The 57,671-nt window shown below is 48.1% G+C and carries 52 protein-coding genes and 2 pseudogenes (1 of these 54 running past the window's edge); 28 read left to right on the top strand and 26 right to left on the bottom strand.

Translation table 11 applies throughout. The features are described 5' to 3' along the window. Together NDA03_RS19870 and NDA03_RS19865 are read left to right on the top strand one after the other, a co-directional pair. Positions 1-274 carry the 3' portion of a molybdenum cofactor biosynthesis protein MoaE gene (locus tag NDA03_RS19870; protein WP_190414042.1) on the top strand. The gene continues 221 nt to the left of window position 1, outside the view, so only the last 274 of its 495 coding nucleotides appear in the window; its start codon lies beyond the left edge, outside the window; its stop codon occupies positions 272-274. Positions 275-441: 167 nt separating this feature from the next. Then, the gene (locus NDA03_RS19865; protein ID WP_190414044.1) at positions 442-756 is read left to right on the top strand and encodes a hypothetical protein; all 315 of its coding nucleotides are present in this window, start codon (positions 442-444) and stop codon (positions 754-756) included. Between the two features lie 216 nt (positions 757-972). Here NDA03_RS19865 and NDA03_RS19860 read toward each other — a convergent pair whose 3' ends face one another. Continuing rightward, entirely contained in the window at positions 973-1,677 is a 705-nt protein-coding gene (locus NDA03_RS19860; RefSeq protein ID WP_190425888.1) for an SH3 domain-containing protein, read from the bottom strand. 291 nt (positions 1,678-1,968) lie between these two features. Then, positions 1,969-2,499, bottom strand: coding sequence for a crossover junction endodeoxyribonuclease RuvC (gene ruvC / locus NDA03_RS19855; RefSeq protein ID WP_348238930.1), 531 nt, complete (start codon positions 2,497-2,499; stop codon positions 1,969-1,971). Between the two features lie 378 nt (positions 2,500-2,877). Here ruvC and NDA03_RS19850 point away from each other — a divergent pair, with 378 nt between their 5' ends. Genes NDA03_RS19850 through tsaE form a run of 3 tightly spaced genes read left to right on the top strand, consistent with a single transcriptional unit; the run spans position 2,878 to position 4,875 of the window. Further along, positions 2,878-4,269, top strand: a complete 1,392-nt coding sequence (locus tag NDA03_RS19850; protein WP_190414050.1) for a gluconeogenesis factor YvcK family protein — start codon at positions 2,878-2,880, stop codon at positions 4,267-4,269. Between the two features lie 10 nt (positions 4,270-4,279). Then, complete coding sequence (locus NDA03_RS19845; RefSeq protein ID WP_277878299.1) at positions 4,280-4,408, top strand: hypothetical protein; 129 nt, start codon at positions 4,280-4,282, stop codon at positions 4,406-4,408. Positions 4,409-4,422: 14 nt separating this feature from the next. Continuing rightward, positions 4,423-4,875 (top strand): tRNA (adenosine(37)-N6)-threonylcarbamoyltransferase complex ATPase subunit type 1 TsaE, encoded by a 453-nt coding sequence (tsaE, locus tag NDA03_RS19840; protein ID WP_190984919.1) that lies wholly within the window; start codon positions 4,423-4,425, stop codon positions 4,873-4,875. A gap of 91 nt (positions 4,876-4,966) precedes the next feature. Here tsaE and NDA03_RS19835 read toward each other — a convergent pair. After that, positions 4,967-6,310: pseudogene (locus tag NDA03_RS19835) on the bottom strand (dihydroorotase). A 258-nt stretch (positions 6,311-6,568) separates the two neighbouring features. Between NDA03_RS19835 and lepB the strand changes: the two are divergent. Then, the gene (gene lepB, locus NDA03_RS19830) at positions 6,569-7,162 is read left to right on the top strand and encodes a signal peptidase I (RefSeq protein ID WP_190414052.1); all 594 of its coding nucleotides are present in this window, start codon (positions 6,569-6,571) and stop codon (positions 7,160-7,162) included. A 96-nt stretch (positions 7,163-7,258) separates the two neighbouring features. Here lepB and NDA03_RS19825 read toward each other — a convergent pair whose 3' ends face one another. Then, on the bottom strand, positions 7,259-8,524 hold the full coding sequence (locus NDA03_RS19825; protein WP_348238952.1) for a dihydroorotase: 1,266 nt from the start codon (positions 8,522-8,524) through the stop codon (positions 7,259-7,261). A gap of 76 nt (positions 8,525-8,600) precedes the next feature. Next, positions 8,601-9,944, bottom strand: coding sequence for a histidine phosphatase family protein (locus NDA03_RS19820; RefSeq protein WP_190414162.1), 1,344 nt, complete (start codon positions 9,942-9,944; stop codon positions 8,601-8,603). 252 nt (positions 9,945-10,196) lie between these two features. On the opposite strand from NDA03_RS19820, the gene NDA03_RS19815 reads away from it, so the two are divergent. From NDA03_RS19815 to NDA03_RS19790, 6 genes are all read left to right on the top strand, one after another. Then, on the top strand, positions 10,197-11,741 hold the full coding sequence (locus NDA03_RS19815; protein ID WP_348238929.1) for a CPBP family glutamic-type intramembrane protease: 1,545 nt from the start codon (positions 10,197-10,199) through the stop codon (positions 11,739-11,741). 113 nt (positions 11,742-11,854) lie between these two features. Beyond that, the gene (locus NDA03_RS19810) at positions 11,855-12,118 is read left to right on the top strand and encodes a TM2 domain-containing protein (RefSeq protein ID WP_190414164.1); all 264 of its coding nucleotides are present in this window, start codon (positions 11,855-11,857) and stop codon (positions 12,116-12,118) included. A gap of 48 nt (positions 12,119-12,166) precedes the next feature. Continuing rightward, on the top strand, positions 12,167-12,643 hold the full coding sequence (locus tag NDA03_RS19805; protein ID WP_199292049.1) for a DUF2752 domain-containing protein: 477 nt from the start codon (positions 12,167-12,169) through the stop codon (positions 12,641-12,643). A 473-nt stretch (positions 12,644-13,116) separates the two neighbouring features. After that, positions 13,117-15,585 carry a heavy metal translocating P-type ATPase gene (locus NDA03_RS19800; RefSeq protein ID WP_348238928.1) on the top strand — a complete coding sequence of 823 codons (2,469 nt, stop codon included), beginning with the start codon at positions 13,117-13,119 and terminating at the stop codon, positions 15,583-15,585. Positions 15,586-15,697: 112 nt separating this feature from the next. Continuing rightward, positions 15,698-15,892, top strand: a complete 195-nt coding sequence (locus NDA03_RS19795; protein WP_190438021.1) for a hypothetical protein — start codon at positions 15,698-15,700, stop codon at positions 15,890-15,892. Between the two features lie 70 nt (positions 15,893-15,962). Further along, positions 15,963-16,385: an FHA domain-containing protein gene (locus NDA03_RS19790; protein ID WP_190414059.1), complete on the top strand. Its 423-nt coding sequence runs from the start codon at positions 15,963-15,965 to the stop codon at positions 16,383-16,385. Positions 16,386-16,433: 48 nt separating this feature from the next. On the opposite strand, the gene NDA03_RS19785 is transcribed toward NDA03_RS19790, so the two are convergent. Both NDA03_RS19785 and NDA03_RS19780 read right to left on the bottom strand, forming a co-directional pair. Next, entirely contained in the window at positions 16,434-16,781 is a 348-nt protein-coding gene (locus NDA03_RS19785) for a hypothetical protein (protein ID WP_190414060.1), read from the bottom strand. A gap of 36 nt (positions 16,782-16,817) precedes the next feature. Beyond that, a complete protein-coding gene (locus tag NDA03_RS19780; RefSeq protein WP_348238927.1) occupies positions 16,818-17,009 on the bottom strand; it encodes a hypothetical protein in 192 nt (63 codons plus the stop codon). A 66-nt stretch (positions 17,010-17,075) separates the two neighbouring features. Between NDA03_RS19780 and tmk the strand changes: the two genes are divergently transcribed. Next, the gene (gene tmk / locus NDA03_RS19775; protein ID WP_348238926.1) at positions 17,076-17,738 is read left to right on the top strand and encodes a dTMP kinase; all 663 of its coding nucleotides are present in this window, start codon (positions 17,076-17,078) and stop codon (positions 17,736-17,738) included. 139 nt (positions 17,739-17,877) lie between these two features. Beyond that, positions 17,878-18,879: a DNA polymerase III subunit delta' gene (locus NDA03_RS19770; protein WP_348238925.1), complete on the top strand. Its 1,002-nt coding sequence runs from the start codon at positions 17,878-17,880 to the stop codon at positions 18,877-18,879. A gap of 27 nt (positions 18,880-18,906) precedes the next feature. Here the strand turns inward: NDA03_RS19770 and NDA03_RS19765 are convergent, their stop codons facing one another. From NDA03_RS19765 to NDA03_RS19750, 4 genes are all read right to left on the bottom strand, one after another. Then, the gene (locus NDA03_RS19765) at positions 18,907-19,578 is read right to left on the bottom strand and encodes an alternative oxidase (protein ID WP_190414066.1); all 672 of its coding nucleotides are present in this window, start codon (positions 19,576-19,578) and stop codon (positions 18,907-18,909) included. 187 nt (positions 19,579-19,765) lie between these two features. Next, a complete protein-coding gene (locus tag NDA03_RS19760; protein ID WP_190430515.1) occupies positions 19,766-19,984 on the bottom strand; it encodes a hypothetical protein in 219 nt (72 codons plus the stop codon). Positions 19,985-20,422: 438 nt separating this feature from the next. Continuing rightward, entirely contained in the window at positions 20,423-20,680 is a 258-nt protein-coding gene (locus NDA03_RS19755; RefSeq protein ID WP_190414070.1) for a DUF1816 domain-containing protein, read from the bottom strand. Positions 20,681-21,032: 352 nt separating this feature from the next. Further along, positions 21,033-21,290, bottom strand: coding sequence for a hypothetical protein (locus NDA03_RS19750; protein WP_348238924.1), 258 nt, complete (start codon positions 21,288-21,290; stop codon positions 21,033-21,035). A gap of 1,639 nt (positions 21,291-22,929) precedes the next feature. Between NDA03_RS19750 and NDA03_RS19745 the strand changes: the two genes are divergently transcribed. Continuing rightward, entirely contained in the window at positions 22,930-24,117 is a 1,188-nt protein-coding gene (locus NDA03_RS19745) for a PAS domain S-box protein (RefSeq protein ID WP_199292331.1), read from the top strand. 66 nt (positions 24,118-24,183) lie between these two features. On the opposite strand, the gene NDA03_RS19740 is transcribed toward NDA03_RS19745, so the two are convergent. Further along, positions 24,184-25,353: a quinone-dependent dihydroorotate dehydrogenase gene (locus NDA03_RS19740; protein WP_190414077.1), complete on the bottom strand. Its 1,170-nt coding sequence runs from the start codon at positions 25,351-25,353 to the stop codon at positions 24,184-24,186. A gap of 369 nt (positions 25,354-25,722) precedes the next feature. Between NDA03_RS19740 and NDA03_RS19735 the strand changes: the two genes are divergently transcribed. Continuing rightward, complete coding sequence (locus NDA03_RS19735) at positions 25,723-28,704, top strand: GAF domain-containing protein (protein ID WP_348238923.1); 2,982 nt, start codon at positions 25,723-25,725, stop codon at positions 28,702-28,704. A 45-nt stretch (positions 28,705-28,749) separates the two neighbouring features. Here the strand turns inward: NDA03_RS19735 and secA are convergent, their stop codons facing one another. The 6 genes from secA to NDA03_RS19705 all read right to left on the bottom strand — a co-directional run bounded on the left by secA (position 28,750) and on the right by NDA03_RS19705 (position 36,600). Then, positions 28,750-31,566, bottom strand: a complete 2,817-nt coding sequence (gene secA / locus NDA03_RS19730) for a preprotein translocase subunit SecA (RefSeq protein ID WP_348238922.1) — start codon at positions 31,564-31,566, stop codon at positions 28,750-28,752. 246 nt (positions 31,567-31,812) lie between these two features. Continuing rightward, entirely contained in the window at positions 31,813-32,433 is a 621-nt protein-coding gene (locus NDA03_RS19725) for a diheme cytochrome C (protein WP_190414083.1), read from the bottom strand. A gap of 111 nt (positions 32,434-32,544) precedes the next feature. Next, a complete protein-coding gene (locus NDA03_RS19720; RefSeq protein ID WP_190414084.1) occupies positions 32,545-33,453 on the bottom strand; it encodes a MoxR family ATPase in 909 nt (302 codons plus the stop codon). A gap of 286 nt (positions 33,454-33,739) precedes the next feature. After that, positions 33,740-34,855, bottom strand: a complete 1,116-nt coding sequence (locus NDA03_RS19715; protein WP_348238921.1) for a bifunctional riboflavin kinase/FAD synthetase — start codon at positions 34,853-34,855, stop codon at positions 33,740-33,742. A 64-nt stretch (positions 34,856-34,919) separates the two neighbouring features. Beyond that, positions 34,920-35,822, bottom strand: coding sequence for an MBL fold metallo-hydrolase (locus NDA03_RS19710; RefSeq protein WP_190414088.1), 903 nt, complete (start codon positions 35,820-35,822; stop codon positions 34,920-34,922). Between the two features lie 613 nt (positions 35,823-36,435). Next, the gene (locus NDA03_RS19705) at positions 36,436-36,600 is read right to left on the bottom strand and encodes a hypothetical protein (RefSeq protein ID WP_348238920.1); all 165 of its coding nucleotides are present in this window, start codon (positions 36,598-36,600) and stop codon (positions 36,436-36,438) included. 261 nt (positions 36,601-36,861) lie between these two features. Between NDA03_RS19705 and NDA03_RS19700 the strand changes: the two genes are divergently transcribed. From NDA03_RS19700 to NDA03_RS19670, 7 genes are all read left to right on the top strand, one after another. Then, positions 36,862-37,050: a hypothetical protein gene (locus NDA03_RS19700; protein WP_190437986.1), complete on the top strand. Its 189-nt coding sequence runs from the start codon at positions 36,862-36,864 to the stop codon at positions 37,048-37,050. 770 nt (positions 37,051-37,820) lie between these two features. After that, on the top strand, positions 37,821-38,858 hold the full coding sequence (locus tag NDA03_RS19695; RefSeq protein ID WP_348238919.1) for a PEP-CTERM sorting domain-containing protein: 1,038 nt from the start codon (positions 37,821-37,823) through the stop codon (positions 38,856-38,858). Between the two features lie 157 nt (positions 38,859-39,015). Continuing rightward, a complete protein-coding gene (locus NDA03_RS19690; protein ID WP_190673749.1) occupies positions 39,016-39,885 on the top strand; it encodes a 2OG-Fe(II) oxygenase in 870 nt (289 codons plus the stop codon). Positions 39,886-40,163: 278 nt separating this feature from the next. Further along, entirely contained in the window at positions 40,164-40,427 is a 264-nt protein-coding gene (grxC, locus tag NDA03_RS19685; RefSeq protein ID WP_190667338.1) for a glutaredoxin 3, read from the top strand. Between the two features lie 96 nt (positions 40,428-40,523). After that, entirely contained in the window at positions 40,524-41,501 is a 978-nt protein-coding gene (gene gshB / locus NDA03_RS19680) for a glutathione synthase (protein ID WP_348238951.1), read from the top strand. Continuing rightward, positions 41,498-42,634 (top strand): Gfo/Idh/MocA family oxidoreductase, encoded by a 1,137-nt coding sequence (locus NDA03_RS19675; RefSeq protein WP_348238918.1) that lies wholly within the window; start codon positions 41,498-41,500, stop codon positions 42,632-42,634. Before gshB ends, NDA03_RS19675 begins: the two co-directional genes overlap by 4 nt. A gap of 264 nt (positions 42,635-42,898) precedes the next feature. Next, entirely contained in the window at positions 42,899-44,107 is a 1,209-nt protein-coding gene (locus NDA03_RS19670) for a tetratricopeptide repeat protein (protein WP_348238917.1), read from the top strand. Between the two features lie 48 nt (positions 44,108-44,155). Here the strand turns inward: NDA03_RS19670 and NDA03_RS19665 are convergent, their stop codons facing one another. The 3 genes and pseudogenes from NDA03_RS19665 to NDA03_RS19655 form a co-directional block, all read right to left on the bottom strand. Beyond that, positions 44,156-45,328, bottom strand: coding sequence for a GNAT family N-acetyltransferase (locus NDA03_RS19665; RefSeq protein WP_348238916.1), 1,173 nt, complete (start codon positions 45,326-45,328; stop codon positions 44,156-44,158). Positions 45,329-45,362: 34 nt separating this feature from the next. Beyond that, positions 45,363-45,500, bottom strand: a pseudogene (locus NDA03_RS19660) (endo-1,4-beta-xylanase); the annotation flags it as partial. A 21-nt stretch (positions 45,501-45,521) separates the two neighbouring features. Beyond that, positions 45,522-45,692: a hypothetical protein gene (locus tag NDA03_RS19655; protein ID WP_190527365.1), complete on the bottom strand. Its 171-nt coding sequence runs from the start codon at positions 45,690-45,692 to the stop codon at positions 45,522-45,524. Between the two features lie 53 nt (positions 45,693-45,745). Here NDA03_RS19655 and NDA03_RS19650 point away from each other — a divergent pair, with 53 nt between their 5' ends. After that, a complete protein-coding gene (locus NDA03_RS19650) occupies positions 45,746-47,785 on the top strand; it encodes a serine/threonine-protein kinase (RefSeq protein WP_348238915.1) in 2,040 nt (679 codons plus the stop codon). A gap of 46 nt (positions 47,786-47,831) precedes the next feature. Here the strand turns inward: NDA03_RS19650 and dprA are convergent, their stop codons facing one another. The 3 genes from dprA to NDA03_RS19635 form a co-directional block, all read right to left on the bottom strand. Further along, positions 47,832-48,944, bottom strand: coding sequence for a DNA-processing protein DprA (gene dprA, locus NDA03_RS19645; protein ID WP_348238914.1), 1,113 nt, complete (start codon positions 48,942-48,944; stop codon positions 47,832-47,834). 27 nt (positions 48,945-48,971) lie between these two features. Then, the gene (locus tag NDA03_RS19640) at positions 48,972-49,622 is read right to left on the bottom strand and encodes a DUF2301 domain-containing membrane protein (RefSeq protein WP_348238913.1); all 651 of its coding nucleotides are present in this window, start codon (positions 49,620-49,622) and stop codon (positions 48,972-48,974) included. A 68-nt stretch (positions 49,623-49,690) separates the two neighbouring features. Then, on the bottom strand, positions 49,691-50,494 hold the full coding sequence (locus NDA03_RS19635; protein WP_348238912.1) for an SAM-dependent chlorinase/fluorinase: 804 nt from the start codon (positions 50,492-50,494) through the stop codon (positions 49,691-49,693). Between the two features lie 270 nt (positions 50,495-50,764). Between NDA03_RS19635 and NDA03_RS19630 the strand changes: the two genes are divergently transcribed. Beyond that, a complete protein-coding gene (locus NDA03_RS19630; RefSeq protein ID WP_190427042.1) occupies positions 50,765-50,929 on the top strand; it encodes a hypothetical protein in 165 nt (54 codons plus the stop codon). A 298-nt stretch (positions 50,930-51,227) separates the two neighbouring features. Here the strand turns inward: NDA03_RS19630 and NDA03_RS19625 are convergent, their stop codons facing one another. Next, positions 51,228-52,595, bottom strand: a complete 1,368-nt coding sequence (locus tag NDA03_RS19625) for a TldD/PmbA family protein (RefSeq protein WP_348238950.1) — start codon at positions 52,593-52,595, stop codon at positions 51,228-51,230. 256 nt (positions 52,596-52,851) lie between these two features. Between NDA03_RS19625 and NDA03_RS19620 the strand changes: the two genes are divergently transcribed. Next, complete coding sequence (locus tag NDA03_RS19620; RefSeq protein WP_348238911.1) at positions 52,852-55,167, top strand: MASE1 domain-containing protein; 2,316 nt, start codon at positions 52,852-52,854, stop codon at positions 55,165-55,167. 30 nt (positions 55,168-55,197) lie between these two features. Beyond that, the gene (locus NDA03_RS19615) at positions 55,198-55,869 is read left to right on the top strand and encodes a DUF1361 domain-containing protein (protein WP_190686232.1); all 672 of its coding nucleotides are present in this window, start codon (positions 55,198-55,200) and stop codon (positions 55,867-55,869) included. 34 nt (positions 55,870-55,903) lie between these two features. Here NDA03_RS19615 and NDA03_RS19610 read toward each other — a convergent pair whose 3' ends face one another. Further along, entirely contained in the window at positions 55,904-56,710 is an 807-nt protein-coding gene (locus tag NDA03_RS19610; RefSeq protein ID WP_348238949.1) for a sugar phosphate nucleotidyltransferase, read from the bottom strand. 351 nt (positions 56,711-57,061) lie between these two features. Between NDA03_RS19610 and NDA03_RS19605 the strand changes: the two genes are divergently transcribed. Then, positions 57,062-57,592, top strand: coding sequence for a hypothetical protein (locus tag NDA03_RS19605; protein WP_348238910.1), 531 nt, complete (start codon positions 57,062-57,064; stop codon positions 57,590-57,592). The last annotated feature ends 79 nt before the right edge of the window (positions 57,593-57,671 follow it).

Raw genomic sequence — 57,671 nt, 5'->3', positions numbered from 1 at the left:
CATATTTAGTCAAATTGCTGCCAATATCCGCCAAACCTGGCAGGATGTCAATCGAGTAGTGATTCACCATCGCATCGGACGCTTGCAGATTGGCGAAATCAGCGTGTTGGTTGCGGTTGGGTGTCCTCACCGCTCAGAAGCTTTTGAAGCCTGCCAATATGCAATTGATACCCTAAAGCACAATGCCCCCATCTGGAAAAAGGAACATTGGGCAGATGGTTCTAGCAGTTGGGTGAGTATCGGTGCCTGTGAAACCCAGCCAGAGGGGTGTTAAGTCGCCTTCTGCTGGTTCAGAAAAGAATGCCCTTGACCGATACTTTTTACAAAACTTTAAACTTTCAAGGGCTTTAGATTGCAGTTTGTAACTATTGCTTTATCCCAGGAAAATTATCCTTTAGACTGATCCCCAATTCATAATTTGGGGATAAAGGGGATAGGCTAATGCCAAATCTGAACTGGCACGAATATTTACTTTTTGTTTCTTTTGTGGGTAGTATTGCTGGACTTTTCTTACTATCCGTTGACAAACAAACTCAGGTGGATGAGCTTGAAGAAACGGAGGAAATGCTATTGACAATGAGCTTTACTTACTGGATAGTTTACTGCGTTGTTGTAGGTATCCTGAAGTTTAGCCACCCTGAGTGGGAGATTTTGTTGATGAGTTTGAAGTTAACGGCTGCTTTTTCTTACTTGTTGACCTTTACTTCTGTCCTGACTCTGCCGCTGCACCGGATGTCAGTTCGGCAAGTAGAGTAGTATAAATTTTGTCTGAATCCCTAAAATTACTATCAGACTTCCCTGTGAGCCAATAGCTAATTGTTTAATGCTCAATTAATCGAGGTTGATTCCCTCATTAAAACTGAATCGTAAAATTGAATTCACGCTTAATAGAAAATCACCCCATTTCCGAATTTTGGCAATTCAAATGGGGTGATTTTGCTTTTATGGCTTTAGCTTAATAGACGATGAAGCCTAGCGACAAGTGCCGAGATTGGTCGAGTTTGAACTGGGAAACCCGTAAGAAATCCATCCGGCAACAGGGGCTGTAATCTGAACCCAGGCACGGCGTTCGGCGTCGAAGGTGAATGCTGGAGGACTGGTTCTGAGGGTGACTCTATCTCCAAACTTAACTCCGCCAACTCTAGTACCGTTTTTGCCGGGTGCGGTACGAATAGCCATCCCTTCAGCGCCCTTGTAGGTAATGACGCGGCAAAGGCTAGTTGTAGGATTCGGTCTGGGATTCGGGCTGGGAGTTGGGTTGGGAGTCGGGGTAGGGCTGGGAGTAGGTCTAGGGGTAGGATTGACTCCAGAGCAGGTTGTGAGGTCTCTTGCTTGGACATACCCGGTTACAGGGGCACTGATGGCGATAAAACCAGCGCTGCCATTGTCTGCAAGGGTAACTTGTTCGCCAGCAGCGAGCGTTCTAATCGTTTGGCTGGAGAGCGATCGCTGCGTATAGACAAAAATCCGCGCTTTCGTAGCGCGGCATTGTCCTACCAGACTTTGCGCTATTTCAAAGCTGCCCCCAGGTTGAACTGAGTTCTGTTCTGATTGTGCAATCGTGTTAGCAGTTGTGGTTGTGCTAATGGCAGGAGTGGGAAAATTCAGACTTCCCACGACGCTCAAGCCTAAACTAAAGAGAGCGATAGGCTTGCCCCAGCGACTCATCTTTTTCATACGGTCAACTCCTCATCTCACCAAAAAGTTTTTGTTAGAGACTTCAGCAAAGAAAAACCGATTGACGGTAGAACCAAGTTTTTGAAGATGGCTCGGCTTCAGTTGCCCAGCATCTTTATTCAGCTTTGACGCTACTGAACATCAGAATCATTAATCTTTTAGAAGTCTCCTCGTCAAATAGCATACAAGTAAAGATTAATCCAAATCATCGGAAAGAAGGCAGAAATGTCAAGAGTAAGAGCGATCGCTCTTTGGGCTTCACCGCACTCAGTCTCCAGAAAGCGATCGCCTTTACTCCTGAAACCACGCCGTTAACGCTACAGCAAGGGCATCGGCGGCATCATCCGGCTTCGGAATGTAGCCCAAATTTAACTCCCGCGCCACGGCTTGCTGCACTTCGGACTTATCCGCATTTCCCATGCCAGTCAGCGCTTGTTTAATTTGGGCAGGCGTAAACTCAACAAACGGAACCCCGTGCTGTGCCAACACCAACATCAGCACCCCCCGTGCTTGAGCCACCACAATCGTGTTTCCCATCCGATAAAAAAACAATTTCTCGATTGCCACCAGATGGGGTTGACACTGCTCCATCAGCGTGTGCAAATCCTCGTAAATCGTGCGGAGTCGCTCCCCCATCTCCGTCTTTGCCGAGGTCTGAATCACGCCAAAATCTAGTAAACTTACCACCTCAGACGCAGTTTTTACTTGGCGCTTCGCGCGATCGCCACCTGCCGCTGCGGCATAATCTACCTTTTGGCAGACAATTGTCCCAAATCCTAATCTGGCAAGTCCGGGGTCTAATCCTAAAATACGCTTTTCCATCTAGCCTAGCTTTGGGGATTCACTCAAGGGGGAACTGCAATCGGTTAATTGAACGCTTAGAAGCAACAAGCGGGTCTAATCACTGAGTCGTAACATCTTGATTCCTGATCCAAGCAGCAAACCATCGCAACCTATCATAAGCTGAGTTGAAAAATCCCCTCCTCTGTTTCTTAGTTTCGTATGTCACATCTGAGTGGCTTAGTGAAAATGTATTCTGATGGGCACAGCCTTAGTGTTGCTCAGTGGGTAGCAACTTCTGCCTTCCCCGTGCCAGTCCAATCAATCCGTAGAGACGATTCATCAATCGCGCCTACTTGAGTGGATTCGCCAAGCAACGTTAAAGTCGAGTCTTGCCTTTGTGTCCCCTAGGAATCCGCAATGTCAAACGTTATTTTCAAACAAGCCTTACGCACGCTCAAACAAGATTCGCATATGGTCTGGAGTTTTAAGCCTAGGACGCCCCAACGAGTCAATAGCTGGTTTAAGTGGTTAGCGCCCGGACTATTAGTAAAACGCTGGTTGCTGATCAGTGTGGGAGGCGTGCTGCTAACCAGCCTAGGTTTGGCGATTTGGGTGAAACTGACCCCAATTTTCTTATTGATTCAGTTCATTGGGAACATTCTGGAAGCGATTACCACGATTATTCCCAATTATGTTTCCGGTCCAATCGCGATTGGCTTGGGTTTATTTTTTATTTTTTTAGGACAAACCCGCTCGATGGGAGCGATTACCGAGGTACTGAAGCCTTCCCAGGATGAAGAACTGATTGATGTGCTGTTGGCGCATCGCAAACTCAACCGGGGACCAAAAATCGTGGCAATCGGCGGTGGCACCGGACTTTCTACTTTGCTCAGAGGATTGAAGGAATACAGCGCCCACATTACGGCGATTGTAACGGTTGCAGATGATGGCGGCTCCTCTGGTCGTCTGCGGCGAGAAATTGGCGTCCTACCGCCGGGAGACATTCGCAACTGTATCGCGGCATTGGCAGACCAAGAAAAGTTATTGACCGAATTGTTTCAATATCGCTTTAAGGCTGGGGATGGTCTGAACGGTCATAGTTTTGGCAACCTATTCCTGACGGCAATGAGCGATATTACCGGAGATTTGGAGCAAGCGATCGCTGCCAGTTCTCAAGTTTTAGCTGTGCGAGGGCGGGTGCTACCGGCAACGTTGTGCGATGTTCGCCTCTGGGCTGAGTTAGAGGATGGACGCACCATTGAGGGGGAATCGAGCATTACAGAAGCCAATGGTCAGATTAAGAAAATTGGTTGCATTCCTAGCAACCCCCCCGCTTTGCCTAAAGCTTTACAGGCAATTGAGGAAGCCGATTACATTATCATCGGCCCTGGAAGCCTTTATACAAGCGTGATTCCCAATTTATTGGTGCCAGAGATTGCCGAAGCGATCGCCCAAAAACAGGTTCCCCGCATCTACGTCTGTAACATCATGACCCAACCGGGAGAAACCCAAGGTTACACGGTTGCAGACCACATTCGCGCCATTGATGCCGCTTGCGGACGACCGCTATTTAACGCCGTCTTGGTGCAGCGGAAAGTTCCAAGTGCGAATGCCCTGATTCGCTATGCTCAAGAAAGTTCCCATCCGGTTTTTCTAGATCGAGAAGCCATTGGGCTGCTGGGGCGTCGCATTGTTTTAACCAACGTGATGGATGAAGACCCAGAGACGGGTTATGTACGCCACAATCCTGAGCGGCTGGCACGGGTGTTGCTGAGGTGGTATAGTCGCGCCCAGGCAGTAGAGTTTTGAGTTTTGAGTTTTGAGTAATTTGGAGTCAATTGTCATTTCTCTTGCCGATGCCGGGGCGACGCGATCGCTTAGGATTGCTCTCAGTCAATCCCTCCGCGCTGGTAGTGTACTTTTAAGCGTTTTAAATTTTGAGTTTTGAGTAATTTGGAGTCAATTGTCATTTCTCTTGCCGATGCGGCGGCGACGCGATCGCTAGGGATTGCACTCGGTCAATCCCTCCCCGCCGGTAATGTACTTTTATTAGAAGGCGACTTGGGCGCTGGCAAAACCACGCTGGTGCAAGGCATTGGCGAGGGTTTGGGCATTACCGAGCCGATTGTGAGTCCCACCTTCACTCTGATTAACGAGTACGCACAAGGACGCCTCCCCCTGTATCATCTGGATTTATACCGCTTGCAGCCAGAAGAAGTCGAAGCTTTGAATTTAGAAACCTACTGGGAAGGATTCGAGGTGCCCCTGGGAATTGTGGCGATAGAGTGGGCAGAACGGTTGCCATATCAGCCGCCCAGCTTTTTAAGCGTCCATCTAACCTACTGTGCGAATAATGGTCGCCAAGCCAACCTGATTCCCGTCGGTGGGTTTGATGTTAAGTCAATAAAATTTTAAACACAAAGGTTCGCTCTCGTTTAGAGACTGATTTATCGCGTCTTTCCTTTGCGTACCTTTGCGCTTACCTTGGCGTACCGAGAGCGTTTAATTATTCGTTAAATGTCAAGGCTTCACCCCGCACTTCTAGATTCAGCTTCCCCCGCTCATAAACAACCTGACCGCCAGCAATGGTGAATGAACAGGCTATCCCGTCAAAATCCAGCCTTCAAAGGGACTCCAGCCGCATTTGGTGAACAATTCTTCGCGCAATACTGGACGATAATTGTCCAAATCTACAAGAACTCAATCGGCATCATAACCGGGAGCGATCGCACCTTTTTTGGGAATCTGATACGCCTTAGCGACAGCCGCAGACATCCAGTTCGCAAGGGCAACACTACAGCGTCCTTGCATGGCTGAAGTCAGCATCAGGGGCAGAGATCTCTCAACTCCAGGCATTCCAGAAGGGGTATTGGGGTATTCTTGGGCTTTTTCTTCGAGGGTATGGGGGGTACGATCGGTGGCGATAAAATCAATGAAGCCATCGAGTAGCGCTTGCCAAAGAACTTCGTTGTCGTGGGGCGATCGCAATGGCGGATTCATCTGCGCCAGAATGCCAATTTTCTCATAAGCACTGGTGTTCAGCAGCAAGTGTTGCGGCGTCACTTCTGCTTTCACTCAGCTCGGTTTATCTTGACGTAATAAATCGGCTTCTTGGGCTGTGGACAGATGTAAAATATGCAAGCGTCGCTGATACTTTTTAGATAAATAGAGCGCCAATTCGGTAGCTCAAAGAGCGGCTTGATTATCCTGAATTTGAGAGTGAATGGCTGGATCGTGAATTCCAGCAAATTCTTGTCGTCGCTGGTTTATCCGAGCTTGGTCTTCTGCGTGAACGGCAATTAAGCGATTTCCCTTTGCAAAAATAGACTCCAATACCGTATCTCGATCCACCAGTAATTGACCGTGCATCGACCCCATAAAAATTTTGATTCCACAGGTGGATGCGCCTTTAGAAGATCCGGCAGATTTGCTCCGGTTGCCCCAATAAAAAAGCCATAATTAACTAAGCACTTCTGGGCACCTCGTCGCAACTTATCATCGAGAGCCGCCTGGGTAGTTGTCAGAGGGCGAGTATTGGGCATTTCCAGAAACGACGTTACCCCGCCTTTAGCACAAGCACAACTCGCCGCGAACAAATTTTTTTGTGTTCGAGTCCCGGTTCTCGGAAGTGTACCTGCGGATCGATGACTCCCGGCAACAAAGTCAGACCTTGAACGTCTATCTCTTTATCCACTAGTAGACTATCAGATGCTAGGATTTCCAGATGCTAGGATTTTAGTGCAACCCGGACAATTTCCCGACCCAAGGTTTGCACCTCCCCAACCAAAAATTCACCCGTAGGCAGGAGAATTCGAGCATTGCGAATCAACAGAGAGGGGACAGAAAACATGGTAATCAGTTGTTGATGCAGTAGTTAAGTGTGAGCGACAATTGTATGGTGCGATCGCGCTTTGTCGTAAGATGGCACTTTTCTAAACTGACCATCCAGCAACCGGGTAAACGACAGAAGCTAAATATCTGTAATATTAGCCGGATATATTTAGACAAAATTTGTACACAATATATATAGCGAATCATCCGTCTTCCTTAAAATAAATAATTACCTAGGGAATCAATTTCATTCATTTGCTTGAGTGATTAACCGTTTATGACTGACGTGCAGAATCAACAACCTGACCTCAACCCCCAACCAAAAGCCGAAAATCCTTTCATAGAGGGAATAAAAACGATTGGCTTGAGCGCCATTCTGGCCTTTGGAATTCGCTCTTTTGTGGCGGAAGCACGCTACATTCCTTCGGGTTCAATGCTGCCTACACTACAAATCAATGACCGTCTGATTATAGACAAGGTTAGTTACAACTTCCGATCTCCGCAGCGGGGCGACATTGTGGTGTTTGCGCCGACCGAAGCGCTAGAAAAGCAAAACTTTCACGATGCTTTTATTAAGCGCGTGATTGGTTTACCTGGGGAAAAGATAGAGGTGAAAGGGGGACGGGTGTATGTCAACGGGAAACCCCTGTCAGAAAAATATATTGAAGAACAGCCACAGTATACCTATGGGCCGGTGACGGTGCCAGAAAACTCCTACCTGGTACTGGGTGATAATCGCAACAACAGTTACGACAGCCACTATTGGGGTTTTGTCCCCCGCGAAAAAATTATTGGTCGTGCTGTGGTGCGCTTTTGGCCCCTCCAACGTGCCGGAGAAGTGGATAGCGCTCCAGCTTATACCAAGGAATAGTAGGGAGTAGGGGCGAGTTTCACCAAGATATTTGTGAGTCACTAAACCCCTCGCTTAACCCGCCCCTACCGTTAGATATTTCTTCGCTTTGACTGACTAATTACCCATTACCCAAGTTTGTAAAACCCGACCCGTCAGCGAGCGCCCTAGCCAAGGGGTATTTTCTGAGCGGGATTTCAGGGTTTGTCTGTCTGCTGTCCAGCTTAACTGGGGATCAAATAAGACCAGTTCAGCCGGTTGACCGGGCGCGATCGCTGGCGGTTTTTGCTGCAAACACTCCGCCGGATGGGTACTTAAAACCCGCCACAGTTCTAAAGCTGACCAGTCGCCAGTCGCAACAAAGGTGTGCCACAGAAGCGATAAAGCCAACTCTAGACCAATTGCGCCCGCGGGTGCTTCGGAAAAGGCGACCGTTTTCTCTTCGTAGGTGTAGGGAGTATGGTCAATCGCGATCGCGTCTAACACCCCACTCTGTATCCCCTGAATCAGCGCCGCTTGGTCTGAAGAATTGCCGAGAGGGGGTTCTAGTCGCAAGTTCGAGTCGTAACTGCTTACCGCCTCCGTATTGTGCAATAAATGCATCCAGGTAGTACTCGCGGCGATTGGTAAATTCCGCGCCTTGGCATTCGCAATTAGCTCAACGCTGCGAGCAGTGGAAACGCGCATGATATGGACAGGGGTGCGAGTAGCTTCCACCACTTCCAGCAAAGCAGCCAGCGCCGATGTTTCTGCGATCGCTGGGTTTCCTGGCAACCCAAAGCGAATCGACGCCGAGCCTTCTCTCATTACCCCATTGCCGCTCAAAGCGCGATCGCAAGGCCATAACGCCACAGGTTTTCCTAACGGCTGGAGGTATTCCAACAGGCGGCGCAGCAGCGCTAGATTCTGCACTGGCTGACCGTCTGCAAAGCCTACCACCCCAGCCGCCGCCAGTTCAGCCAGAGATGTCATCTGCTGCCCTTGGATACCGAGCGTCAGCGCCCCCCAAAATTCAATTTTGGATTTTGGATGTTGGATTTTAGATTGTTGAAGGTAGGCTAAACCCCCTAGATTGTCGAGAACGGGTAGGGTATCGGGCAAGATTGCCAGTCGAGTAAAGCCCCCGGCTGCTGCCGCATCAACGAGCGAGGCTAAGGATTCCCGCTCTTCAAACCCAGGCTCACCAGAGTGGCTGTATAAATCTACTAACCCTGGCCCTACGACAAATCCACGACAATCCCGGACGGTTGTGTCAGCGGACAAGTCAGAAATTTCAGTTTCGGCTGCTTGGATATAACCGTCAGCAATCAGAATATCGGCAATCTGGTCGGTTCCAGAAACTGGGTCGATGACCCGTACTTGTTGGAGCAGTTCATTCATAATCGTTTCGAGTTTTGAGTTTTGAGTTTTGAGATAAAAAGCTTCTTCATTCAAAACTCAAAATTCATAACTCATCACTCTACAATGCACCGGCAGCCGTTTGATCGAGAACGCCCCCACCTAAGTGAGTTGTGACATTCATCGCTTGCAGCACCGGCGTACTTTCTGGCCCTTGAAGATAGTCGATGACAGTCACTGCCCCGTTCCCCTGCTTAATGCTCCAGAAATTTTCTGGATTTAAACCCAAAAGGTAGCAGAGTAAGACTTTGTTCGTGGCGTCGTGAGCGACCACCAAACCTGTTTTCGGTCGATCTCCAGAATAAGACGCGACCATGTCTTGCCAAGCTGCGATCGCTCTATCCCAAACTTGTTGCAAGTTTTCTCCTTCTGGCATCTGCACCGTCTGCGGAAACTCTCGCCACTGTTGCAGCATCCCCGGATACGACAGCTCGATTTCTTCTTCAAATTTCCCTTCCCACAGCCCGTGACCAATTTCTGCCAAAGGTGCCTGTAGTTCAATCTGGACGTTGGGGTGATATTTCAGAATAATCTCGGCTGTTTCCTTGGGACGCAGCATTGGGCTAGTCACAGCAAAGTCAATCGGTACATCTTTGAGAAATTCTGCTGCCTTCCGGGCTTGTTCTCGACCGTTATCGTTGAGGGGCACATCAATTTGCCCTTGAAAGCGTTTCTGGCGATTCCAGTCGGTTTCCCCGTGGCGTACCAGCAACAAACGGAGTCCGCGATGGCCCGGACGCGGCTTTGGCAGCACTTCTCCCACATGGGCAGTGAGATTCATCGACTCTAATTGCGCCGGTTTGCCCCAACCAGCGGCAAAATTTAGCACGCTGATGCCGCAATTCGACTGTTGAATCGAATGGTAGCGCTGTGGCGATATTCCAGTTGCCGTACTGAGCAAAGCCCGGTTGATGCCGTTATGCCCCACAATGAGAATCGTCTCTCCCGCATGGCGGGATAAAGTTTCCTGCCAGAATTGCCGCGCTTGCTCGTAGATGGCTAAGACTGGGAAGTGTTCTTTTAATCCCTCTGGCGTCGGGACGCTCATCCGAAATTCCTGGGGACGCTCATGCCAACATTGGTAATCTTCAGGAAATTTCTCCTGCACTTCCACGGAAAGCATTTTCTGCCAAAGGGGTAAATCAATTTCCATCAAGTTATCGGACGCTGTTAAGGGGGCAGGCGTCGCCAAACTGGATTGAACGATCTCTGCGGTTGCTTTCGCCCGTTGCAGGGGGCTACTGTAAATCGCATCAATTTTCAAGTTACTCAGAGTAGCGCCAAGTTGACGGGCAGTCGCGCGACCTTTTTCCGTCAAAATTGATTCATCACAGCGGCCCTGAATTCTACGCTCACTGTTATAGCTGCTCTGACCATGACGCACGAGAATGACTCGAGTATTCAGGGTGATATCCTCCGTGGAAACTAGCACTGCAAAGACAGCAGCCTACATATTCTTATTCGCTGGCTCAGCTAGAGAAGAATTAGGTCGGCTCTGCCTCAGTTTGGTAAGGTAAAGTTCCCCTAATGCTCTAGGCGGGAAATCTACGCCCATCATCAAGAGCAAAAAGGTTCAGGAGAATTTTAACCTGTCCCGGACACGCATCTAAGATATTCCTCATAGGTGCCGTGACACTAAGAGCCTACAGGAGTTTTCATGACAATTAAGCGGTTGCTTTTGGGATTGCTGACAATTTTGGCTTTGTTTCTGATTACCCACTCATTACTGGATAGCTGGAATCAGCCTCAGATTCAAGGTCGCCTGGAACTGTACCAAACGAATTTGTTACTCCAAGCGAGTGAGTGGCAGGGCGACAAAGCTGGTGATGCCAATTTGACAAACGCCCGGAACGCTCTTTTAGGTGAAGACCCTTTAAGAACTGCCCAAAAGCAGTATGAGGAGGCGCGTTCGGAGGATCGAGCCACTCTGGAAAAGCTGCAAGGACAGCTCGAAAAGCTCAAATCGGAAGCTGATTTGAATCCCGATGCAGCCAGATCGCAGCCGCAATTACCAGCGTCAATCAACAAGGTAAAAAAGCTGATTGCTGAGCTTGACTTGCGGTTGGGAATTTTACAAGCTCAACAAGGACAAACAGACGCGGCGATTAAAACTTGGACGGAATTAATTAATCGGTCTAAACAGGAAGCGGCGAGCGAGTTACAGACTAAGCCAGCGGCGATTTTGGTGGGACTTTGGAGCGAGCCACCCAGCCTGATGTTGGATGCCCAGCCGCAAATTCAAGAGCATTTAGACGGCTGGTTCCGCGATCGCGCTTTGACTAAACTCTACCAAGTAGAGGAGCGTCAGGAAGAGCTGGCGGCACTCCAGGCACGAGAGCAGGAACGTGCCGAAGCTGCAATTGTAAAATTAGCGATTGTTGGAGCAATCCCGCTAGCGGGAGTATTGGTGGGATTAGGATTGCTGATTTTTCTGCTAGCGGGAGTGCTAATTAAGGGAAAAGAAGCCATCCTCGCTCAAAATGGCGATCTCCCTTGGACAACGCCTTGGAATGCCGAAATTATTTGGCAGGTGTTCGTCGTAGGCTTTTTCTTTATCGGTCAATTTCTGCTGCCGCTCTTTTTTAGCTTACTGCCGCTAAACCGAGCCAGCTTCGATATTCGGACACAAGCTGCTTTTGTTCTGGTGAGTTATGCAACATTGGCGTTCGAGTGTCTGCTGGTTCTGTATTTATCTATCCGCTCTTTTTTACCGTTGCCAGAAGGTTGGTTTCGATTCAATTGGCGGGGAAATTGGATTCTTTGGGGATTGGGCGGCTATTTAGTCGCGCTGCCTCTGGTGATTGTCGTGTCGCTGATTAACCAAAAGCTGTGGCAAGGACAAGGGGGCAGTAATCCGATTTTACCGATTGCTCTAGAGGGGCAAGATAGTGTGGCGCTGGCGATCTTTTTCTTGACGGCGGCGGTGGCGGCACCGTTGTTTGAGGAGTTCTTGTTTCGCGGTTTTCTATTGCCATCTCTCACCCGTTATATGCCCGTTTGGGGAGCGATCGCGCTCAGTAGTTTGTTCTTTGCGATTGTTCACCTGAATCTCTCAGAAATCTTGCCCCTGGCGACTTTGGGGATGGTTTTGGGAGTGGTGTATACGCGATCGCGCAACCTCCTTGCACCAATGCTCCTCCACTCTCTCTGGAATGGCGGCACTTTGCTAAGTCTCTTCCTCTTGGGTAGTGGATCTGCGTGATGTTTCCTGGCGCTCATTGTTAAGAAGAATCAATGCTTTCCGTCTTGTGATAGATGCGTTACCCAACTGGGAACACTAAAAGCGGAAAGCAAATTTTTCAAGGGTTCACACAAATGAGGGATGGAAACTCTACTGATGCCAGCAAAAAAATCGCCGCTGGAGTCTGCGGGATTCTTATCGGGGCTTTAGGTATCCATAAGTTTGTTCTTGGCTATAACACAGAAGGCATCATCATGTTGCTGGTTAGCCTGCTTACCTGTGGAATCGGTTCGCCAATTATGGGCATTATTGGTTTGATCGAGGGAATAACTTATTTGACAAAATCTGACGAAGAATTCGTCAGCACTTACCTTGTTAGCAAGAAAGGTTGGTTTTAGATCGACCCCTGCGAGAGCGCTTGGGTAGACGCTAGCTTAACTTGAGCCATGTCTAAATTATCTCGCTCTAATCTGTCTAGCAATGCTCGACGGATTCGCTGGTTGATATTAGGAATATGTTCAGCACCTCTAGTGGGAACCTACTTTTATAACCAAGGATATAAAGTAACGTTCCTAGTTTGCCCAATTCGGCACTTTACGGGGATTCCTTGTCCTACGTGTGGCATGACTCGGTCTTTTATGGCAATTGTGCGAGGAGATTGGAGTTGCGCCTTAGCAGAACACCTGTTCGGCCCGGTTTTATTCGCTGCCTTTTTGATTGCAACAGTTCATATTACACTTGAACTAATCGCGGGACGTAAAATCGCCGTCTTGTATGTTCAAATGCTTAGGACCCGAAAGCTACAGGTGCTGAGCCTACTTCTAATTTTAAGCTACCATGCGTTGCGCTTGTATTATTTATCAAAGTCTGGAGAACTATATCTTGCCTTGGTTCATTCACCCTTAGGTCAGCTATTTTTTTGAGGAATTCATGCTTGTATAAAAAGTTTTGTTTTTAGGTCAAATTATTTGCGATTGCTTGTTTGTATTTTGTCGTTTTTGCAACGATAAATTTAACAGATAGAGCGATATTTTATTCATGTTTAAATTAAGTTCTTCTGTAAATCTTTCTCCTGACTTAATATGCTAATACGCAAACCCAAAAAACTGATTTTACCCATGTTCCTAGCTTTGTTAGGTATGGGATATTTCAGTGTAATGTCTAGCTTAGAGATTAACTTCTTCTTTAGGGGCTATGCCGCGCTCATGCCAATGCAGGCTCTAGCACTGGTCTACGTGATGTATCTTCGCTGGAGTAGCCGTTGACCGTTCGCGGGTAACTAACTTAAAAAAGATTAAGAATTTTTGCGCGATCGCCCGGACTTTCGCCTAACCTCAAAATAGAGACGCTAGAACAGTCTGGCGTTGAGGTGTCGTGGAAAGTCCCAAGATTCTCTATGCAATCCCCCCAAACCGTAGTCGCTAGCCCTGCATCGCCCGTAGAGACGATCGCCTTGGATGTCACAGGCATGAAATGTGCAGGCTGCGTGAAAGCGGTAGAAAAACAGCTAACCCAGCATCCAGGCGTCGTTTCTGCCCGCGTTAATCTGGTGACAGAAGTCGCTGTCGTAGAGTGCGAAGCGGGTGCGATTGACCCAGTTGCGTTAGCCGAACAGGTGACAGAAGCTGGATTTCCGACCCAGCCTCGTCTCGCCACCAACGCAGGCGAAAAAGCAAAAGAGACTCTGAGTCCAGCAGAACGGCACGCCTTGGAAAATCGCCAGCAGTTGAGGCAATTATTCATTGCGGGCGTTCTGATTTTGCTGTCCGGAATTGGTCATCTCAATCAACACTTCATCTCTTTTCCCGCTTATTTTTCACCCCTGACCAACATTTGGTTTCACTGGGGATTAGCAACAGCAGCGTTACTCTTTCCCGGACGCCAGATATTAGTCGATGGGTGGCGGGGCTTGCGGCGAAATGCTCCCAATATGAACACCCTGGTGGCGCTAGGAACGCTTACAGCTTACACGGCTAGCTGCGTGGCGTTGCTATTCCCTCAGCTGGGTTGGGAATGTTTTTTTGATGAGCCGGTCATGCTGTTAGGCTTTATCCTGCTTGGGCGCACCTTGGAGCAACGGGCAAGAGGTCGTGCCGCCGCAGCCTTTCAGGCATTGTTGGCGCTCCAGCCGAAAGTTGCTCGTTTAATTGCCAATCCTACGGCTGCTGGCTCTACGCCCACAGGAAGTGCCAAGGGGAGCGACTTCGGGGGCATTGAAATCCCCGTTGAGCAAGTCCGAGTAGGTGAATGGTTGCGGGTTTTGCCGGGAGAACAAATCCCGGTCGATGCAGAAGTGGTGGCGGGTCAGACAACGGTGAATGAGTCAATGTTGACTGGGGAGCCGGTTCCAGTCGTGAAGCAACCGGGAGACTCGGTGGCGGCTGGGACGCTGAATCAGTCGGGAGCGATCGCGATCAAGGCAACTCGCACCGGCAAGGACACGACTCTGGCGCAAATTGTTGCCCTAGTCGAAGAAGCCCAAATCCGGAAAGCCCCCGTGCAGCTATTGGCGGATACGGTGGCGGGGTACTTCACCTACGGCGTTCTGGCAGCAGCAACCTTCACATTTCTATTTTGGTACTTTATCGGCTCTCAACTTTGGCCTGATGTCACGATGTTGAGCGCAGTCGGGGTGGAAAGCCACTCAGCTATGCACTCAGTCATGCACCCAGGGATGCACCACGCCATTAGCATGGGCGGTGAAACTCCACCTTTTCAGCACTCAGCTTTGTTACTCAGTTTAAAGCTAGCAATTTCTGTCTCCGTCATCGCTTGCCCCTGCGCTTTAGGCTTAGCGACCCCCACGGCAATTTTGGTAGGAACGGGTCTGGGGGCAGAAAGAGGGCTGTTGATCAAAGGCGGCGACGTGCTGGAACGGGTACACCACTTGGATATCGTGGTATTTGATAAGACGGGTACTCTCACCACGGGTCATCCCATCGTGACTGATTGCTTGCCGATGGGGAATTTCATTCCGGAAATCCTCCTCCAACTGGCGGCGGCGGCAGAAAGTGGCACCACCCATCCCCTAGCAGAGGCAATCGGGGAAGAAGCGCACCGCCAAGAGTTAACCATCCCCCTTGCCGAGGAATTTTATACGGAACCAGGACTAGGGGTATCGGCTTTGGTCGAAGGCGTGCGGGTGTTACTGGGGAATGCAGACTGGTTGACTCAGCAAGGGATTTCCCTAAGCGAGTCAGAACAAAACCAGGCTCAGCAACTAGCCTCTGCGGGTAAAACGGTGGTTTATGTCGCCGCTGACGGTCAATTAGCGGGGTTGATTGGCGTCACCGATACCCTCCGACCGGATGCGAAAGCAACGGTGTCTCGCCTGCGGCAAATGGGATTGCGGGTGATGCTGCTGACTGGAGATCGACTAGAAGCGGCAAGGGCGATCGCGTCTCAGTTGGAACTTAATCCAGACTCGGATGTCTTAGCAGATGTCCGTCCAGACGCCAAAGCCGCCGCGATTGCCCAGCTACAAACTCAGGGTCAGCACGTCGCAATGGTTGGCGATGGCATTAACGATGCCCCCGCTTTGGCACAAGCAGATGTTGGCATTTCCCTCCAAGGGGGAACCGATGTCGCCATCGAAACTGCTCAAATTGTTCTGATGCGCGATCGCCTTCTGGATGTTGTCAAGTCAATCCAGCTTTCCCGTGCGACTTTCAACAAAATCCGCCAAAATCTATTTTGGGCGTTTGCCTACAACACCATCTCCTTGCCCGTCGCTGCGGGTGTGCTGCTACCCACTTTTGGGCTGGTTCTCAGCCCATCTGCTGCTGGAGCATTAATGGCTTTTAGTTCTGTCAGTGTTGTCACGAACTCGCTTTTACTCCGTAAATCTCTCTCTACTGACAACTAATTGAGTCCAGGTGGGTTTATCAGTCGGATTGGTTTCTTTCAAATATCTTACTTAAACCCGCTTTTCCACAACTGCCAACGAACAATTGACCGCTAACCCGGTGTGCCACAATATGATAGAGGAGATTATAACCCTCCAAACACATCAAGCCTGCTCCAAGCTGACGACACTGGCTTCAGGGAAGGCGAGGGTGTTACGCTGGAGTCCTGCCAACCTCCGCCAAAGCGCCTCTTGTTTTCCTCAAGATAATGCTCGGTCGAGTGTTGATATTCAGGGTGCAGGCACAGGCGCTTATCCCGCCGGTTGAGAATGGTGCCACTGTTAGTCTAAGTAACTGTTTTTCACAAACCAACCGCCCTCTCTTAAATAATTTTTCAATGGCTGTAAAACTGCATCTGAACCATATATTGATTATTGAAGATGATCAGGGACGTAAGGAGTTTCCCTTAGAAAAGCCGGAATATTGCATTGGCAGAGACCAGAAGTGCGATATCCGGTTGTACTCCCAATTTGTATCGCGTCGGCACGCAACTTTAGTGCAAAAATTGCGTGCGGATGGCTCTTACTATTATCGAATTGTCGATGGCGACAAAGGCAAGCCCAGCGCCAATGGTCTGTTGATCAATGGTCGAAAACTCCAAGCTCACGATCTCGAAGATGAAGATGAGATTGTGTTTGGGCCGCAAGTGCGGGCACGCTACTTCCACCTGAAGCGAGAATCCATTCCCACGGGACCTCCAGATGAGTGGGACATTACCCTGATTAGTCCCAATATGGTTGGCGATGGGGAAGAACCTTAATTTTCTCCATGAAAATCTCGCCTGAGAACTTCCCAGGGGGAAGCTTGTCTATCCGGCGACGCTTTCAACTAGTTGCCAATGGCGATTTTCCGCGATCGCCTGATGCACCTGATAGAACATCTGGTGGCAGTGGTTGTCCACTTGCAGGGGCAACTCTTCGTTTTTCACTACAAAATTCATCCGCACTTCTCGGTCGGTAGCGGTCGATTTATCGATGAGCACTTCCACCGTCACCAGCTTGGCAAAAGAGACGTGACCCGGTATCTCGCGAGCCATCAAGTAGTCTCCAGTGTTGTAGATAATATCGAAATTACAGGACTCCAAAACTTCTATGAGCACCTGCTGGAGACGCTCAAGGGGAACTGCAACGATAAATGAACAAGTATAGCGAGCCATAAAAAATCCCCGACGTCATATCCCTCGACCCTCTTATCATACCGAACCTTCGTTTCGGGTCAGACAAGGAATGCTTGCTTCTAAGGCTAGAGCCATCACCCAGCCTTTATCAGCTTCCAGCATACCAGTCGCTCCTCCGGAAGAACTAAGTAGGGAAGTTACCAAAAGCACGGGGTGGGGTTGACTGATACTTTGGAAGAATGAAGGATGAGTGGGTTGTGGATTCATCAGTGCTGGTGAGCAACATCCCGATCTTGAGCAAGAAAAAAGGGCTGTGATGATAAGGATTGGGGAATGCAGGGCAAGCTGATTGTGTTTGAGGGAGTGGAAGGAAGCGGTAAAACAACTCAGATGCAGCGATCGCGCGATTGGCTTCTGGAAAAGATGAAGGCGGAATCTCCGACTTTCTCGCAGGTAGCGATTACCAGAGAGCCGGGTGGTACAGAATTGGGTAAAGCTTTGCGCCGCTTGTTGCTCGAAGGGACTCTGAATCACCCAATTCAAGACCGGACAGAACTATTGTTGTATGCAGCAGACCGCTCGCAGCACGTTGAAGAGGTGCTAAAACCAATGCTGGCGGCGGGAGGAATTATTTTGTGCGATCGCTACACCGATTCCACCATTGCTTATCAAGGCTATGGTCGAGGTCTTAGCCTATCTTTAATCGAGAAGATATGCCAAATGGCGACAGACGGACTGGAAAGCGACCTCACCCTGTGGCTAGATGTTGACGTTGAAATAGGTCTAGCACGCGCTAAAGCCAGGGGAGCCGCCGACCGAATGGAGCAAGCAGAATTGGCGTTCCACCAACGGGTACAGCAGGGGTTTAGAGCCTTAGCAGCAGCCCATCCCCAGCGGATTGTGCGGGTGGATGGCAGTGGCACTGAGGCAGAAGTCCAAGGGAAAATTCAGGCTATCTTGACTCAACGGTTTCGGGAATGGTCTCTAGAAAATTAAAAATCTATAATTCCCTGGCAGTGGGGATTAAACTATCAAGACAATTTTTGAGGGTTGGTTCCAGACGCCATATATCGCGTCTCCAGGGTAAATGGTACTGCTTGCAAATTTTTTGAGTTTTGCCTTTCTTTGCGGTTAAATGGATTTTTTTGCGGAACTTGTCGGACAAAACCGAGCGGTTGAGTTACTAACTCAGGCAGTGGCTCAAAATAGGATTGCTCCTGCCTATCTATTTGCGGGTCCCGAAGGCATCGGACGCAGCATGGCGGCTCAGTGCTTTGTAGACCTTTTGTTCTGTGCTAATGTACCCGCAACTGAGCCAGACGCCCCCGAATCTCCTGTGATTAAGGAAGGAAGCAAGGGGAGTATTGCGTCTATCAAAAACCGCTTGCGGCAGGGCAATCATCCAGACTTATTTTGGGTGCAACCGACCTATCTGCATCAGGGTCAACGATTATCTGCCGCCGAAGCCGCCGAAGCGGGTGTCAAGCGCAAGGCTCCGCCGCAAATCCGGCTGGAGCAAATTCGGGAAATTACCCAATTTCTGGGACGTTCGGCGCTGGAGGCACCGCGATCGCTGGTTGTGCTAGAACAAGCAGAAACGATGGCAGAAGCGGCTGCAAATGCCTTACTCAAAACCCTGGAAGAACCGGGACGGGCAACGCTGGTTTTAATCGCACCCACTCAGTCGTCGTTGTTGCCAACGCTGGTATCGCGTTGTCAGCACATTCCTTTCTATGGTTTAGACTCGGCGGCAATGGAGCAGGTGTTGCGGAAGACGGGTCACGAAGAGATTTTGGAGCATCCGACGGTGTTAGCGATCGCGCAAGGCAGTCCGGGAAATGCGATCGCTTCCTGGGAGCAACTCCAAACGATTCCCCAAGACTTACTTCAGGACGTTATCCATCTGCCAAAATCGTTTCGGGACGCCCTTGAACTCGCCAAACGGATTGATAAAACTCTCGATACAGAAGCCCAACTGTGGTTAGTTGATTATCTACAGCACACTTACTGGCAGCAATTCTTGAACGGTGTAATTCATAAATTGCCCCTCCAGCAACTCGAAAAAGCCCGCCAATCTCTCCTGAGTTATGCTCAACCGCGACTTGTCTGGGAAGTAACGCTATTAGAAATGATTTAAGCCACCATTTGAGAGGAAAAAATTGCTTTAACTCTCTTCAGATGAGGGCTTAAATTCAGGGGAATGGGGGCTTTTAATTTTTTCTTTTGCGTCTGGTTGCTGGCAGGCAATCATGGTTGTGATGTGTTCTTTTTCGTCATTGCGGATGGCAACGAACACATCGTAAAGATTCTCAATTTTTGGACGACGCTCCCTTGGTGTATGAGAGATTTGAAAATCATCAAACATGTAAAGATCGCCCTCGTGGTAGTAATCAATTGCTATCTGTGGAGCTGGCTGAGTTTTGAGTTCAGCCTCATGCTCTGTTAGAAATTTATCGTAGGTGTGGTAAGCACCTTCTTCGACCAACTGATTAAAGTAGTAAGCCGATCTGGGAGCAATCATGTATACAAAGACCAGAATCCAGTAGTAAGCCAGGACGCCAATCCGAGCAATCATGCGATCGCTCCACGATTTCCCCCCACCCAATGCTTCGATGATGCGGAGATGATGCAACTCATTCCAGGACTCAGCAAAGTGAACCTTGATCCAATCAGCATAAGGCCACGCGCCGAGACTTTCATAGAGATGAAGAACCGATAAATAAGCAAAACAAGGAACGCGAGCGATCGTTTCCAAGACATAAAATCTTGCATACCATCGCTCTTGGTAAAAAGTTTTTAAAATAAATTCTAAGAAACTAACGAGTAAACGAATCATTCTCCTAGTCTGCTTTTAAAACGACTAATAATTATAAACTCATGGATTAAGTATAAATAAATGTAAAATAATTGACAAACCAAGTAACCCGATTGATGTAGTGCAGGGGGCTAGCTGATATTGAATTTTTATACTTACCTAATACTCACCTACTGAGACTGCCGGACATCTACTGTGCGGACAACACTTATTGACCAGATTGTTCCACTAATTTTCTCAGACGCAGATATGCCTCTTCTGGGGTGAGCGGTTCAGATTCGGTTTCGTTAGGAATATAGAATTGGCTGCTATCTGGAAAGTAGCGGACGACAAAACTAGGAATAAGACCTAATTTTAGAGCTTTTTTTCCAAATTGTTCTGCTGTTTCCGAAAGGGTCAATTCATCATGGAACTGAGGTTGAGTCATAATCTTTTTGTCTCCTCAATAGTGTTTATAAATATAAACTAATAGGGACGCTAAGTTACAAAAGCTCAGGCAATAGCGCCACCAATTGTAATTTACAAACATTCCCTTAAAAGGGAAGCTGGGAGTTTACTAAGCAGAGGGTTCGACAAGGAAGGGTTAACAAAAGCGCGATAGCGTTAGCGAAGCGAGGCGTTAGCCTAGCGCTGACTTGTCAGTTCGCCATCCGACTTAGCGTTTCCGGAGGATAATCGCTGTTTCCCTGACCGTGTAGTACCGTGTAGAAACTCCCAGAGGGAGATTGCCATTCATTTGTTGTCCTTATTAACCAAGTTAATGCCTACCCCTTCCCTGAACTTCTACCGGAGGAGTGGGCATTACGTTAAATCTCTTGGTGATCTTATATACCAACCACTGAATGGTAGATTTCGGACAGTTTTCTTAGTTGACTTCTTCCTCACACATCGTCAACACGCTTGGCTTGCAGCGTTTGATGGTGACTTCGATCCCGCCAGCTTTTTCACTTTGGATATCTTCAATATAGCCAGGGCACGCAGTTGCCGCTTCAGCGGAGTTGTGAAAGGGACCAAAATAGTAGATACAGCGAGGCTCAGTAGTGGCAATTTCCACCCACCAAGACATTCGGAGACCTTGTGCAAATCCTGTCAAGACCTCTTTGATTGTTTTGAGCAGTGCCATAGGAAGTGATAACTAAGAGAATTAGGGATTAGACAAACTAGACAGAGGCATTGAAATTCTCGTTTAAACTGAATGACAGTTCTGCCCAGCTCGATAGGATAACCTGGCAGTCGGCTCATAGTTGTACGATTCTGCTTTCATACAACTGCGTCACTGTACTCAGATGCGATCGCCAAATTGATATTTTATATCTTTTAGAAAACCTCAAAGAATATCAAACACAAAATTTGTTCTTGAATTCTAGTTTAACGGATGCAACTTGGCACAAGTGTATGCAATACAACCTTAAAGTTCAAGATATTGCTGAATAATCAATAAACCCTGACATTAGCAGCGTAACTGTTGACCATCACTAGCTTTCTGTTTTTGGGATATTTGCTCCCACGCCTAGTTCTTTTTTACTTGTCTTTAACTGCTTCCACAGAGACTTAATATCCTTGTATGCCTGTTCGGAAGAAATCTTACCTCCGGTTTGCAACGCAGATATATAAGAAATTTTTTGTGCAAATTCCTGTAAATTCGCATTAAAAGCTAGCTCCTCTGGAGTGAAACGACCCCAATAATGACTCTGGGGGTTGAGAAAGCTTAATTTATTGATATTCTCTGGCATAGTACAACCCTCTATAACTAATTTTATAGTTAATTAACAGGTAGGCTAATTAAAGATTAATTGCTTCCGTTCAATTATTTATAAATAGGTAATCAAAAATCATTACTTATTCCCATCATTCACAAAACATCTTGATTTTTACAACATTCTTTAATGTTTTAGCTTTATAAAGTCTACTGTTATTTATATCCCTAGTTTTAGTAGTCTAGGAAATGCTGATATTTCGCGAACGCGACAGTGGCGAGGTAAGGTGGGAAGCTTCCAAATACAAAGCGAACTGTAATCTGGGTGTGGGAAGGTTAATCGCTGGCGTTGATTGGTATCTTCTTCTGTGGCTAATGATGAGGAACCCTGGAAGTTTTTCAAAACGCAATGGGGCGATGACACAGATAGGGAAACTTCTTGTTTTTGCATACAAAAACTGCTAGGGCAGTTTGCCCAACTCCGTAAGAATGCACCTTTGTAACTTTACCCGTTACTGTTTTACCAAACTTCTACCACAGGGCTGGGTTGAATGTTAAATTTACCTGTGATTGGAAGCACAAAACCTATGTTCAGGAAAGATAGCGGTATCGTGGATAGAACAGTAAAGTTGTCAAAACAAGCGTAAGAACTACAGCTTTGAGACATCTGTTTTATAAAATATAAGAGTTTTAAACGGTGATCGCGAGAATTGCCTTGCACTTCTAAGATAGAATAAACCGACTGGAAAATTATCAGGCGATCGCGCATCCAAAAAAACTTTCTATTGCAGTTTATCAGGAGGTTTTTATTTTTGTTTGCGACAGATTACAGCTCAGAGAACTTCCAGAAGACGCTGCTACGCGATCGCATACATAACGGTTTCAGTATTTCTAGCAGAGTTTTTAACTGTTTAGCTAAAATTGTATCGCTAATAAATAAACGAAATTATTCTCATTCAACCTGATTTTTCGCTTACACTAGAGGAATCAGCGAACCTTAAATCTATTTGCAATTCTGAATACAAAAAGCCCCTATCAGTTGCTTTCTAGGGGCTTGGTGTTGTCTGTCAGTATATCCCGTTGCAGCTTCTTGCGGCAGGATAACGATTATCTAAGGCTTAACTTTTATTCTCTTCGCCTGCATCTATCTGAAGAAATAGATTGATGTAAACTCATTAAATACTTATATTAAAAATCACAAGCAATTTTAATTAGGTTCTTTCAAAACTTGTCTTTTCATACCCCGCGTAACTGAACTCTTGATTGCGTTCGTTAACGAAGCGGTGCTTAGTGCAAAGCAACTTTGTGAAGCGATCGCAAAGCGTATGCAGAGAGTGATAGAATCTCCCTTGTGCTTTACTCACATTGCGCTCGGTTCCGCACTACAGGGTGTTGTACATCAAAGATTTTCCAATCGCTAAATATTTAGTTAGAAAACCCTAATTATTTCCATAATCTCAAAAAATAAGCTTGAATATACATTAGCTAAATAAAATTTACTTTTTGCCGCTATTTGCATATTTAATTTATTCATTTAATAAATAGATAAATAGGGGGAGCAAGGATTGCCTCTTTTGGAAGGGCGCAATTAGAGAAAGGAATGTTAAAAGGAAAAAAGCAGTGAACTTGATAGAGGGTAAGAAGTTCTCAATCATGCCCTTAGTGAAGGTAAAACTATGAAAAATGAAATAAATGTGAACTTATTTGCCCAACAAATTCAGCAAATTAACTGGCGATTAGCTGAGCTGTACAAAGGGGCAACCATCGCTCCGCCTAAAGAGCCAGAGCTACTGCCAGTCGCCTTCAAGGAGTTGGGCATCGCCTCGGAAACGCTACAAGTGGCGCTAGAGGAACTACGCCAGCAGAATGAGGAACTTGTAGCCGCACGACAGGCGTTGGAAGCCGAACGCCACCGCTACCAGGATCTGTTCGAGTTAGCACCGCAAGGCTACCTGGTGACGGATGCAGAAGGGACAATCCGAGAAGCCAACCGCGCTGCTGCTAAACTGCTCAACGTGTCGCCAGAGTTTTTAGTGGGCAAACCGTTTGTCATCTTCATTCCTCAAGAAGAACGTCGAATCTTTCGTAACGAACTGACTCGGCTGCATGAGCAGCAACGAGTATATGAGTGGACAGTACGCCTACAGCCCCGTAAAGGTGAGATTTTTGACGCGGGGATAACAGTCGCCACTACTCATAATAATGGGGAAGGCAAAGCCGTCACATTGCGTTGGCTGATTCGCGATATCACTGAGCGCAAGCGGGTAGAGAAGGCGCTAGAAAAAAATAACTACGACCTCAAGCAAGATCGCCCTGTACAGGCTTACTCCAAAGGAGAAATCATTCCCCTCGACCCTCAAAACCTGTGGTTAGTGTGTCGGGGTTTGGTGAAGCTGAGTACGATGAGTGACAATTGTGAAGAGGTGCTGGTAGGGTTAGTCGGTCCTTCGATGCCTTTTGGCTCTTGTTTAACCGCCCTGTCAACCTATCAAGCAACTGCCGTCTCGGACGTGCAGATAGTTAACATTTCCCTCTCAGAGATAACAGCCTCCCCTCATCTTGCCCAGACTATTTTACCGAAAATTAATTTGCGGTTGCGGCAGACAGAATCGCTTTTGGCGATTTCTGGTCAGCGACGATTGCAAGACCGCTTGCAGAATCTATTGTTGCTGCTGAAACAGGAAGTTGGCGAACCTGTGCCGCAGGGAACTCGTTTGAGCGTTCGTCTCACCCATCAAGACCTTGCCAATGCCTGCTGCGTCACCAGAGTGACAATTACCCGTTTGTTAGGGAAGTTACAGCAAGAAGGAAAGATTTCCTTTGACTCCAAATACCACATTATCCTCAAAGAGGGAAGCTTCTAGAGTAAGCGGTTAGGGGTGAGTTATCAGTTGTTGGTTGATTAACAAGTGACAGTGGGTAGCTTGAAATCAAGTCTGAAGACTGTCTATGCCAACGGCGTCAGAGAGGGACGCTAAGCTGTGTTCCTGCAATTTTTGCAACAGACCCTCCAGAATGCGGCGTACCATCCAAGGACCTTCATAAATCCAGCCAGTGTAAACCTGGATCAGGCTAGCACCCGCCGCGATTTTCTCCCAGGCATCTTGGGCAGTGAAGATGCCGCCGACGCCGATAATGGGCAGTTGACCTTGCGTTTGCGTGAAGATAAAGCGAATGACTTCGGTAGAACGTTCTCTTAAAGGGGCACCGCTGATGCCACCGGCTTCTTCACTCACGGGTTTACCAGTTGGGGAAAGTATCTGGGTTTTTAGATGATCGCGCCGGATAGTGGTGTTAGTGGCGATGATCCCAGCCAGTTGGTAATTTTTAGCAAGTTCAATCACAGAAGCGATCGCTTCCCACTCCAAATCTGGGGCAATCTTTACCAGTAGAGGTTTTTGTCCTTGATTTTCTTGTTGCAGGGCATCTAGAATCAGACTCAGCTGATCCGAAGACTGGAGACTTCGCAATCCCGGTGTATTGGGTGAGCTAACGTTAACGACAAAGTAATCTCCCAAATCCTTCAAAAGGCGAAAACTACCCAGATAGTCAGCAGCCGCAGCCTCTAGTGACGTTATCTTAGATTTACCTAGATTAATTCCTAGGGGAATGTTGAAGGTTGAAGGTTGAAGGTTGGAATTTTCAGCTTTTAACTTTCCACTCCAGCTTTCCAACCTTTGCGCCATTGCCGCTGCCCCTTGGTTATTAAATCCCATCCGGTTGAGGGCGGCTTTGTCCATCGGCAAGCGAAACAAGCGAGGACGGGGATTTCCCGGTTGCGCGTGTAAGGTTACGGTACCGAGTTCCGCAAAGCCGAAGCCGAGACTAGGCCAAATCCCAGCCGCGACGCCATCCTTATCAAATCCAGCGGCTAGACCCACTGGATTGGGGAACTTTATCTTCCACAGAGTTTGTTCTAAGCGAGCATCTCTCTTGGCGTAAGATTGCTGTAATTGTGCAACAATCCAGCTTTTGGGGGAATGAGAAGGCGAACCGGCAAGAGCGCTGAACAGATGGAGCGTTTGTTGATGCAGCCATTCTGGATCGGCTTTCAATCCGGAAAATAATGCCGGACGAATTGCGAGTTGATAGATATCCATAATTTAATCATTCGTCGTTAATCATTAGTCATTGGTAAAAAAAAAACAAAAATAACTAATAATTGACAACCGACTATCCTCAAGTAAGGGCATTCTAGATATTACAAGCTTTGCAAGAGACACCCACGAACAAAGTTCATACCAAAAACATGAAAGTCTCTTTCCCGCACGCCTGACTTCCGAGTTTTAAGACACTCACCGATGAGCAAAGTTTCACAACGAACAAGCTGAAAATCTTTCTTTTTGAGACGCTCTGGTTTGTTCGGGCAATCCGGGAGTAGAGCGCCGCTACGCTAACAGTCCTACTTTCAAGTGAGAAATCTGACAAGCGACAAGCGATCGCAATGAGTCGGGTCGCGGTTGAATAACATGGATCAACACCACACTCCAGACCAAAGTCCAGCGGACTACGAAAACCAACTTGTTGCCTTGGGGCGCGTCCTTCAGACCATGCGGGAAGAGGAGAATGTTGACGTTCTCATCGAAACCACCCTGAATTATCTCGCCTCCGAGTTTGACTATCGCCTGATTTGGATTGGCCTCTACGATCGCTTAGATCACCGTTTATTTGGCAAAGGCGGCGTCACTCCCACCGGCGACACAAAATTTCTTAAAAGTAAGTTTACCCTAAGTCCCGGCGACCTTCTGGAGCAGGTAGTCATCCAGCAGCGCTCCTTAGGCGTCCCAAATCTCAGCGAAGAAGTGCGGGCTGGAGAATGGCGTCGAGCAGCTCAACAATTTGGAATTCAGGGTGCGTTTTTTTATCCTTTGCGCTGCAAAGACCGTTGTTTTGGTGTCGTGCTACTAGGATCGTCCTTGTGGGGTGCCACTCCTCGACCGGGAGAAAAAGCCCAGATGTCAATGCTATTTGGGGGATTAGCTGCTGCCCTGTACCAGATTGAACTTGACTGGCAGCACTCCTCGACCAAGCGCCCCGACCAGCCACTATTTCAGGTGCTAGACCAGATGGCGCGGATGCCTGCGATGGATCAACGCCTAGAGGCTGTGGTAGCCATGACGCAGCAATTTATTGGACCAACTCGCACCAGCGTCTACTGGTATTCCCCAGAGCGACGCTACTTTTGGCACCGAGTTGGCAACCGCCAGACATCTAGGGGACTCGCTTCCTCAGCCGCCAGTGCTGCTGCTGGTCTTACCGTCCAAGAAGTCAGCGAATTTTATCTAGCTCTGAATGAAAATCGGCTGATTGCCATTGGCGCGGGTAGAAGCCCCCTAAAAGCCGAAGTAACCGGGCGCTTGCTCTCCAGGTTGCGGGCACGCTCCCTTTTGGCTGCGCCGATTCGGGTAAAGCAGGAACTGGTGGGCTTTCTGGCAGTGGAAGGCAATGAAGCTCGCATCTGGGAAGAAGCGGAAAAAAACTACATTCGTGCGGCTGCTCAGTTGATTTCCCTAGGGGCAGGAAGTGAGGAGATAGAAGGAACGCTTGAGCGTACCCAACAGGATGCCCAACTGGTAGCAGAGTGTGCCCGTATCCTCGCCGACAACACAAACGCTGAGAAAGCCTTAGATGAGTGTGCCCAACTGCTCTTGAAGCGGCTGGGGGTAGAACGTTTTTTGGTACTGCAACAACCCAGAAGTGGTCAGGGGTCATGGTTCGGGAATGGGGAACAAGACTCATTGCCCATTCCCCCAGGTTCAACTGAACACTCAAAACAGAAAGCTGAAAATTATTCGGTTGTTTACCAGCGCCAGCCACTGAATAGAAGACCCCTAACAACTTCCCTCAGCGCTGTTACAGGTGCTGACCGGCAGCTAATCGAGGAAAGTCCTGAAGCCGTGGCGATTGAAGATTGGGAACAAGACTCGCGACTGGGTCGCTGGCGGGAGAGCTTGGCGGGTTTAGGCGTGCGATCGCTTTTAGTCTGCCGGATGTCCAGTCGCGACGCCTCTGATGACCCAGACTCGGAAGAGAACTTACCCCTTGTTGTCATTGGTCATAACACCCCCCGAACTTGGAACCAAACCGAGCGCCAATTACTAGGCATCGTCAGCCAACAATTAAGTTTGGCAGTCCGCACCTTGGAGATGAGAACCTCCACCCAACTCTCAGAGTCAGCCCAATCCTTCTTCCAGGCTGGCTTGAAGATTCTCTTATCGGCACCGCCAGACCCAGCCGGGTTCGATCGGGCTTGGGTGGAATTCCTCTCTGAGATGCTGCAATCTCCTCTAGCGCTCTTGCTTACTTGGGGAGGCACTCGGAAAGATTCTCGGATTGAAAACGCCAAGGTAGCGGCGGCGGTGATGGCAAACTCGCGGTTTGCCCTTCCCCCCGACCTTTCGGTTCCACTCAACGATGCATTGATTCAGGAAGCTCTAACGACTGAGGGTCTTCTAGAAAAGCGGGGAACGCAAATCCCCGGTAGATCCCGGCAATGGCTGAGCAGCGCCAGTATCGGCTGCTTGCTGGTCATGGCTCTCCCCCAGGATGAAGGCGGAAGGACGAAGGAGGAAACAACTCCCCTTCATCCTTCCGGTGGTCTGGTTGTGCTGGCAGACAGCCCCCAGCGTCAGTGGCCCGAACACTTACTTCCGGTTGTGGAAACCTTGATAGGACAGTTCGCTCGGATTCGCCAGTACACCTTGGAAAACGCCGCTCTCTATGGGCAAGTCAGAAACCTAGAACAGCTGAACTGGTATAAACATCGTTGTATGGCAAGCTTGCATTCCTCTGCCGCCGATCGCCTTAACCGCCTGAATCAACTTGTAGGGGGGGGATTATCAGACATCCGGCTGGGAGAACAAACCAATCGTGCAGACAGTTCTGTACCTTCTAAAGGGCATCCTCCAGATAAATCTTTAGCGCGTATGCATTCCTCACAACTCATCCGCGAACTAGGGAATATCCTTGGGGAGTTCGCCCCGCTCGTGGAGGAGGAGCAGTGGCAGCTGAAGCGCCGACTGACAAAGGTGCCGTTAGTGAATCTGTTGAAGCGATCGCTCTGGTTCGTTCAACCTCTCTACCATCAGCGCCAGATTCAAGTATCCATCGGAGGAGTGGGTAGCAACCTTCACGTATATAGCGACCTGCTTAAGCTGGAATGCGTCCTCTCCGAACTGTTAGCGATCGCAGCTCGTAAGGCAACCGCAAACAGCCGGATTCATCTCAAGGCTGAAGTCAAAATTCCCCAAGAGGACAGCGCTTCCCTCGTGGAATTGTTAATGACCGATTCGGAAAGTTTTGATTTGACAACACCCGTGGGAGCGGGTTTCCATCTCGAACCAACCTTGAAGATTTGCCAACGCTTCGTGCGCTCTTTTGGCGGCGATCTCCAGTTTTACCAGATGGAAGGACACCGCTACTTAACTCGGTTGTTACTACCAATGGTCTAATTAAAAATTAAAAATTGAATGCCCAATTTTTAATTTTTAATTCTTTTACACCGCTTGCGGCTGAACCTGCGGCTGGAACTGGAACAACGAATAAACCACATTCCGGCGGATATCCGTCATCATGTCCAGAAACATCTCATATCCTTCCTGCTTGTACTCAATCAGCGGGTCTTTTTGACCGTAGCCGCGCAAACCTACCGACTCGCGCAAGGCGTCCATTGCTTGTAGGTGTTCCCGCCAAAGGGTATCAATTTGCTGCAAGATAAAAAAGCGCTCGGCTTGGCGCATCAAACCAGCCTGAATTTGATCGACAGTCGATTCTTTGAGGTCGTAGGCTTTTCGCACTTCTTCTTGCAAGAAAGTTTTGATTTCCCCAACGCTCATGTCTTCTAGATGGGACGGCTCCAAATCTGCCAACAGATTGACAAATTCCTTCACCTTGGCGACAAGGCTGTTTAAATCCCATTCTTCCGAAGGTAATTCTGGATTGACGTAAGCCTCCACAATGTCATCCATTGTCCGCTCGGCATACTGAATCACCTGTTCTTTCAAATCCAGCCCTTCTAAGACGCGGCGGCGTTCGGCATAGATAGCGCGACGCTGGTTGTTCATCACCTCGTCGTACTCAAATACCTGCTTCCGGATGTCGTAGTAGTAGGTTTCGACTTTTTTCTGCGCCCCTTCCAGACTCCGGGTTAGCATCCCGGATTCAATGGGCATATCCTCCTCGACCCGCAATCGATCCATCAATCCCGCGACGCGATCGCCACCAAAAATCCGCAACAGGTTGTCTTCCAAACTCAAGAAAAACTTCGTCGAGCCTGGGTCTCCTTGCCGTCCGGCGCGACCCCGCAACTGGTTGTCAATCCGGCGCGACTCGTGGCGTTCTGTGCCGATAACGTGCAAACCGCCCAACTGGATCACTTCTTCGTGTTCGGCGCTCGTAAATTGTTCGTACTCTTTGTGAATTAAGTTGTAAACCTCCCGCAGCCTTTGGATGACCGCGTCATCCGTCGGTGCTTTTTCTGAGGCAACGGCTAGCTTATCCTCTGCCTCCAACTCTGGCAGGCTCCGCTCTCCATATTGCTGTACGGCAAAATCTACCGCACTTTTCAGCTTTTGTTCCGTATCCTTGGATAACTGAGTCGGGAAAATTTGTGGGCTAACCTTCCAGCTTTTCACCTTCTTACCGGGAGTAAACCCCTGCGCGGGGGCACGTCCTGGCGCTCCCGCCACCTGACTTAAGGCAAAACTATCTTCTTCTTCCGGCTGCACAATCTTGGGCATCAAGTATTCCCGCAGCTTCAGGCGTGCCATATAGTCCGCATTCCCGCCCAAAATGATGTCGGTTCCGCGACCCGCCATGTTCGTCGCAATCGTCACTTTCCCTTTGCGACCGGCTTGAGCGACAATTTCCGACTCCCGCTCTACATTTTCCGGTTTGGCATTCAGCAGGTTGTGCGGCACTTCTCGCTCGCTCAACAGAGTTGACAGGAGTTCTGATTTTTCTACGCTGGTTGTTCCCACAAGGACGGGTCGCCCAACTTTGTGCATTTCCGCACACTCTTCAGCGATCGCCCGCCACTTTCCTGCCTCTACCTTGTAGACCACATCGGGCATATCTCCCCGTCCGCTCGGTCTATTAGTGGGAATTTGCGTAACTTCCAGTTTGTAGATTTTTTCAAATTCGGCTTCTTCTGTCTTTGCCGTTCCGGTCATCCCGCCGAGCTTTTCATACAGCAAGAAGAAATTTTGATAAGTAATCGTCGCGAGTGTTTGCGTTTCATTCTGAATTTCTACCCGCTCTTTCGCCTCAATCGCTTGGTGGAGTCCGTCACTCCAGCGACGACCGGGGAGTACCCGCCCCGTAAACTCATCCACAATCACGACTTCCCCGTCGCGGACGATATAATTTACATCTTTTTTAAACAGCTCTTTTGCCTTAATCGCATTAAAGATATAGTGCGCCCAAGGATCGTTGGGGTCGTACAAATCCTTGACTTCTAGCAGCTGTTCTGCTCTGGCAAACCCTTCATCGGTCATCAGAACGTTACGAGCTTTTTCATCTACCTCGTAATGCCCTTGCTTATTCCCGTCGCTCTCAACTTCCTTTTCCAGGGCCGACGCGATCGCTGCCGCCTTCATGTACTTCTCAGTTGGACGCTCGACTTGCCCGGAAATAATCAACGGCGTCCGCGCCTCGTCAATCAACACCGAGTCTACTTCGTCGATGATGCAATAGTTCGGGGGACGCTGTACCACATCCGCCATTGAGGTTGCCATGTTGTCGCGCAGGTAATCAAAACCTAGTTCGCTGTTCGTGGCGTAAGTAATATCGCAGGCGTAATTTTTCTGGCGTTCGCTTGGCCCCATTCCCGATTGAATCAGCCCTACGCTCAAGCCCAAGAACCGATGCACCTGACCCATCCACTCGGCATCGCGCCTCGCCAGGTAGTCATTGACCGTGACTACGTGGACTCCCTTGCCAGTCAGGGCGTTGAGGTAAGCCGGTAGGGTTGATACCAGGGTTTTTCCTTCCCCAGTTTTCATTTCGGCGATTTGACCTTTGTGCAGAACAATCCCACCGAGCATTTGCACGTCAAAGTGGCGCATTCCCAAAACTCTCCGCCCTGCTTCCCGCACGACTGCAAAAGCTTCTGGGAGCAACTCATCCAACAGTTCTTGGCGTTCCCGCGCTGTCTTAGTTTTCTCCAGTCGCTGTTTAAATTCTGCGGTTTTGCCCGTCAGTTGTTCGTCGGACAGCGCTTGGATTTCTTCCTCCAAGAGGTTGATATCTACAACATAAGGTTGGTATTTTTTGAGCTTGCGTGCGTTGGGGTCGCCCAGTAATTTTTTAAACATAGCAGCAAAAGGAAACTTTAGAAGGATGAAGGATGTTAGCGATTCGCTGTCGCGTATAGCGGTGCTTTCTTCGCAGGATGAAGGATGAAGGATGAACTTAGGAGTCAGAAGTCAGAAGTCAGCGGAGAAGTCCTACTTGATTCATCTTTCTGCCTAGCGGTTTTATGCCTCCAACGACCTTCGGCATTTATCAATCATCGTATCATTTCCACTTAGGCTGAGATGGTACGGGCATCCCGTCTAACTTTAGGGTGAATTTTCCCATTCAGCAGTCAGATCCCGGAAGTTGTATTGATTAGCGCCAGGGTGACAGGTGACGCAACTAGAGAGTTTTACGGGCTGGGGCAGTTCGACGCGAGGATGAAGTGCTTTTAAATAGCGAGATTCTGTAACCCGATAGGGCACGGTTTCTTTTTCTAGTTGGGGACGAGAGTAAGTCCTCACGTAATCCCAAATCAGTAAAAGTGAGGGAGTGATGATGCGCGGCAACTGCGTCCCGTAATGTTGGTGCGTTTCTTGCAGCAGATTTTTCCAGGTTTCCATCGGCAGAACGGCTGGGGGGACGGCAATGTGACAGGTGGAACAGTTATCCACGTAAAGTTGCTGTCCCAATTCGAGGCGACTGATAACCGGATCGACGGTGCCCATTATTTCTGTCGCTGTGTTGGCAGTGGTTGGGGACATTTGGGCAATGGGGACTTTGCTCTGAACGTCCATCGCCATTGCCATTCCCCATCCCAGGATGATGCTCCAGACTAAGAGCAGCAAAAACAAAGTAAAAAGCGATCGCTTGCGGATGCCCTTAGGCGCGGCTTCTCGCCCAGGGAAAGAGCGGGAGCGGGTTTTTGACCGGACAAGCTTTGGCATAACGGATGCTTGGGTAATGGGTAATGGGTCGTGGGTTGTGGTTTGTGAGTTACACCGACTACCTGCTACCTACTACCTACTACCAAAAGACAACTGACAAGGGACAAAAGTCTATGGAATCGGAATCGAGCGCAGCAGACGCTCCACAATCGTCTTAGCACGGCGACCGCCCGATGGAATGAGACGATGGGAAAGGACGTGAGGTGCCAGGAACTTCACATCATCGGGAATAGCATAATCCCGCCCTTCCAAAAAAGCCAGTGCTTGGGTACTTCGCTGCAAGGCAACGGTACCGCGAGGACTGGCACCCAGGGTAATTTCTTCATCTTCCCTCGTCGCCCGCACCAAGTCGAGAATGTACTGTTGCAAAGACGCCTCTACCTTCACGCCGCCACACAGACGCCGTAACTCCAGCACGTCTTCCAGGGAAATACAGGGCTGTAAATCTTCTACCCTAACGCCTTCAGCGAGCCGTTGCAGCATTTGGAGTTCTTCTTGCTCGCTGGGATAGCCCAAAGTTAAGGAAACCGTGAAGCGATCCATTTGGGCTTCTGGCAAGGGAAACGTCCCCTGATACTCAATTGGATTCTGAGTTGCGATCGCAAAAAACGGATTGGGTACGGTGCGAGAAACCCCATCGACGGTGACTTGTCGCTCTTCCATCACTTCTAATAAAGCCGATTGGGTGCGAGGCGTAGCGCGGTTAATTTCGTCTGCCAGCAGCACATTTGCAAACACGGGTCCCGGCAGAAATTCAAACTCGCGTCCGGCGGGATTCCAGATATTCGTGCCGGTGATATCAGTGGGCAAAAGATCCGGAGTACATTGAATGCGTTGAAACTTTCCGTCAATCGAGCGTGCCAGCGATTTAGCCAACAGGGTTTTACCAACGCCAGGGACATCTTCCAACAGGGCGTGACCACCGGAAAGGAGGGCTACTAGCACTAAGCGAATGGCATCTGCTTTGCCGACAACTGTGCGACCCAGATTTTGCGTCAGCTGCTCAATACGTTGTCTCATAGTCGTTATTTTTTAGTCATTCGTCAGTAGTGAATTCGTCCATTGTCCGTCGTCTGTTGCCTGTTGTCTGCCAACAGTGACAATGACTGATGACGATTGAGTATGGACGAATGAGACCGCTTAGCCATTCACGCTTAAAAAGGCTCTTGCTGCCTCGCAGTCTGCCTGTATTTGTATCTCACCTCACTCTATTGCAGTCCTCAGTCCTCAACCCTCACTCTTTGGCTCCTCACTCTTCGACTCCTCAGTCCTCAGTCCTCAGTCCTCAGTCCTCAGTCCTCAGTCCTCAGTCCTCAGTCCTAAATAAGGCTCTTGCTGCCTCGCAGTCTACCTGTATTTGCGTCTTAAGCGCGTCCAGGGAAGCAAATTTTTGTTCGGGGCGCAAAAACTGTTCCAAGCTCACAGTTAAGGTCTTTCCATATAAATCTCCGACCCAATCTAACAGGTGAACTTCTACGGTGGAGGTGGTACCGTCTACCGTGGGGCGATTGCCAATATTCATCACGCCGATGCCCTCTATTGGCAAGGAACAACCATCCGCCGCTACTTTGGCTTCCCCATTCCCTGTTTCTGTTTGCCCGGTGGCTTCCGAACCATCCTCGGTTTCGCTATAAACTCTGACACAATAAACGCCCTGTCGGGGTAAAAACTTTTCTGAAGGAAGTTGTAGGTTGGCGGTAGGAAATCCGATGGTTCTGCCTAGTTGTTGTCCTTTCACGACTAATCCAGTGAGAGTGTAAGGACGCCCTAGTAGCCGGTTTGCCTGCTCTAAGTCTCCTTCTTGGAGCGCCTGACGGATGACTGAACTGCTAATCCGTTCGCCCTCACAGGTTTGCAACGGCACTAAGGTGACATTGATGCCATAAGAGTGCGCGATCGCTTTTAAGTCTGCCCCCGTACCCGCTCTTTGGCACCCAAAGCGAAAATCCTCTCCGACACTGACACTTTGCGCTCTGAGTTGTCCCACCAAAATCTTTTCTACAAACTGCTGCGGACTCAAAGCAGCCAGTTCCCTGTCAAACGGCAACAGCACCATCTGTTCCACACCTAATGCTTCTAGTTGTCGGACTTTTTCGGGTCGGGGTGTTAGCAGTCCTCGGCGTTGACCTGTAAAAAACTCTCGCGGATGCGGATTAAACGTCACCACTGTAGCGATGGGATATTCTTTGGAACTGAGAATTTTCGTCTCAGGCGACTGTCCCGTGTCCTCACTCCGGCTTTGCCAATGGTATTCTAACCGCCGATGCAGGGACGATGGAGGAAGCTTTGGTACACCCGGAACGTCAGAAGCCTTCAAAATTGGTTTGACGACCTGTTGATGCCCGCGATGCACACCGTCAAAGTTTCCCAAGGCAACAGCGGTTGGTTTTAGAGCAGTGTCAGGAGAAGAAGTTACCCACACGCTTTACATTTTTACATAATTTAGTCGTTCGTCATTAGTCATTAAGGATTAGCCAATGACCAATTTAGGCAGAAACGCCCGCTTCTTGGACAGCGATCGCATTTGGCAGATGATTCTGTGGCACTAGCTGAATTGACAAGCCTTCCCGCGCCATTATCGCTTCGGGAAACTCTTGCGCCACCTGTTCGCCAACCCGATCGAGAAAATCATCATTGTGCAGCGGATCGTGGTGGAAAATTACCAGTTTTTTCACATTCGCGGCACGAGCTACTTTCACGGCTTCCTGCCAGGTCGAATGTCCCCAACCTACTTTAGAAGATTTGGGTGAGTCGTATTCCTCATCCGTGTAGGTAGCATCATAAATCAGGACATCTGCATTCCGAGCCAGCCACAAAACTTTTTCATCCATGCGAGTCGGGGAGTGTTCTGTATCGGTCACGTAGGCGGCAGCGCAACCCCGCCAGTTGACGCGGTATCCCACAGCTTCCCCAGGATGGTTTAACAGGGCATTTTCGACTGTAATTTCTCCAATTTGTACCTTTTGCCCGATTGGCAAATCGTAGAATTTCAAATCGGCTCCCATGATTTGTAAAGGCACGGGAAAATTTGGGTGGAGCATTTGGTCGCGCAGGCGCTGCTCAATCGTCGAACCGTTCGGAGCAACCGTTCCATGAATATGAAACCGATTCCCCTTAATAAAGGCAGGAACAAAGAAAGGAAACCCTTGAATGTGGTCCCAGTGGGAGTGGGTGAAGAACATATAAGCTTCCACCGGCATTTGAGATAGCAGGGATTGCCCTAATACTCGTAGGCCAGTGCCGCCATCGAAAATCAGGCGTTCACCACCCACTCTCATCTCAACACAAGGCGTATTGCCGCCATACCGGACTGTCTCCGGCCCCGGACAGGCGATACTTCCTCTTACTCCCCAAAAGTGAATTGTGAATAGGTTTTGCATGCTAGACATGGGTGTTGCCTGTAGGATTCCGATCGCGGGTCATCAAAAAGGTTTTACTGATTGTTCATATAGTTTGATGCCAGAAGCCTGCACGAGATTGGGACCGTGCCTGCTTGAGGAAAGTCCAGCCAATCTCAAAAAGCCTTGGTTGCTCAACCAGGCTCAACAATTCAGCGGCTGACGTAGAGAGTGATCCGGCAGAAGACCCTATTCTTCTATTTGAGTATGACTCAAAACTGCTCCCTGGCATAATTACAGATGCCGCTTTTGCAAGCGTTTTTTACGGAAACTTTTTAAGTTACGCTATTGCCTCTGGTAGGACACGTATCCAAACTAGGAGGACGCTAGCTTTTGGATTAATTTAAAAAGCTTAGCAGTTTAGTTGTAAAAACGTCTGGCACTTGTGCAACAGTAATCTGTGATCCAGCTCACCTTCAAAATATAAACAAGTTGCTAAAGGATAAAACTTGCCTTGTGTAGACAGATGAAGTTGCACACCTGGAGAGCAAAATTTCCTAAGAGGAGCGGATTACCTCTCCCTCTCTATATGGATCTTACCAAGTCTGAGTCTAGATTGCCTGCCGCTTAGTTGAGTGAAACTTTTTTAGTGATTGACTGAGAATCACAACGCTCTCCTGAACTCGTTGCCCACATATAGATTGAGGGCGATTGAGGGCGTTCTTTGGGAATGCAGCCCATCTATATCAGAATCAGAATCAGAGCAAAATATAAAACTATCAAAAAAGCGCTTTTTGTGACGGGCACTCAGGCACTCAGGTGCTTTCATCAGTCACCTCCTCCACTTCTGGCGTCACTGATTATCTAGCGTGCGCCTAGAATGTCTGGTTCAACAACCTTCGTCAGCTCGGTATACACAGCCGTATTAAGCAAGGACAGATATCTACCCGCTACCAGCCTCTGCCCGGTCTTGTAAGCTCTGAATCATTGTATTTATTGCTTGCCTAGTACCGAGGGGCACCCAGCTGACTACTACGATTGCCTTTAACAAGATTGCTCAAGTCGGTAGCAAGACAATAGCCCTTCTCCGTTGAGTACACGCTGGAGAGGCGAACAATTATTTGTCCGAACATCAGCCTTGCAGGGAATACCAGCGAGAACCGCTATAACTGCGCTGTCTCATCCCACTTTAGATTTTGGATTTCAGGTTTTGAATGGCACAAGTCCTGACAGCAACGACTTTCAGCAATTTACTTGTGGCGACATTCAGGTGAAATAGTCTCAAAACTTGCTTGAAGCGTTGTTTATCTTAGCTAAACCGAATCTCTGTATAGCAGTAATACCACTTCAGGGCTTCGCATACTTACCCTTGAGAAGGCTGCTTTCCTTCGGTAAATACTCAAAGCAAGCAGGATTGATTTAGCTAATCGCGAAATCAATCCGTATTGATATCAGTGCCAAAAAGAATTTACTTATGATTTTGGCGGTAAAGTAACCTGCCTAAAATATTCAACCTCGTGTTTCGACTCGGTAAATACTGAAAATGGCTTTTATAGGATTTGTATCACCCAAATAAGTGCGTAGTTCTGCTGAAGACGTTACACCTATAAATGTGAAACACTTAATATTGAAGCTCGATATTTTGCGGTAATTGCAAAAGTTGAAACCTTGCGATTGCTGCCCAGAATGATTGACTGGAAAGAATTTCAAGGCGCAAGCATCAGTTTTAAGCGTAGTGTCTCTTATAGGTAAATGCCTAGAGAAATGCTCGGACATCAGCAAAAAAATACTCATAATTTGAGTTTAAATGAAGATACGAAGAAGTTTTAAAAAATTGATAGACAATCAAAAGAATACTCTCTACAGTAGAAGTAACAATAAATTAAACATGATTGATTTTCAGGAAAATCAGGGGAAATCTACAAGTTCAAGGCATTTCATTGATGTTTAAACATCCTGTGATATACAACCTTGCACTGTAGTGCAAAGATCGCAGATTCCATAGCGCAACTTCAGTTCACTCTTAAATTGGTAAAGGTTTTAATTACGATGAAAAGGACAATCCCAACTCTACTTAGTTATTCCTTCGTGGCTGCTGGTGTTGCGATCGCATCTTCTGCATTTTCCCCAGCCCATGCTGCCTCAATGACTTTTAGCTCCAATGACTTTACAGGTGCTAACGCGAAGGTCAACTTTACATTGGATGACGCCATAGCCGGACCAGGCAAAATTCAGTTCACAGTGGCTGTTGACACGAAATTCTCATTTGGGGACATTCGCGGAATCTTCTTCGACATTCTTGATAACTCGCTCCTAAGTGGTCTGAGCGTAGTTGGTCAAAACCAACTAGGTCAAAACCAATTAATAACCACGACTGCCTATAGCACCAGCGACAACCTTAGCACTGTTGGTCAAGCTAATTTGAATGGCGATGGAGGCAATCACTCATTTGAATTTGGCATAGAAATTGGTGACACAGGTTTGAAGGGCGGTAAGGACGACTTTCAAACGGCCGTTTTTACCCTGTCCCATGCCACAACAGCTTTAACCCTCTCTCAGTTTTACGGTCAGGAATTCGGAGTGCGCCTGATGAGCGTAGGAGATACCAATGATGAAAAATCTCGTCAGGAAAGTAGCAAACTAATCGGAACCGCAGGTCCAGCGCCAGCACCTGCTCCAGCACCTGCTCCAGCACCCGCACCAGCGCCAGCACCTGCTCCAGCACCTGCTCCAGCACCCGCACCAGCACCCGCGCCAGCGCCAGCACCCGCGCCAGCACCTGCTCCAGCACCCGCACCAGCACCCGCTCCAGCGCCAGCGCCAGCACCCGCACCAGCGCCAGCACCCGCACCAGCACCCGCTCCAGCGCCAGCTCCGGCACCAGCTCCAACACCAGGTGGCACCACCGGCGTTGATTACAGCAATGGCGGAACGGGAGTTGACTACGGTTCCGGCACCAATCCCAGTACCGGCGGCACTAAGAGTAACCCTAAACCAGTACCCGAACCCAGTACAGTGGGCGCACTCATGCTGACAAGTTTTGCCGCCATGCGGTTTGGCAAAAGACGGAAGACAAGCGCACAGTAGCGTTAAGCGCTAGTTAAGCGACTGTTTTACCTCCCCTAGAGATACATATTTCAAAAAGAGCTTCTCACTTACGATACGGTGAGAAGCTTTTGCTCAGGGTGAATTTACTTCAAGCCAAAAATCTCAATGCGATAGGTATGTGAAAGTAGGAAAACTTATGGAAACATCTGCTCAAGTCAAGGAGATAAAAGTCAAACTGCTTTTAGCAGGGGGGCATCAATACACTGTCTTTCTAAAGTCAGACGCCCCTATGCTAGAAAATCTGTTAAAAACTGTTGTGGCTCGCTCTTATAAGCAAGAAGATGGTTTTTATGGGTTGTTCCAGATTCCGATTGATGAGGGTCGCGCTTCTCTGTGTTTTCCAAGCGAACATCTGGTTGGTGTAGTTACCGAACCCTCAGTTTTTGTCATGCAAGAGGAACTGAAACCTCAACCAACGGATGTTTTAGCGTCTCCCTACGTGCAAATTGACAATTTTCTGACTCAAGAGGAACACAAACAACTACTCGACTATGTGTTTAAAAAAGAGCCAGCCTTTGTACCTACCAGCATTTCAACCGATGCGACTGATTATCGTCGGTCTATGGCTCTCTACTCTTTCCCTGAGTTTTCCGAACGGATAGTCAATCGCCTGCGAGCAATTTTACCGGATATATTTAGTAAATTAGGGATTCCATCATTTCCTGTATCTCAAATTGAGTCACAATTAACCTCTCACAATGATGGAAATTACTACAAAGTTCACAATGATAATGGTAGTCCTGATACTGCTACCAGAGAATTAACCTATGTTTACTACTTTTACCGAGAACCCAAAGCTTTCTCTGGTGGAGAGCTACTAATTTATGACAGCAAGATTGAAAATAACTTTTACGTGAAGGCTGATTCCTTTAAAACAGTTGAGCCTCGTAATAATAGCATTGTGCTTTTTCTCAGTCGTTATATGCATGAAGTATTACCTGTGCAATGTCCCTCAAAAGCCTTCGCAGATAGTCGCTTTACGATTAACGGGTGGGTTCGGCGTTGATATTTTTGCGCCTTCAGCCAGATTTTCTTTCTCTAACTTCAGTGCTAAGCAATATTAAACAGCTATTTTTCCCTTAAGGATTGATTTCTGGGAAACTTCCACAATAAGCTCTCCGCTTTGATTAAGCGGGGAGCTTTTTAGGGTGGAGCGGGACTTCCGGTGTGGGACGTGCTAACTAAGCGAACTAAGATTTTCAGTCAACTTTACTCGGAAAACAAAATATAGATGGGTTTGACTAGACTAAGATCAAGAAAAATTACTTAATATTTGAGGACAAGATGGCTCCTAAAGTGGAAATTTATACCTGGAGCAGCTGCCCCTTCTGCATCCGTGCCAAGGCTTTGCTTGATAAAAAAGGGGTTGATTATATCGAATACGGCATTGATGGGGATGAGGCGGCACGGGCGGAGATGGCAAAACGCTCAAATGGGCGGCGTTCCGTACCTCAAGTTTTTATCAACGATCGGCATATTGGGGGGTGCGATGATACCTATGCGCTAGAAGCTCAAGGTAAGCTCGATCCACTCCTGCAATCAGCATAGTCATTTGTCCTGAGTGGCTGTTTGCGGACAACGGACAGCGAACAACGGGCAGCGAACAGCGGACAATGGACAAAAGACAAAAAGCTGATAGCTAACATGAAACTTGCTTTTATTATTGACCCCATCGAACGCCTAGATCCCGGTCACGATTCCAGTGTGGCGCTGATGGAAGCAGCACAAGCACTGGGACACGAAGTTTGGATTACTCAGGCGAATTTATTGAGTGTGGGGGATGGCAAGGCTTGGGCGTTGCTGGAGCCGGTGCAACTAACGCCGGTGCAGTTGGTGGAAGGACGCTGGGTGGCGGAGTCGCGATGGTTTTCTGTCGGCGATCGCGTTTTACAACCACTGGAAGTAATGGACGCGGTTTTCATGCGAACAGATCCGCCAGTGACCGTTCCTTACCTCTACGCCACATACATTCTGGACTATATCGATCCAACGAAAACCTTGGTCATCAACGCCCCCAATGGGTTGCGGGCGGCAAATGAGAAGATGTACGCACTCCAGTTTAAGGAGGCGATTCCGGAAACGATTGTCAGTGCGGATAAGCAGGTGATCCGGCAGTTTTTGGAGGCCAAAGGGGCAGCAATCCTGAAGCCGTTAGGAAATAAGGCAGGGGAAGGGATTTTATTTTTAGATCCGAGCGATCGCAACTTTAATTCCCTGATAGAACTGAGTACCCTTCAGGCACGAGTTCCAGTGATGGTGCAAACCTACTTACCCGCCGCTAAAGAAGGAGACAAGCGAATTATTTTGCTCAATGGCGAACCGATTGGAGCCGTGAATCGCATTCCTACAGGGAAGGAATTTCGCGGCAATATGGCAGTCGGGGGTAGAGTCGCTCAGACGGAAATTACCCAACGAGAGCGCGAAATCTGCGCCCAACTGGCTCCTACACTGCAACGGGATGGTTTAATTTTTGTTGGGATTGATGTGATTGGCGGCTACCTCACGGAAGTGAATGTCACCAGTCCTACTGGCATCCGGGAAATTGATCGACTTGATGGCACCCGTCTCGGCTATCAAGTGATTGAATGGGTGGAAAAGTTTAGCTCGGAAAACCCTGCATGACATTCAGCAATTCAGCCCAAGCATCGAATCCGATTGGCGTGGCAGTGGTAGGGACTGGATTTGGTCAGAAAATCCACATCCCAGGATTCAAGGCACATCCGCGTACTCAGGTGGTTGCCGTTTACAACCGGGATTTGGATAAAGCGAGAGCGATCGCTTCTGCCCAGAATATCCCCCATGCTTGCGACACCCTAGAAAAAATCGTCGCTTTGCCAGATGTCGCCGCTGTCAGTATTTCAACGCCGCCCTTTTTGCACTATGAAATGGCGAAGACGGTGTTGCAAGCTGGGAAGCATCTATTATTAGAAAAACCCACAGCCCTGTCAGCGACTGAGGCACGTCAGTTGTATCAGTGGGCGAGAGAAAAGGGCGCGATCGCTACCCTCGATTTTGAATTTCGCTTTGTCCCCGCATGGCAGCGATTTGCGGAACTTTTAGCAGAAGGGTATGTGGGGCAACAGCGCCTGATCAAGATTGATTGGCTGGTGTCGAGTCGTGCCGATGCCACGCGCCCGTGGAACTGGTATTCTCGGAAAGACCAGGGAGGAGGAGCATTGGGAGCCGTCGGTTCTCACGCTTTTGATTACATTAGCTGGTTGTTTGCACCTGTGCGGCGACTGTGTGCCCAGCTGATTACGGGAATTTCTGTTCGTCCAGACTCGAACACGGGTGAAATGAAGCCGGTGGATGCGGATGATACGTGTATGCTGATGCTGGAACTGGCGGATGGGACGCCTTGCCAACTGTGTATCAGTTCGGTTGTCTATGCATCCCGGACACACGGGATCGAAGTTTATGGCGATCGCGGTACGTTAGTCTTGGGCAGTGAAAATCAGAAAGATTACGTACATGGTTTTCGCCTCTGGGCGGCACCTGCGGGTAAATCCCTCGCTGAGGTGGAAATTCCGAATCTGCTGGCGTTTCCCCAAACCTATACGGATGGGCGTCTGGCACCCTTTATCCGAGTTGTAGACAACTGGGTGCAGGCAATTGACGCCGGGAAAGCGATCGCGCCATCGCTGCGAGAGGGAGTTTATTCCCAGCTGTTGATGGATTTAGCCCATGAATCCCATCAGACGGGTTGCTGGGTGGATGTGCCAAGTTTGGACACTTTCCTGGCCAGTCGCTCATAGCGACAGTCAACGTAGGAGATTAAGCTTCAAATACAGTTAAGTTAACGTTTTGAGGCAACCTATTTGCGCCCCCTTCGGCTCCTGAAAAAGGAGATTTTTTCTCATAGCCCCCAATTTATCAGCGGATTGGGGGAGCTTCTCTCAAATGCTGATTTATCTAGCGTATTTAAGCCGAACCGGATCGCGTTGCAACTTTGCCATTTGCCTCGCGGCTGAGTTAGATTAAAACATCTTTTCAACCGCTTTTCCTCAGGGTGGGCAGCAATGTTACCTGTCGCAGTTTTCGTCTGTCTTGGCTGGATCGTGTCTGTTTGTATACACGAGTTTGGTCATGCGGTAGTTGCTTATTGGGGCGGGGATACCTCAGTTAAAGATAAGGGGTATTTGACCCTGAATCCCCTCAAATATACCGATCCAACTTTGAGTCTGGTTCTGCCCGTCGTCTTTCTGCTCATCGGTGGGATTGCGTTACCAGGTGCCGCAGTTTATATCAATCAAAGCCAATTACGCAATCGTTGGTGGAAAAGTGCTGTCTCCGCAGCGGGTCCCATCGCTAGTGTAATCGTGACTTTACTGCTCACGATTCCCTTTTGGTTGGGTTGGGTGACGCCATTCAGCGAACACTGGATTGGCCCAGCTTTAGCATTCCTAATTATTCTACAAATCTCCGTTATTCAGTTCAACTTTCTGCCAATTCCACCGCTTGATGGCTATGGCATCATCGAGCCGTGGTTGCCCATTCAAACTCAGATTAAACTGAGAAAGTTGAGCAAATATGGGATTATTGCCCTCTTCTTTCTGCTCTCATTTGTAAAACCGATAAATCTGCTTTTTTGGAAGTCAGCTTTTACAATTGGGGCAATGCTTGGCGTTCCAATAGAATTGGTATGGAAGGGATACGCATCTTTCAACGCTGATTCCGGCATTTTGTTATTAGCAGCGATTGGTGTTTTTTTGCTAGTTCGTAGAGTGATGAGTCCGCATCACGCTTGTTACGAAAAAGGCAATCAGCTACTTAAATCACAACAGTACGAAGAAGCGATCGCTTCCTATGACAAAGCGATTAAACTAAAACACGATTTTTGGGAAGCGTGGCATCACCGAGCCTGGGCGTTAGGAAGCCTACAACGGTATAAAGAAGCGATCGCTTCCTACGAGCAAGCAATTGTCCTCAAACCAGATAACCCCGCTATCTGGACGGACTGGAGTGGGGCACTCGCTGCATTGCAACGATACGAAGAAGCGATCGCCTGTTGTGACAGAGCCATCGAAATCAATCCTCACTACCCTTATGCTTGGTATAACAAAGCTTGCTTCTGTGCCCTACAAGGCAAAGCTTCTTTAGCGCTTGATTCTCTAGAACAGGCAATTAATCTCGATCCCAATACATTTAAAACCTATGCCAAAAATGAATCAAGTTTTTATCGAATTCGGCAACATGAGCGGTTCAAAAAAATGATTGGTGAATTGTAGCTAGTAGGATAATAGCCATTGCCTACCTTGCTGCTAACTAATGAGCCGCTAAAAATGATCTGGCATCCACGGTTCGGGACTGGCAAAGAGCAGCATGGCGGTCAATAAAGAATCGGCATCCCCTTCAATTTTCCCAATCGTTTGTAACTGATGAGCTGTCAGTAACCCTGTGAATAAAGGTGATAAGCCTCGCACATCTAACCGTAATTCACCGCGTCCGCCTCTTGTCACTTCACCGCGTCCGCCGGAAACTGCCAAAACAAATTTTCCATTGTTATCGGGCAATACATTATCTTGAATTTCAAGATGCAATTCGGCTTCTAACCCAATCGGATAGCCGCGCATTGATAGTGCTTTTGGCACATCAACGACTCGCACCAACCATCGTTCTAAATGGGCAATTTTGTAAGTTTGTTCTGTGAGTAAAGACAAAAGCGGGTCTCCTGCCTGACCTTGCCAAATCACCTTGTCTGCGAGAGAACGGTGATCGGCAAAGAAAGTCCACAAACGACGTGCTGCTGCTGGTGTTAATGCCACCATGTCTCTGACTTCAAGGTGATAGCTTGTGTCGCCCCTCTTTTGGCTGAAAATGATGTAACCTTCTGCTTTGTCTTCAAAGCCAATCCGGTAGGCGTAAATCACGTCTTCTGGGGACTCGACAATGCCTTGCCAAATGGCTTGGTGGCGATCCAAGTTGCCACTGGAAGCGATCGCTCGTTGACGGTAGAGTTCGTGAAATTCGTGGTGAGTCGCTTCCACGCGCTGCATCGGCAATGTGCGATCTTTGAGCAGAATCGTCTCTGTCGGCACCGTCAAACGACAATAGTTCCCAGCTTGTTCGTAACCCACTTTCCGATAAAGGGCGCTGGTAGAGGCGTAGAGCGTCGATAGGGGAATTCCCTTGGCGTGACACTCCTTAACAATATTAGTCATCAGCGCCGCTGCTACCCCTGTGCCTCGATGCTCTGGCGCAATGCCCACGGCGGCAATTCCGGCGATTGGTACGCGAGAAGATCCGAACCACTGGCCCATGTTGAGAATGCCTAAGCCCCCAGCCGCCTGTCCTCCTTGGCGGATGACGCGGAAGTTCTCCAAACCAATCCGATTCAAATACATCTGCCAGCTATCTGGCGGTGAATTGAAACACTGGGTTAATATTTGCCCAAGCTGTTTAGCTTCTTCAGGGTTAAAAATCGTGCCGAATTCAAAGTTAGTTGTCATATTAGGCTGCTAATTGCTGATTAATTCTTTACGATCAGCCATAGTCATCTGCGTCTGTGAAATCGAAGCGAACCGAAGGTCGTCCTTGGAGGACATCGCGTTCTGGATGAACTGCCTGAAACTTCATCCTATTCTCTGCCACGATGGGATTGAACTCACGCGCCACCACCTCCCGATAGGTAGAATCGTGACATCAGGGTTGCATCGCCACCGCCATACCAATGCCTATTTCTCGTGTGCCTGCTAGCGATCGCAGTGAAATAGTCGCCGTGTTTGCTGGTTTCGTAATCGCACCGTGCCCAAGAAAAAGCATCAAAACTGTAGCCGTCACAAGCATTAAAGCTAATAAAAATTGGCGTTTCATGCTTGAATTCTACAGAGAAAATTGAGGGGCACATTTATCATAGACTCAACCAGATGTTGCATCTTCTACCTATGAGCTGTTGCCTCAACCCTGATTGTCAGAATCCTCTAAATCCTGATACGACAAAGTTTTGCCGAAGTTGCGGGGCAAAACTCATGCCGTTGCTGAGAGGACACTATCGCATTATCCAGCTTATTTCCAATGAGGGAGGATTTGGTAGAACTTATCTGGCAGAAGACATAGATAGGATGAATGAACCCTGCGTTGTCAAGCAATTTAGACCCCAAGTGCAGGGAACTGCGGCACTCAACAAGTCTATTCAACTGTTTAAACAAGAGGCAAAGCGTCTGCAAGAGATGGGACATCATCCGCAGATTCCTACGCTCTATGGCTATTTTGAAGAAGGAAATTATTTATATTTAGTGCAGCAGTTTATCGATGGGCAGGATTTATTGCAGGAGTTGGAACAACAAGGTGCTTTCAGTGAAAAACAAATTCGAGAGATGTTACTGGATATTTTACCTGTTCTCAAATTCGTTCATGACAAAAATGTAATTCACAGAGATATCAAACCCGAAAATATTATGCGTTGCCGCTTAACAAGGGGAGGAAAGCGGGAGCTAGTACTGATTGATTTTGGTGCAGCTAAGCAGTTAACAGCAATAAAGGCAACTCAACGAGGTACAAAAATTGGTTCTTTCGGATATACTTCCTACGAACAAATGCAAGGGGGTGAAGTTTATCCAGCTAGCGATTTATTTAGTCTAGGTGTAACTTGTTTTCATTTGCTAAGTAATGTCAATCCCCACTTATTATTTCTTGATTATGGCTACGATTGGGTTTGTCAGTGGCGGAAATACATAAAATATTCAATTAGTAGTAATTTGGTTAATATATTAGATAAGCTATTGCAAAAAAATGTTGATTGCCGCTACCATTCGGTAGACGAGGTTATTCATGATTTGATGCGGAGTCCGCAAAATTTAACGCCTAAAATATCTGTAGCGCCGCCTAGAAGTAATAACCCTTTTAAAATTACGTCTTCAGCGGTTACACTGGTTAGAAACAAATTTTTAAATCAAGTTTTAGCAGGTAGTACCACATTAATATTATTGTTATTTGGATATAGTTATTTTAAACACGCCAATCTAAATAATTTTTCAATTAGTAATCTAACGTTAAGTCCGAATCAACCAATTTTTAGAAAAAAATTTGCTTTAGCGAACACTTTAAAGGGACATTCAAAGTCGGTTGCTTCTGTCACCATCAGTCCAAATGGAGAGATGCTGGCTAGTGGGAGTTTAGACAACACGATTAAATTGTGGAATCTGAACACGGGCCAGGAAATTTACACTTTGAAGGGGCATTCAAAGTCAGTGGGTGCTGTTGCCATCAGTCCAGATGGACAAATTCTGGCTAGTGGCAGTTGGGACAACACGATTAGATTGTGGAACCTTAAAAAAGCAGATAAAGTTCGCACGTTAATCGGGCATTCGAGCCAGGTTGTTTCTGTCGTATTCAGTCCCAATGGAGAGATTTTAGCGAGTAGCAGTTTAGATAATACGATTAAATTATGGAATTTAAAAACAGGTCAGGAAATTCACAATTTAAGTGGGCATTCTAACTGGGTTGTTTCTATTGCTTTTAGCCCAGATGGACAGATGCTAGCGAGTGGCAGTTGGGATAATACGGTTAAATTGTGGAATTTGAATAATGGGCAGGAAATTCGCACGTTGCATGGGCATTCCAACTATGTTAATTCGGTTGCCTTTAGCCCAGATGGACAGATGCTAGCGAGTGGCAGTTGGGATAATACGGTTAAATTATGGAGTTTGAATAATGGGCAGGAAATTCGCACGTTGCATGGGCATTTAAAAGCGGTTTATGCTGTCAGATTCAGCCCAGATATGCAGACGCTTGCCAGTGGTGGTATGGACAATACGATTAAATTGTGGAATCCGAATACTGGCAGGGAACGCTACAGCCTTGAGGGGCATTTTAACAACGTTGTTTCCCTCGCTTTCAGCGGCGATGGACGGACTCTGGCGAGTGGAAGTCAGGACTTTAGTATCAAAATTTGGCGAGTGCAGTAGCAATTTAAGACATTCGATTTGGGAATGGTAAGGGTAGCGATCGCGCTTAAGATTGCTGATACCTCATCCCCGGCAATTGCGACACTAACCCCATAAGTTCTAACTGCAACAGCGCACTGGAGACTGAGTTAGCTGGCTTACCCGTTTGCTGCACAATTAAATCAAAAGCCGTCGGTTCTGAAGAAATGGCTTGCCAAATTTGTTTGAGTTCTGGTTCTAAGTCTGGTATGGGAGGCTGATTAAATAAGTCTAGCTGTTGCACTGGATCGAGTTTTGGAATCGCTCCCAGCATCTCTAATAAATGATTTTCATCCAGAAAAGGTGTCGCTCCCTTACTAATTAATTTTAAGCACCCCAGCGACTGCCGATCGTCCAACCTTGCAGGCAAAGCATAGACATCTCGACAGAATTCATTGGCATAATCAGCAGTAATTAATGAACCGGATCGCGTAGGCGCTTCCATTACCAGCACCGCACGACTCAACCCGGCGATAATCCGATTGCGAGGGGGAAAGTGTTCGCGCTTCGGTTGGGTGCCAGCAGGATACTCACTCAGCGCTAACCCGCGATCGCATATCTGTTCGTATAGGGACTTATTGCGCCAAGGATAGACGACATCCACGCCAGTACCAAAAACTGCCAGCGTCCGTCCCCCAGCTTCTATACAGACGCGATGCGCTTCTGTATCAATGCCATCTGCCATGCCGGAAACAATCGTGAAGCCGCTTTTCGTCAAAGCAGCGGTAATTTTGCCAGTCCAGCGTCTGCCATATTCAGAGGGTTGACGAGTACCGACAATGCCAATCGTTGGCGTAATGCCATGATTTTCTTTGAGTTGCACTTTGCCGCGATAATACAGCACTGGCGGTGGGGTAGGCGTCTCTAGAAGTAAGCGGGGATAATCAGCATCTGCTGGCGTCCAGAAACAGGGATTTTTTACCAAGTGTTCTTCTAAAAATTGTTGGGGATGCAGGCGCGATCGCTTCTCTATCACCCCCTCAACCGTTTGACGCCCAAACCCCTCCACCTCCCTCAAGGCGGCTGGATTGGCTTTCCAGGCTTCACTGAGCGTGCCAAAATGCTGGTGCAAGCGCCTGAGCAAAATAGGGCCAATTCCAGGGATTTGCGACCATGCTAGCCAGAAGGCACGTTCTTCCATAAGATATAGGGCGTTTAATCGCTTTCCTCAAGCCTTCGCCGAATGCTGTTGTTTGAGATAGACAAATACCGACTTATCACCAATATCCGGTGGAATTTCTTGGACAACCTTACGCAAGGCAAAGATGACAAATAGAATTGCCCAAACTGCCAATAATCCCCGTTCTACTGACACTGGCAATACACCCGTCAGGTGTCCCAACAGCAACATTGGCAGCAAAGGCGTGAGAACTTTAGTTTCCAGACGGTTGAAGCAAAAGGCTTCTTTGAAGTAAATCCCCGTTAATGCCGCAAAGGTGAAGCCAACTCCAAAAAGGGTTATTGGGTGATTGTAGATATATAGGGCAAGAGGTTCGCTACTTTGCAGCGCCAGCACTGTCGCTGATAAAACACCAATTGCCCAAAAAGCTTGAAGGAGTCGGTGTAGCGGTTCTAGGTAAATATGGATGGTAAATAAACTGACGCCCAATGCCAAACAAAAACAAGCGTACAGCGGGGTGAGGAGTGACAATCCCATGTTTGTCTTTAGCACCAGAAAGCTACCTAAAGCAAAGCTTAAAGCCGCTACCATTAAGCCGCTACGGTAAACGATCACTCCAGTGCGATCGCTCTCGGTTATCGTAAATTCTCCAAACTGACCTTGATAAACTGCCGAATCTGACGCCTTTAACTGAGTCATAAAACCTATCCGAAAATTGCTATACAATATCAGCGATGCGGATGTATAAATCCCGATTAGGAATTGAATTAATCCAGATGAAGAAGCACCTCATCTCCCCAGTCTAGTTGCAGTTGCGACTGAGCATTGCCTCCGTTGACGGCAATTTCGACCCAACCGTGACTGCCAATTAAAGCGATCGCTTCTCCGGTTGGACTGTCGCTGTAAGTCTGGCAACTGGGTAGCCTAAATCCCACAACCACAGACCAGATTTTTCCTTGGACGAAGGTACCTGGAATATTCGTAATTAAGTTGCCAAAGCGATCGATATACTGAATGCAACCCGTGATACCCGCCTCTGTCTGGTTGCATTCAGGGATGGGCAGTTGAACTAAGCTGGCTGGATCGATAGCGTTTCCCAGTTGTTCTAGTGGAACGCCGCTGGCAAGATGGGCACCTACGGGAGCAAAGATATCTCGACCGTGAAACGTTGAACTGGGTTCGGTTGCGCGCCAATAGTTGGGGTTCGTGAGTTCGACAGCGGCAATTTCGGGTAAGGACTGAGAAACCCCATTATTACTCAGAATGCCACTAAATAGCCCGTTATCGGGTCCCACCAGGAAACCATCTGCAAGTTTAACTGCGATCGCTCTGCGGCTACTCCCCACTCCCGGATCGACAACAGCAATATGCACTGTCCCTTTTGGGAAATAAGGGTAGGCATTCATTAAACAAAATCTTGCGGCTGTAAGATTCTGAGGGGGAATCTCATGAGTGAGATCCACCACCGTCAGCGTCGGGTTGATTTGGGCGATCGCGCCTTTCATCACCCCTACATAAACATCACTTAAGCCAAAATCGCTCGTCAGAGTAACGATCCGGTTGTCATACATCTTTGTTAAGAAGGATTCTTTGTGCCAAGCGCGGGTGCGATGCTGTTGATGCGACCAGAACGCGCGATGGTTTGAACGTCTTTTTTGAACGTTTTCAGAGTCTAGCTTACCTTCAGCAAGGGCGATCGCTCCCAGACCCTAATTCGTTCCACAGCCTCAACCCTTAACGCTAGCTAACAAACTATGAATATTCTGTAACAAAAACTACCATTTTTTGGGTATTTAGGTTATATTAGATAAGTAGCAGATACCTCAAGTCGCTTAAAAAAAATGTCCATTATGAACGGAAGACGCCAAGATAACCAGAAAAATGCGGCTGCGGCTCACCGCGAAAATATTCAAAAAAGCTTGCAGCATCGTCTAGAAATTGCCAGAGCCAAAGGTGACGAAGCTTTGATTCGCCAGTTGGAAGCGGAAGCCAACTACTTCCACTAAACCTGAATTAAGCGATACTCTCAGTCTCAAATACCGAGCCTTCGGAGTCTGCTGTTTCCGTGCAAGTGTACTGGGGCAAAACCGCCACAAATGCCATGCTATGCACGTTAATTAAATAAAACAAAAGGGGATGCCGTTTACTAGCGGCATCCCCTTTTTGATTAGAGCGTCTATCGATTCAGATCCCCGACTTCTTAGGGAAGTCGGGGATCTCGCGTTCACGAATCATTTAGAATTGCTATACGGTAATGGGTCATTGGAGAAAGGGCGAGAATTCTTCATAGCTTCCCGGTTCCTCCTAGCGACCGCCCACCACGACATTTTTAATTCGCAGATGGGGACCCCCCACACTCACGGGTAGCGGCATTTGTCCGCCTTTCCCGCACCCGCCATTGATATAGATGGAGTCGTTCCCAATCGCCTCAATATCTTTGAGCGTTTGGAAGACATTGCCAGTCAGACTGGCATCAGTCACTCTTTCAGCTATCTTGCCATTGCGAATCATATAGCCTTCAGCAGCGGCAAAGGTAAACATCTCGCCGTTGGTTTGTCCGCCAAGCATCCGCACCGCATAGACGCCTTCCTCGATATCCCCAATCATGTCATCGAAGGAGTGTTCCCCCGGTTCAATGCCAGTGTTCGTCATCCGCACCAACGGGGGATAAGTGGCGTTGAGTGCCCTAGCGTTGCCGGTGGGAGCTTCGTGTAGCTTGCCAGCAGTTTCGCGGTTATGCAAGCGCTGGGTGAGGATGCCGTCTTTAATTAAATATTTGCGTTGAGCGGGGACGCCTTCATCATCATACTTGAGAGAACCAGGTAAATCGGGCATCGTGGCATCATCAACCACATTCAGTTGTTTGATGGCTAAGGGTTTGCCTAGAGTAAGCAATTCCTGCATCCGGGGGTTTTCGTAGACAAAATCAGCTTCCGAAAGATGTCCAAAAGCTTCGTGAATGAACACACCCGCGAGATATGGGTCGAGAACGACGGTATATTGTCCGCCTTTGACTGATTTGGCTTCCAATTGACCGACAGCGCGTTTGGCGGCTCCCAGTACCTGGTCTTCAATTCCTTCGAGAATGTTATAGTCTGTGCGGGAATGGACAGATTCAAAGCCTTGGCGGGGGGCAGAACCTTCTTCCCTAGCGATCGCCCCAAATCGACCCGACACATCCAAGCGTTCTTGGGCAATACAGGTGCCGAGAGAATTGGCAAAATAGGTGATGCCGAAGCGATCGCGCAAATTCACCATTGTCGTTTGAATTCGGGGGTCAAAATCTAGCAGCAGTTGGTTATATCCCTCCAATAACCGCCGCTTTTCTGCCAGAGAAACCCCACGTGGATCGCGCCCGATTTCCACCGCCACATAATCTTGAATGGGTTCCATTGGCGCTAGCATCGTCGTTTCTTTTCCGACCAGATGTGCTTGAGAAATCGCTTCTTCAATCCGGTCTTTCAACTCAGCTAAACCATTGAAAGTGACAAAACTCCAGCCGCCCATGTGGCAAGCGCGAATGCCCCCAGCGAGGGTAAAGTTACGATCTACGGCATCCAGCTGATGACCGCGAAAGGAGATAGAGGTAGACTCACTTTGTTCTAAGCGAATTTCTAGATAATCTACCGCTGTACGGTAAGGAGCGATCGCTGCCTGCAACCGATCTTGCATAGAAGTTTCCACTTTTTAATCCTTTTATTTAGCCCCTGATAGGGATTCTAGGCGATTGTTAGGGCAGGCTGCTTAAATCGATTGGCACTGGATTATTGCTTAATTTGTACTAAACCGAAGGTGAAATCAGATTAATTATCGGATTTCTCCCTTCAGTTAAAAATTTGTCTATATTTACCTTTGCAACATCTAGCTCAGCGGATTATGGTTGCAAGGAGAAAACATCTCGCATTTTGAACCCCTAAACCGCCGTATTATGTCCCAAACTCGGCTTTGGCGATACTTAGCCAGCGTCGCCATACTGACTGCCATCTACATTGGTGCAGCAAAACTATCACTTGCACTTCCGGTGTTGAATAAGTACGTAACGCCGGTTTGGCCTCCGGCTGGGATTACTCAAGGCGTGCTGTTTATCGGGGGGCGAAAGCTTTGGCCTGGAGTCGTGCTAGGTGAATTTTTATTTGCCAAAGTAGTTCTGCACGTACCCCTATCTGTTGCCATTGCTGGCAGCTTGGCTACCACCTTGCAGGCTCTAGTCGGGGTCACGTTGCTTCGTTCGATTCGTTTGCGCCCCTCTCTGGATCGCCTGCGAGATGTTTTCGGTTTTCTCGGCTTGTCTGTGATGCTGTCTACTCTAGTCGCTTCCACTCTGGGTTTGACGACTCTTTGCTGGGCAAATCTTATCCCTTGGAGCGACTATGCGACGACGTGGTGGACGTGGTGGTTAGGGGATGGCATGGCAGTTTTAGTGTTAGTCCCGGCGATCTTGACTTGGAGTGTCCTTCCTCGCTTAGACACAAGACGAGAGCGAATCATCGAGGCGATGCTTTTGCTGACTTTGCTTGCAACCGTCACCCAGTCAGTTTTCTTCGCCAAAACTGCTACAGCGATCGCTCACTATCCCCTTGCCTACTTGCCCTTCCCTTTGGTCGCTTGGGCAGCCCTCCGATTTAATCAGCAAGGCGCTGTACTGGCAACTCTACTTGTCTCCTGCATTGCTATCTGGGGCACCGCCTTGGGGGATGGGCCGTTTGCGGCAGTTGCCATTAATACCGACCAAGCTTTGCAATTTTTACAAGCCTTCATGGGCGTTATCGCAGTCACTGCTTTGGTTTTGGGGGCGGCGGTTGCGGAACGCGCCTCAGCTGAAGCGTCACTACGCGCTAGCGAAGCCAGTCTCGCCAACGCCCAACGGATCGCCCATCTCGGTAACTGGGATTTAGACTTGGTTAAACAGCAACTGCGATGGTCGGATGAACTTTATCGCATCTTGGGTTTTTCACCAGCAGAATTTGAGCCAAGTATGGAACGATTGCTGACATCCGTTCACCCAGATGACCGAGAACGGGTCAGAGAATTGATAGACGCCGCATCGTATTTCAAGCAAGCCTTCAGCACTGACTTTAGAGTTGTTTTATCCGATCGTTCTGAGCGCATTGTCCACGGCACTGGCAAAATTATTCAGGAGCAAGGAGGGAAAGCCGCTCGACTCATCGGCACGATTCAAGACGTTACAGAACAAAAAAGAATCGAGCAAGCACTGCTGCAATCGGAAGCTCAATTACTCGAACTTGCCCACAATCTCGATCGGAAAGTAACCGAAAGAACTCTGGAGTTAGAAGAAAAGAATAATGAACTCGCGCGATCGCTCACCTCGCTCAAACAAGCCCAACAGCAATTAATTCAAGCTGAAAAAATGTCGAGTTTGGGGCAATTAGTAGCAGGAATTGCTCATGAAATTAATAACCCCATTAACTTTATCACTGGCAATATTAGCCATATTACTGCTTATATTCAAGACCTCCTCGACATCCTGAACCTTTACCAGCAAAATTATCCCACCCCACCCCCGGCGATTCAAGCGTATAGCGAAACGGTTGAACTGGACTTTGTGATTGAGGATTTACCGAATCTTCTAGAGTCCATGAAAACGGGTGCAGAACGTATCCGTCAGATTGTGATATCCTTACGCAGCTTCTCCCGTCTGGATGAAGCCGATATGAAGCCGGTGGATATTCATGAAGGCATCGATAGTACGTTGCTGATTTTACAGCGTCGCCTGAAAGCGCGTCCGGGACATCCAGTCATCGAAGTGGTTAAAAATTACGGTGACTTACCCCTCGTGGAGTGCTATCCGAAACAACTCAATCAGGTGTTTCTCAACCTGCTTAGTAATGCCATTGATGCCTTAGAAGAAAGAATGAAAGAGGAAGAAAAGGCCAAGGATGAAATTACCCTTTCAGGATTTTCACCTCAGCCGTTTGCGATCGCCCTCACCACCCAAATTTTGTCACCCACTCAGGTGCAGATTGAAATTTCCGACAATGGCATCGGCATGACTCCGGAAGTCAAAAACCATATTTTTGAACCATTTTTTACCACCAAACAAGTCGGCAAAGGCACCGGCTTAGGTTTATCGACTTGCTATCAAATTGTGGTAGAAAATCATCAAGGACAACTCATCTGTCTATCGCAGCCAGGATTAGGGGCAACATTCCAGATCGTCATCCCCCTGCGGCAGAGTAGTCATCCCGGAATCAGTAGTTATACTGGTAGCTTCAATGTGAACTAAAACTGCTGATTCAACAATGAGACAGCGCGTATGAAATTTGAGCTGGTTCGCTGGACTTCCAATATATTGCGGGTTTTGTCCCGCAATCTGGACTGGATGACGTGGAATCTGTTTTTGGCGTTTGTACCTCTGCTTTTGAGTATTTGGCTATTTCGCAGCAGGCAAAAGCGCTCGCCGATCTGGTGGGCGGGAGTCTTAGTTTTTATCGCGTTTTTGCCGAATGCGCCCTATTTGTTGACAGATATCATTCACTTGATTCATGATATTCGCGCCAACTACTCGGTGTGGATGATTACGCTAGTTCTCATCCCCCAGTATTTGTTAGTTATCCTGGCTGGCTTTGAAGCTTACGTTATATCTTTAATTAATCTAGGTTACTATTTACATCGCCACGAACGTAGTAAATACATTCTTTGGATGGAGCTAACTTTGCATGGTCTTAGCGCCATTGGCATTTATTTAGGGCGATTCCTACGCTTCAACAGTTGGGATTTTGTTACTCAACCGGATGCCGTATTTACTAGCGTACTGGATGACTTAGTGGGCAAATGGCCTGTGGTGGTTATGGTTGTCACCTTTGTCATCATTTCTGGCTTGTACTGGCTGATGAAGCAGGTGACTTTGGGGATAATTTTGCGAAGGCGGTTAAAAGGTATCCAGCCGCCATCCAATCACAATCATACAGATTCCCCGACTGCTTAAGCCTTTGCTTCTTTCAAGCTAAGCCGAGAGAGAATCAATCAATTTGGATATCAATCTCATCAGCCGCAAATTGACGAACTGCTTTCACAAGATCCGCAGGGGTGCCGATATCCAGGTAGGTTCCATCCGGAAACGTTTCGGCTTCCACCCGCAAGCCGCTGTCAATCGCCGCCTGAACCACATCGCTAATCGGTAACTCTTTCGCCTGTGGCACTTGCCCAGCTTGGATTGCAGCGAGATACTCGTGCATAAACTGGGTAAAAGCTGGCGTCCAAACCGCGATCGCCCACATATACTTTAAATCGCTAATCGGTGGTTTTTCGACCACGAAGTGGACTCGTCCTTCGGCATCAAAATCAACCATCCCGGCTTTATGAGGTTGATCGTTCGGAAATAATCCCAAAACCGCATCGGCATTACCAGCCGCAAGCCGTGCCAGCAACCGCACAAAGGCGTCTTCAGGCTGAAAAAGGATGTCGGGAAAGCCCAGTGCTACCACTGCGTCTTGCACGAAGGGATAGGCTTGATCCAAGGTATAAGGAACGCCATAAGGCAACCCCAGCATCAGATAGCCGAGGTTCATGTCTAGCAGGGTGCCGTCCCCAAAATAAGCCGGAATATCCCATTTTCCCGGACGCAGTACGGTGTATGCCTTCTTAATCCCTGCCAACCGCATTTTCTCTAGTAAGTAATGACTCACGACTTTGGGGCGTAAGGTGCCGCTGCCGCTATCTACCGGACGAAATCCAATCGGGTACAGCTCTTTGCTCATCGGTAAGGGGGCGATTCGCGTTGCTTGCCCTCCTGCTGGTAGCAGTCCAATGACTTCCCGCTGGTGAATGCGATCGCTATCAATCATAAAAATGCCGATTGCGGTGGAATGGAACAGGGAAACCCTCAATCTTATTATTCTCCCTGAATCTTTTTGACAGATAAAGACTTGCTGGGATTTTGCTGGGATTTTGGTCAGGTGTGAGCCAAAGTTCCTATCAAAAGAAAGATGGCATCGCACCTGTCTTAGTCTGAAATGAATTTAGGTTAGGTTTTGCATTTAAGAATTTCCCGCAGCCGCAACCATAATTATTTCCCTAGAAGGGCGGATTTCCTGTATGGCCTTTTCCGCCATATCTTTCTTTAGAGATTGCCAATTTTTGTCGTCCTTTCTGAATATTTTTGAAAGGAGTCCAATCAGATGCCGTTATTGTCTACTGATGAATTAAAAAGTTTGATAGAAAATTCCGCTAGTCCCTGTATCTCGATTTATATGCCGATGGAAAAGGCAGGGCCAGAGATTCGACAAAATCCGATTCGCTTCAAGAATCTCATGCGTGAGGCTGAGCAACGCTTGGAGGAAATGGGGATTGACCACAATGAGGCGATGACATGGCTTGAGCAAGCGAATGCGATTGATAGCCTTGAGTTTTGGGAAGAAAACCAAGGCGAGGGGGTGGCAATTTTTATCTCTCCCGAAGTCTTTCGTTACTACCAGCTTCCCGTTGATGTTGAAGAATTGGTAATCGTTAGCGATCGCTTTCATATTAAGCCGCTGTTGCCTATCGTCAACAACGATGGACGGTTCTACATCCTAGCCCTTAGCCAAAAGGATGTCCGGCTGCTTCAGGCAACGCGCACTACGGTCAAAGAGGTGCATATTGAAAACTTGCCGAAAAGCAAGGATGAAGCTCTCCAATACAGCAGATTGCAAGTTCATGAAGTACAGTAGCAGCAGTTTGTGAACCAGTTGCGTAGGTGTTTTGGATTGACTAAATCAAGTGCAGTAGCAAGCAAAGTATCAACCATTT

This window comes from Trichocoleus sp. Lan (assembly GCF_039961855.1).
GTDB lineage: Bacteria > Cyanobacteriota > Cyanobacteriia > Cyanobacteriales > FACHB-T130 > FACHB-T130.
Note: the sequence above shows the minus strand (reverse complement) of the source record. Positions and strands in the feature narration are given on the sequence as shown.

Excerpts from the sequence above, each read along its gene's own strand:
- NDA03_RS19765 (WP_190414066.1), bottom strand. The coding sequence starts at position 19,578 with ATGATTCGTTTACTCGTTAGTTTCTTAGAATTTATTTTAAAAACTTTT.
- tmk (WP_348238926.1), top strand. The coding sequence starts at position 17,076 with ATGCAGGGCAAGCTGATTGTGTTTGAGGGAGTGGAAGGAAGCGGTAAA.
- grxC (WP_190667338.1), top strand. The coding sequence starts at position 40,164 with ATGGCTCCTAAAGTGGAAATTTATACCTGGAGCAGCTGCCCCTTCTGC.
- NDA03_RS19780 (WP_348238927.1), bottom strand. The coding sequence starts at position 17,009 with ATGAATCCACAACCCACTCATCCTTCATTCTTCCAAAGTATCAGTCAA.
- NDA03_RS19655 (WP_190527365.1), bottom strand. The coding sequence starts at position 45,692 with ATGAAACGCCAATTTTTATTAGCTTTAATGCTTGTGACGGCTACAGTT.
- NDA03_RS19670 (WP_348238917.1), top strand. The coding sequence starts at position 42,899 with ATGTTACCTGTCGCAGTTTTCGTCTGTCTTGGCTGGATCGTGTCTGTT.
- NDA03_RS19785 (WP_190414060.1), bottom strand. The coding sequence starts at position 16,781 with ATGGCTCGCTATACTTGTTCATTTATCGTTGCAGTTCCCCTTGAGCGT.
- ruvC (WP_348238930.1), bottom strand. The coding sequence starts at position 2,499 with ATGGAAAAGCGTATTTTAGGATTAGACCCCGGACTTGCCAGATTAGGA.
- NDA03_RS19755 (WP_190414070.1), bottom strand. The coding sequence starts at position 20,680 with ATGGCACTGCTCAAAACAATCAAAGAGGTCTTGACAGGATTTGCACAA.
- NDA03_RS19705 (WP_348238920.1), bottom strand. The coding sequence starts at position 36,600 with ATGAAAGCACCTGAGTGCCTGAGTGCCCGTCACAAAAAGCGCTTTTTT.
- NDA03_RS19800 (WP_348238928.1), top strand. The coding sequence starts at position 13,117 with ATGCAATCCCCCCAAACCGTAGTCGCTAGCCCTGCATCGCCCGTAGAG.
- NDA03_RS19860 (WP_190425888.1), bottom strand. The coding sequence starts at position 1,677 with ATGAAAAAGATGAGTCGCTGGGGCAAGCCTATCGCTCTCTTTAGTTTA.
- secA (WP_348238922.1), bottom strand. The coding sequence starts at position 31,566 with ATGTTTAAAAAATTACTGGGCGACCCCAACGCACGCAAGCTCAAAAAA.
- NDA03_RS19865 (WP_190414044.1), top strand. The coding sequence starts at position 442 with ATGCCAAATCTGAACTGGCACGAATATTTACTTTTTGTTTCTTTTGTG.
- gshB (WP_348238951.1), top strand. The coding sequence starts at position 40,524 with ATGAAACTTGCTTTTATTATTGACCCCATCGAACGCCTAGATCCCGGT.
- NDA03_RS19810 (WP_190414164.1), top strand. The coding sequence starts at position 11,855 with ATGAGGGATGGAAACTCTACTGATGCCAGCAAAAAAATCGCCGCTGGA.
- NDA03_RS19605 (WP_348238910.1), top strand. The coding sequence starts at position 57,062 with ATGCCGTTATTGTCTACTGATGAATTAAAAAGTTTGATAGAAAATTCC.
- NDA03_RS19740 (WP_190414077.1), bottom strand. The coding sequence starts at position 25,353 with ATGGATATCTATCAACTCGCAATTCGTCCGGCATTATTTTCCGGATTG.
- NDA03_RS19795 (WP_190438021.1), top strand. The coding sequence starts at position 15,698 with ATGATAGAGGAGATTATAACCCTCCAAACACATCAAGCCTGCTCCAAG.
- NDA03_RS19760 (WP_190430515.1), bottom strand. The coding sequence starts at position 19,984 with ATGACTCAACCTCAGTTCCATGATGAATTGACCCTTTCGGAAACAGCA.
- NDA03_RS19630 (WP_190427042.1), top strand. The coding sequence starts at position 50,765 with ATGTCCATTATGAACGGAAGACGCCAAGATAACCAGAAAAATGCGGCT.
- NDA03_RS19690 (WP_190673749.1), top strand. The coding sequence starts at position 39,016 with ATGGAAACATCTGCTCAAGTCAAGGAGATAAAAGTCAAACTGCTTTTA.
- NDA03_RS19665 (WP_348238916.1), bottom strand. The coding sequence starts at position 45,328 with ATGACAACTAACTTTGAATTCGGCACGATTTTTAACCCTGAAGAAGCT.
- NDA03_RS19625 (WP_348238950.1), bottom strand. The coding sequence starts at position 52,595 with ATGCAAGATCGGTTGCAGGCAGCGATCGCTCCTTACCGTACAGCGGTA.
- NDA03_RS19615 (WP_190686232.1), top strand. The coding sequence starts at position 55,198 with ATGAAATTTGAGCTGGTTCGCTGGACTTCCAATATATTGCGGGTTTTG.
- NDA03_RS19620 (WP_348238911.1), top strand. The coding sequence starts at position 52,852 with ATGTCCCAAACTCGGCTTTGGCGATACTTAGCCAGCGTCGCCATACTG.
- NDA03_RS19790 (WP_190414059.1), top strand. The coding sequence starts at position 15,963 with ATGGCTGTAAAACTGCATCTGAACCATATATTGATTATTGAAGATGAT.
- dprA (WP_348238914.1), bottom strand. The coding sequence starts at position 48,944 with ATGGAAGAACGTGCCTTCTGGCTAGCATGGTCGCAAATCCCTGGAATT.
- NDA03_RS19710 (WP_190414088.1), bottom strand. The coding sequence starts at position 35,822 with ATGTCTAGCATGCAAAACCTATTCACAATTCACTTTTGGGGAGTAAGA.
- NDA03_RS19750 (WP_348238924.1), bottom strand. The coding sequence starts at position 21,290 with ATGCCAGAGAATATCAATAAATTAAGCTTTCTCAACCCCCAGAGTCAT.
- lepB (WP_190414052.1), top strand. The coding sequence starts at position 6,569 with ATGACTGACGTGCAGAATCAACAACCTGACCTCAACCCCCAACCAAAA.
- NDA03_RS19735 (WP_348238923.1), top strand. The coding sequence starts at position 25,723 with ATGGATCAACACCACACTCCAGACCAAAGTCCAGCGGACTACGAAAAC.
- NDA03_RS19805 (WP_199292049.1), top strand. The coding sequence starts at position 12,167 with ATGTCTAAATTATCTCGCTCTAATCTGTCTAGCAATGCTCGACGGATT.
- NDA03_RS19850 (WP_190414050.1), top strand. The coding sequence starts at position 2,878 with ATGTCAAACGTTATTTTCAAACAAGCCTTACGCACGCTCAAACAAGAT.
- NDA03_RS19635 (WP_348238912.1), bottom strand. The coding sequence starts at position 50,494 with ATGTATGACAACCGGATCGTTACTCTGACGAGCGATTTTGGCTTAAGT.
- NDA03_RS19745 (WP_199292331.1), top strand. The coding sequence starts at position 22,930 with ATGAAAAATGAAATAAATGTGAACTTATTTGCCCAACAAATTCAGCAA.
- NDA03_RS19675 (WP_348238918.1), top strand. The coding sequence starts at position 41,498 with ATGACATTCAGCAATTCAGCCCAAGCATCGAATCCGATTGGCGTGGCA.
- NDA03_RS19640 (WP_348238913.1), bottom strand. The coding sequence starts at position 49,622 with ATGACTCAGTTAAAGGCGTCAGATTCGGCAGTTTATCAAGGTCAGTTT.
- NDA03_RS19695 (WP_348238919.1), top strand. The coding sequence starts at position 37,821 with ATGAAAAGGACAATCCCAACTCTACTTAGTTATTCCTTCGTGGCTGCT.
- NDA03_RS19650 (WP_348238915.1), top strand. The coding sequence starts at position 45,746 with ATGTTGCATCTTCTACCTATGAGCTGTTGCCTCAACCCTGATTGTCAG.
- NDA03_RS19815 (WP_348238929.1), top strand. The coding sequence starts at position 10,197 with ATGACAATTAAGCGGTTGCTTTTGGGATTGCTGACAATTTTGGCTTTG.
- NDA03_RS19720 (WP_190414084.1), bottom strand. The coding sequence starts at position 33,453 with ATGAGACAACGTATTGAGCAGCTGACGCAAAATCTGGGTCGCACAGTT.
- NDA03_RS19770 (WP_348238925.1), top strand. The coding sequence starts at position 17,878 with ATGGATTTTTTTGCGGAACTTGTCGGACAAAACCGAGCGGTTGAGTTA.
- NDA03_RS19725 (WP_190414083.1), bottom strand. The coding sequence starts at position 32,433 with ATGCCAAAGCTTGTCCGGTCAAAAACCCGCTCCCGCTCTTTCCCTGGG.